The following is a 49,529-nucleotide window of genomic DNA, read 5'->3' as shown; positions in this document are numbered from 1 at the left end:
CCCCGCGCGAGTTCTGCGCCCGCCCCGCCAAGCCTGACAAAACCGGGAAGTCCCGCGCAGCGGGACCGGCGTCGCTGCGCCCCGCCAGCCCATCGCCCCGGACACGGCCGTCTCAAGAACCCGGACCAGACCCCATGAAACACCCCTCCGAAGTCCTCCACCAGTCAGCCAAGCCCCCCGCAGTCCTCCCCGTCTGCGACCACTACGCCGGCTCCGAAAAGCTGATGCAGAAAAGCCTGGAACGCCAGGCCCAGGCCGGCCCCGTGTTCGACGTCACCCTGGACTGCGAGGACGGCGCCGCCGTCGGCCGCGAGGCCGAGCACGCCGAAATGGCCGCCCGCCTGGCCGCCAGCGATGCCAACCGCCACGGGCGCGTCGGCGTGCGCGTGCACGACGTCAACCACCCCTCCTTCATCAGCGACCTCGACATCCTCATCGGCATCGCCGGCCCCCGGCTCGCCTACATCACCGTCCCCAAGGTCAACTCCGCCAACGACGCCCTCAACGCCGCCGAATCCATCGAACGCATAGGCATGGAAATGGGACTGGACCGCAAGATCCCCGTCCACGTGCTGATCGAGACCCACGGCGCACTGCGCGAAGTCTTCCGCATCGCCGCCCATCCCGCCATCGAATGCCTGTCCTTCGGGCTGATGGACTTCGTGTCCTCGCACCACGGCGCCATTCCCGCGCACGCGCTGACCGCCGAAGGCCAGTTCGACCATCCGCTGATCGCGCGCGCCAAGCTCGAGATCTCGGCCGCCTGCCACGCCTACGGCAAGGTGCCCTCGCACAACGTCGTCACCGAACTGAACGCACCCGACGTGATCTCGCGCGCCGCCCGGCGCGCCGGACAGGAATTCGGCTATACGCGCATGTGGAGCATCCACCCCTCGCAGATCGACCCCATCGTCGAAGCCCTGTCGCCCACCGCGGCCGACGTCGCGGACGCCGAGCGCATCCTGCTGGCCGCCGCCCGCGCCGACTGGGGCCCCATCCGCGACGGGGATCCGCAAGCCGGCCGGCTGCACGACCGCGCCAGCTACCGCTACTACTGGGACGTGCTGCGGCGTGCCCATGCCGCCGGCGTGGACGTGTCGGCCGAGGCACGGCGCCAGTTCTTCTCCTGAACCGGGCCGCCGGCGTCAGTTGCCGCCGGCCTCCAGGAAGCGGGCGAGCAGCCCCAGGAAACGGTCGACGACCTCTTCGCGGTTGCCGTCCGAGGTCCCGGCCATGTGGGGCGTCACGAGGAAATCCTCGCAATCCCACAGGGGATGGTCCGGCGGCAGCGGCTCGGTATCGAAGACGTCCAGGTGGGCGTGGCGCACCAGGCCGCGCGCATGGGCAGCCAGCAGCGCCTGCGTGTCGATCAGGGGGCCGCGCGCCACGTTGACCACGCCCAGCGGCCGCCCGGCCCGCAGCGCCTCCAGCGTGCCCATGTTGAACAACCCCCGCGTGGCCGGCGACAGCGGGCAGGCGAAGAACACCCAGTCCACCTGCCCCACCCATTCGTGGAAGCGCTCGTAGCCGCCGGTGGCGACCACGCCGGCCACGGGTTCCGCGCTCTGGCGCAGCACCCGCAGCGGCATGCCGAGGGTGGACAGGTATTGCCCGATGCGGCTGCCGATCTCGCCCCACCCCACCACCATGGCCTCGGTGCTGCGCAACGCGCGCACCTCGTCGTGCGCCATCGGCTGCCAGCGCTTCTCCAGTTGCTGGCGGTGCGCCGCGTGCAGCCGGCGGGCGAAATACAGGAACCCCGCCAGCGCCGTCTGCGCCACCGCGCCGGCATTGGCGCCGGCGGAGTTGGTGACCTGCACGCCGCGCGCGCGCAGGTCGTGGTAGATGCGCCGGTCGGCGCCCGAGGCATAGGTGTGGACCCAGCGCAGCCTGGGGGCGGCAAGCATCGCGTCGTAGAACGCCGCGGTGGCCGGCGCCAGCCAGTCGTCGGTGGACGGCCAGACGATGTCGCGCGTCAGGAAGACCACGTCGGCCTGGTCGGCCTGCCCGATGCCGACCAGGTCGACCCGGCCGGGCCAGCGTGCCAGGAGGCCGGCGTCGGCCAGTTCCCGCGCGCCGCGTTCCGAACAAAGAATATTCATTGCCTTATTTCTTCTGCAGCGACATCAGGAACTGCCGCCGGTCGGCGACTTCGCCGGCGACGAAGCGCTGCAGGTCCGGTTGCGACAGGGGCATGCTGTCCTGCATGTTCTCGCGCATGAACGTCTTCCACGAGGGCCGCTTCTCGACGTCCTCCATGCCTCGCACCAGCCGTGCCGTGACCGCGGGCGGCGTGCCCTTGGCCACCATCACGCCGCGCCACAGCGTCTCCACCACATCGTACCCCTGCTCGCGAAAGGTCGGCACGTCGGGAAAGAATTCGCTGCGCGACTCGCTGCTGATGCCCAGCAGGCGCACGTCGCCGTTGCGGATCTGGGCCATGGCCGTGCTGGGCGTGATCACCGCGGCGTGCAGGTGCCCGCCCATCAGCGCCAGCAGCGCCTGGTTGCCGCCCTGGTAGGGAATCCAGGTCGACTTGAAGCCCGCCTTCTGCTCCAGGCGGTACATCACGTACTGGTGGAAGCCGGCGGTGGCATAGCCGCCGACGTTGACCTTGTCGGGCTGGCGCTTCAGTGCCTCGACCAGATCCTTCAGGCTGCGGTACGGGCTGTCCTTGCGCACCGCCACGCTGGACGGCTCGGTCTGCAAAGCCCGCAGGAAGATGAAATCGGACGGCTGGAAACGGCTGTCCTTCTCGGCCATCAGGAACGAGGTGGACCCGGTGGCCGACACGACCGTGTAGCCGTCGGCCGGCGCGTTCAAGGCCATGTTCATCCCCACCGCGCCGGTGCCGCCCGGGCGGTTCTCCACCACCACCGTCTGTCCCAGGACATCGCCCAGCTCCTTGCCCAGCGAACGCATCATGGTGTCGAGCGGCGAGCCCGCGGCGGACGTCGTGATGAAGTGCAATGGGCGCTCGGGCCATTCGGCGGCCCGTGCCGGCGACAGCGCCGCCAGCAGCGATCCCGCCAGGGCGCATGCGCCCCACCATCGGACTGAGTATTTCATGGTTGTCTCCTTGGTTTTCGTCGTGGGCCCGGCCGTCAGAACGTGGCTTCGAGATCGTCCTCGCTGTGCCGCAGGCTGCGCGTCGGATAAGGCTGCGAAGGCATGGACCGCAGCGCGGCCTCGTCGATGTCCAGCCCCAGGCCCGGCAGTTCCGGCACCTGGATATATCCATCCACGGGCTTGAGCGCCTGGCGCGAGATACGCTGCGAGAACTCCTCGAAAGGAACGAAGTACTCGGTGATCGTGAAGTTGGGCATGCAGGCCGCCGCGTGCACCGTGGCCGACAGCGACAGCAGCGTCGAGTTGTAGTTGTGCGGGGACACCGCGATCATCTCGGTCTCGGCCTGCGCGGCGATGAACAGCAGTTCCAGGATGCCGCCGCAGTTGGACACGTCCGGGTTGATGATGTCGGCGGCCCGGCTGCGGAACACGCTGCGGAAATCCGCGCGGCCATACAGCGCCTCGCCCGTCACCACCGGGATGGTCGTGGCCTGGCGCACTTCCTGGATCGCCTCCATGTTCTCCTTCTGGCACGGCTCTTCTATCCAGTACGGATTCAGCGGCTCCAGTTGTCGCGCCAGCTCGATGGCATGCACCGGCGCCAGCCGGCGGTGCAGGTCGAGCAGCAGCTCGACGCTCGGGCCGACCGCGTCCCGCACGGCGCGCACCACCGCGACGGCGTGCAGTATGTGCTCGCGCGGAATATAGGTACGCCAGGGCCGCGGCAGCGGGTCGAACTTCAGCGCGTCGAAGCCGGCCGCCACCACCTGCTCGGCCGCGCGGGCATAGTCATCGGGCGTCTTGAGCTTGTACCCCCAGCCGTTCGCGTAGACGCGCACGCGCTCGCGGCAGCGGCCGCCCAGCAGACGGTGCACGGGCTGGCCGAGCAGCTTGCCCACGGCATCCCACATCGCCATTTCGATGCCCGACAGCGCGCTCCAGAATTCCAGGGACGATCGGCGCTGCGCGTAGTCGTCGAACGCCACCTGGCAGAAATACCGGATGTTGAAAACGTCGCGCCCCACCAGGTAGCGCAACAGTTCGCGGGCCTGCGCCGCCACGGCCTCGTCGCGGTCGTACTGGCTGTAGCTTTCGCCCCAGCCGACCGTGCCGTCCTCCAGCTCCAGCCGGATGAAGATCAGGTTCTTGCGCCAGCCGGGATGAACGGCCAGGCACTCCGCGTTTCGCACTTTCACGACATACCCCTTGCATGGGTTGGAATGTCGCCAGCGTACGCAAGCCTGGGCTATTTGAAAATGATATGTATATGAGATATACCGATATCAGATTCGTATCCCATTCGACCTCAGCCCATCATGAGCAAATCCCTGGAACTGCGCCACCTGCGCGCCGTGCTGGCCACCGCCGAGACCGGATCGCTGCACCAGGCCGCCATCGCCCTGGAAACCTCCCAGCCGGCGCTGTCGCGGCTGCTGCGCGAGGCCGAGGAACGCATGGGCGTGCGCCTGTTCGAGCGATCGTCGCAAGGCAGCCGCGCCACGGCGGCCGGCGCCCTGGCCGAGCAGGTGGCGCGCCGCGTCGCGGCCGACGTGCGGCGCCTGCAGGACATGGCGCGGGACGGCCGCTGGCACCTGCGCGTGGGCTGCATTCCCCGCGCGCTGGACCTGGTCGTGCCCGGCCTGCTGCATCGCCCCGCCGGCGCGCTGGCCGACGAGATCGAGATCGATCTGCGGGAAGACGACAGCCTGACCTTGCTGGCCGCGCTGGCGCGGGGGGAACTGGATCTGGCGATCCTGTCGCTGTTCGGCGAAATGCCGGCGAATCTGCTCTCGCGCCAGCTCTACCTAGACCGCAACGTGTTCGTGTGCGGCGTGCCCGGCCCGGAGATCCCCGACGGGCCGCTGGCGCCCGAGGCCCTGGCGCGGCATCCGTTCGCCGCACCCGCGCCCGGCACGCCCTCGCGGTTGGAGTTCGACCGCTATTGGCAGCGCCACGACGTGCCGCCGCCCGCCTGCCGGGTGGCGGCGCGGACCTACGACGCCATCGCCAGCGTGCTGCCCGGCACACCCATGCTGGCCGTCATGCCCCGCCAGGTCGCGCAGCGCCATGCCGGCAACGGCAGCCTGCGGATATTGAAAATCGTGCACGCCCTGCCCGAGCGCCCCATCCACGTGGTCTGGCCCAGGCAGGCGCTGCAACCCGTCACGGATCAGTTGATTACCCTGATCCGGCCGGCGCGGCCACGGCGCGGACGGTCGTGACCATCCCCCGGGCCTACTGGTCGTTCAGGCTGGCCTTGGCGGCTTCCTCGGGCGTCAGGCCGTCGTAGAACTGGTCGGTGAACCACTCGGCTTCCTGCTCGATGTAGTCCTGGGCCTCTTCACGGCTGGCGCCCGCTGCCACCAGGAAGCCCTCGACTTCGGTGCACCACTGGATGAGGGCTTGCAGGTCGGGATCGTTGTCTTTGTCGGTAGCCATAGGCCGGTTCCATCGAAAATCACGCCACATGGCATTCCGGCAAGGATAGCGCAAGTCCCCTTCGCGGTCCCGCCCCAGGGTTTCCCCTCCTGACGCCTGCCCGCCGTCTCCGTATAGTTATGAAAAATATCTATTATGTTTTATAACTAATCATGAACATCGACGACCTCATCGCCATCGACATCCACGTCCATGCCGAAGTCTCCTGCCGCTGCGCGCCCGACGCCTTCGGCAGGGAATTCGACGAGGCGGCCGAGAAATACTTCAAGTTCACCCATCGGCCGACCATACCCGAGACCATCGCCCGCTATCGCGAAAAACGCATCGGCCTAGTCATGTTCACCGTCGACGCCGAGGCCAACCTGGGCCGGCGGCGCATTCCCAACGAAGAGATCGCCGAGGCGGCGCTGGAAAACCGCGACATGATGCTGGCCTTCGCCAGCATCGACCCGCACAAGGGCAAGATGGGCGTGCGCGAGGCGCGCCGCCTGATCGATGACTACCAGGTCGCCGGCTTCAAGTTCCACCCCACGGTCCAGGGCTTCTACCCGAACGACAAGCTGGCCTACCCCCTGTACGAGGCCATTGCCGAAGCCGGCCTGCCCGCCATCTTCCACAGCGGCCATTCGGGCATAGGCACCGGCATGCCCGGGGGCGGCGGGCTCAGGTTGAAGTATTCCAACCCCATCCACTTGGACGACGTGGCGGCGGACTTCCCCGGCATGAAGATCATCATCGCCCATCCTTCCTGGCCCTGGCAGGACGAGGCGCTGTCGGTCTGCCTGCACAAGCCCAACGTCTACATCGACCTGTCGGGCTGGTCGCCGAAATATTTCCCCAAGGAACTGGTGCACTACGCCAATACCCAGCTCAAGCACAAGATGCTGTTCGGTTCCGACTTCCCGCTGATCACCCCCGAGCGCTGGATGCAGGATTTCGAGGCCGCGGGCTTTCGCCCCGAAGTCCATCCGCTGATCCTGAAAGACAACGCGGCCAGGCTGCTGGGCTTCGCCTGATGGAACAGGATTCCCTGGACCAGACCTTCCTGCTGGGCCTGGTCGGCCACAGCGCGCGCCTGGCGTCGTCCGGCATCCGCCCGCTGTTCGCCCAGCGCATGGCCGGCCACGACCTGCGCCAGGCGGAATTCGCCGTGCTATCGCTGCTGGACGCCAACCCGGGCATCAGCCAGAAGCGACTGGCCGACGCCATCAACGTCTCGCCGCCCAACATGGCGGCGGTGCTTACGCGGCTGCTCGAACGCGGCCTGATCCGCCGCGAGCGCCAGCCCTCGGACCAGCGCATGCAGATCCTGCTGCTGACCCCGGCGGGCACCCGCCTCTACCGCAAGGCGGCCGCGACCGCGCTGGACCTGGACCAGGAGGCCACGGCCATGCTGACGCCCGCCGAACGGCGGGAACTGCTGCGGCTGTTGAAGAAAGTGAACGAGGCGCAGGCCGCGCCTCAGGGCCAGGGCACCTGATAGTTCAGGATGGCCGACACCGAGCGGCGGCCGCCGGCGGTGCACGAATCGGTGTAGCAGTACGACGCGTAGCTGGTATCGAACATGTTGTTCGCGCTGGCGCGCAGCTTCAGGCCCTTCAGGTCGGGGCTCAGGTGGGCGAAGTCGTAGTTGATGCCCGCGTCCACCAGGGTATAGGCAACGGCCAGGCCCGGCTGGGCCACGTTGCTGTAGACCGCGCCCGCGCGCCCCACCCTGCCGTCCAGGCTCAGGCCGGCGAAACTGCCTCGCGTGACGGCGTACCTGGCCCCCACGGAAACGCGCTGCTCGGACACGTCCGCATAGCGGTTGCCGAGCATGGCCGCGTAGGCGTCCTCGCTCGCGCCGGTCACGGTCGAGTTGGTGACCGCGTAGGTGGCCACGAGGTTCAGGCCCTGCAGCGGCTGCATCCGGCTCTCGACCGTGGCGCCGCGTATGCGCAGTTCGGCCCAGGCGCTGCACCCGGCCACGGCGCAGCCTTCCTGCGCCTCGGAGGTCTGGGCATTGTTCTGGATCTGGTTGAACGCCGTGATGGTCATCAACTGGCCGAGCGCGGGCGGCTGGTAGCGCACGCCGGTCTCGTACTGCTGGCTGGTGGCCGACGCCGCGGTGCCGGCCTGGGGCGCGTAGCTTTGCGAATAGTTCACGTACGGCGCCAGGCCGATGTCGAACTGGTAGCGCAGCCCCAGGCGGCCGCTGTAGACGTCGTCCTCGCGCAGGCCGGTGCCGTCGTTCCCGGCGGCGTTCAGGTCGATGGTGCGGTGGGTATTCTGGTCGCGCCGCCCGACCATGGACAGGACCCAGCGCCGGTACTGCACCTGGTCCTGCACGAAGAATCCCAGCTTGCTTTCCTCCGCGAACGAACGCGCGGCGATGCGCGGCTGGCCGATGGCCGTACCGTAGGCCGCGTCGAAGATGTCCAGCGACGGCGACGGCGCGAGCCGGCTTTCATAGATGTCGCGCGACTTGACGTAGTCGAAGCCGAACTTGAACGTATGCTGGAATCCCAGCGTCGTGAACCGGGCCTGCGCCTGCGAGCCGACGTTGAAGGTGCCCAGCCCCGGCCCCAGCGCATCCTGCGGCGCCGGCGAACCGTTGATCCAATCCACGGCCGGCTGGTTATCGGGCCGGCCGTAGCGGACGTTCTGCCTGACCACCCAGGTGTCGTCCAGCTTCTGCTCGAACTCGTAGCTGGACTGTTTCCGGTTTGCCTGGTCGTAGGCCTGGGTGCCGGTACGGGTGTCCACCGACATGTCCGCCCCGGGATTCCAGGCAGGCGCGGTCGGCACCCTGACCGTGCCCTCGTCCGTGACGGCATAGACGATGGGCACCGGCGTATAGGGCAGCTCGGGCTCGGGCGCGGCCGGCTCCGGCGGCATGGCCGGGCCCGCGGGCACCACCGAGGCGGTGGCGGGTTCTTGCAGGGAAACCGCGGGCGCGCACGCACCCAGCGCCAGCAGCGCCGCCGCCGGCCCCAGGATGGGCACGGCCCGCGTCAGGAAATGCAGAAACGTCACTCGCATGCTCGTCCGTATCGCCATGGCCCGGATCGCGGCCGGCTTCCACGGCGCACGCCGGCACCACCGGCCGGGCCTAGGCCTCGGCTATCCACGCCATCTGTATGGCTTCGAGAATTTTCTCCCCGGAACGTTTCGGATCGTCGTCGAAGCCCGGAAGTTCCAGCACCCAGTTGTGCAGGTCGGTGAAACGCACCTGCTCCGGATCCACGCCGGGATGCGCGTCGGCCAGCGCCGTGGCGATTTCGTAGATGTCGGTCCACTTCATCGAGGTTCTCCTCGCCGGCGCCTGCGTGGGTCAGTGATTCTCGGCGGCGTGGTTGATGGTGTACTTGGGGATCTCGATCGTCAGGTCGGTATCCTCGATCACGGCCTGGCAGGACAGGCGCGACGTGGACGTCAGGCCCCAGGCCTTGTCCAGCAGATCTTCCTCGTTGTCGGTGGCCGACTCGAGCGAGGAAAAACCCTCGCGCACGACCACGTGGCAGGTGGTGCAGGCACACGACAGTTCGCAGGCGTGCTCGATCTCGATGTGATTGTCGAGCAGCACCCGGCAGATGGACACGCCCGAGGGCGCGTCTTCGATGACCGCGCCTTCCGGGCAGAGTTCGGCGTGCGGAAGCACGGTGAGTTTGGGCATGATGGCAACCTGATGATGATGCGAACGGAAGCGCCGGGCGCTTCCTTACACGATTTCGTCGACGCGGCGCCCCGACAGCGCCTGGCGTATGCTGCGGTCCATCCGGCGCGCGGCGAAGTCCTCGGTGGCCTGCGCCAGCGCTTCGACCTGGGTCCGCACCGTCTCGCTGTCGTCGCTGGCCGCCGCGTCGGCGGTGCGCGCCAGCTGGGCCCGGATCGCGGCCAGCTCGTCCGGGTCCAGCAGGTCGGCGTCGGCCTGCAGCGCCGCCTCGACCGACTCGACCAGGCGCCGGGCCTCGACCTGCTGTTCGCGCAGGGCGCGCAGCTTCATGTCCACGTCGGCGCTGTTCATGCCGTCCGCCAGCATGGCCGCCACTTCGTCGTCCGACAGCCCGTACGAGGGCTTGACCGAGATCGAGGCCTCCACGCCCGAGCTTTGCTCGCGCGCTGTCACGCTCAGCAGCCCGTCGGCATCGACCTGGAAGGTCACGCGGATGCGGGCGGCGCCGGCCACCATGGGGGGAATGCCCCGCAGCTCGAAACGGGCCAGCGAGCGGCAGTCGGACACCAGTTCGCGTTCGCCCTGGACCACGTGGATGGCCATGGCCGTCTGGCCGTCTTTGAAGGTCGTGAACTCCTGGGCGCGCGCCACCGGAATGGTGCTGTTGCGCCCGATCACGCGTTCGACCAGCCCGCCCATGGTCTCCAGGCCCAGGGACAGCGGGATCACGTCCAGCAGCAGCCACTCGTCGTCGGCCGTGCGGTTGCCCGCCAGCAGATTGGCCTGCATGGCCGCGCCCAGCGCCACGACCTGGTCCGGGTCGAGGTTGATCAGCGGTTCGGTGCCGAACAGGTCGGCCACCATGCGCCGGACGATGGGCATGCGCGTCGCGCCGCCCACCATGACCACGCCCTTGACCTCGTCCGCCGCCAGGCTGGCGTCGCGCAGCGCCCGGCGGGCGCTGGACAGCGTACGGGCCACCAGCGGACGCGCCAGGGTCTCGAAATGGTCGCGCGTCAGCGCGAGCGCCAGCGTGCGTCCGCCCGACAGCGTGGCGGCCAGTTCGGCCTGCGGCGCGTCGGTCAGGGCCTCGCGCGCCTGGCGCGCCGCCACCAGCAAGGCACGCTGGTCTTCCGGCCGCAGTTCCGAGAGCTTGCGGTCGTTCACGGCCCACGCCACGATGGCCGCGTCGAAATCGTCGCCGCCCAGCGCGGTGTCGCCGCCCGTGGCAATGACTTCGAACACGCCCTTGGACAGGCGCAGGATGGAGATGTCGAACGTGCCGCCGCCCAGGTCATAGACCGCGTAGATGCCTTCGGCCGCGTTGTCCAGGCCGTAGGCGATCGCCGCCGCCGTCGGCTCGTTCAGCAGCCGCAGCACGTTCAGCCCGGCCAGCCGGGCCGCGTCCTTGGTCGCCTGCCGCTGGGCGTCGTCGAAATACGCCGGCACGGTGATCACCGCGCCCACCAGATCGTCGCCCAGGGCGTCCTCGGCCTGCTGGCGCAGCGTGGCCAGGATCTGCGCCGAGACCTCGACCGGGCTCTTGTCGCCCTGCACGGTGCGGATGCGCACCATGCCCGGGGCATCGACGAATTCATACGGAACGTGCAGCCGCTCGGCGTCGGCCAGCCCGCGGCCCATGAAGCGCTTGACCGACACCAGCGTGTTGTGGGGATCCTGCGCCTGGGCCGCCAGCGCCTTGCGCCCGATCCGGACGTCGCCGCCCGGCAGGTAGCGCACCGCCGAGGGCAGCAGCGCATGGCCCTCTTCGTCGCGCAGGACCTCGGCCGCGCCGCTGCGTACCGACGCCACCAGCGAATTGGTCGTGCCCAGATCGATGCCCACCGCCAGACGACGCTGGTGGGGGGCTTCGGACATGCCGGGTTCGGCTATCTGCAAAAGCGCCATGCGTTCCTGTCGTTCTCAGTCTTGTTCCGCCAGAGCATCGACGGCCAGGTCGATCTCTTCGGAGAATTTTTCAATGAACATCCACTCCCGCACGCGCGCGGCGGCAGCGGCATAGTCGTGCTTCTCGTCCAGCAGTTGGCCCACCTCGGCCGTCATGCGGCGGCGCGCGGCGGCCAGTTCGCCCGCCAGCGCCTCCAGCGCGGCCGCGTCGCGGCCCGACCGGGCATCGTCCAGCGCTTCCCGCCATTCCATCTGCTGCATCAGGAAGGCCGGGGTCATGGCCGTGTTGGTCTCGACCTGCAGGTCGACGCCCGCCCGCTCGCACAGGTAGCGCGCCCGGGACAGCGGCGCGCGCAGCACCCGGTAGGCCTCGTTCGCGCGCGAGGCCCACTGCATGGCCACGCGCCGCTCCTGGGCCGAACCCGCCGCGTGGCGGTCCGGATGGACCCGCGCCTGGACCTCGCGCCAGGCCCGGTCCAGCGCATCGCGGTCGATGGCGAAACCGGGCGCGAGGCCCAGCAGCTCGAAGTGATCGGGATCGTGTTGCATCAGACGGTGAAAGACTCACCGCAGCCGCAGGACGCCTTTTCGTTCGGGTTGTTGAACTTGAAGCCCTCGTTGAGCCCCTCGCGCGCATAGTCGAGTTCCGTGCCGGCCAGGTACGGCAGGCTCTTGGGATCGACATACACCTTCACGCCCTGGCTTTCGAACACCTGGTCCTCGGCCTGGGCTTCATCCACGTACTCGAGCTTGTAGGCCAGGCCCGAGCACCCGGTGGTGCGCACGCCCAGCCTCAGGCCTATGCCCTTCCCCCGTTTCTGGAGGTAGCGGCTGACGTGGCGCGCGGCGCGTTCGGTCAACGTTACCGACATGGTTTCCTCTTAGCTGTTTCCGTGCTTGGCACGATAGTCGTTCACGGCCGCCTTGATGGCGTCCTCGGCCAGGATCGAGCAGTGGATCTTGACCGGAGGCAGCGCCAGTTCCTGGGCGATCTGCGTGTTGCGGATATCGAGCGCCTGGTCCAGGGTCTTGCCCTTGACCCATTCGGTCACCAGCGAGCTGGAGGCGATGGCCGAACCGCAGCCGTAGGTCTTGAAGCGCGCGTCCTCGATGACGCCCTGCTCGTTGACCTTGATCTGCAGCTTCATCACGTCGCCACAGGCGGGCGCGCCCACCATGCCCGTTCCCACGGAGTCGTCGCCCTTCTCGAAGGAGCCGACGTTGCGGGGGTTCTCGTAGTGATCGATGACTTTTTCGCTATAGGCCATGTTTTTTCTCCTGGTTCAGTGTGCAGCCCACTGCACCGTGTTGATGTCGATGCCGTCCTTGACCATTTCCCACAGCGGGGACATTTCGCGCAGCTTGTCGACCTTGCCGCGGATCAGCTGGACGGTGAAGTCGATTTCCTCTTCCGTCGTGAAACGGCCGAGGGTGAAGCGGATGGAGCTGTGCGCCAGCTCGTCGCTGCGGCCCAGGGCGCGCAGCACGTACGAGGGCTCCAGGCTGGCCGAGGTGCAGGCCGAGCCGCTGGACACCGCCAGTTCCTTGACCGCCATGATCAGGGACTCGCCCTCGACGTAGTTGAAGCTGACGTTCAGGTTGTGCGGGATGCGCTGCTCCATGTCGCCGTTCAGGTAGACCTCGTCCATGGTCGAGAGCCCCGCCCACAGGCGGTCGCGCAGCATGCGCACGCGCTCGTTCTCGGTCGCCATCTCTTCCCTGGCCAGGCGGAAGGCCTCGCCCATGCCGACGATCTGGTGCGTGGCCAGCGTGCCCGAGCGCATGCCGCGCTCGTGGCCGCCGCCGTGCATCTGCGCCTCGATCCGCACGCGCGGCTTGCGCCGCACGTACAGGGCGCCTATGCCCTTGGGACCGCACATCTTGTGCGCGCAGAAGGACATCAGGTCGACCTTGAGCGTGGCCAGGTCGATGACGACCTTGCCGGTGGCCTGGGCCGCGTCGACGTGGAAGATCACGCGCTTCTCGCGGCAGATCTCGCCCAGCCTCTCGATGTCCTGGATGACGCCGATCTCGTTGTTGACGTACATGACCGAGGCCAGGATGGTGTCGGGGCGGATCGCCGCCTTGAAGGCCTCCAGGTCCAGCAGGCCGTTTTCCTGCACGTCCAGGTAGGTGACCTCGAAGCCTTCCCGCTCGAGTTCGCGGCAGGTGTCCAGCACCGCCTTGTGTTCGGTCTTGACCGTGATGATGTGCTTGCCGCGTTCGGCGTAGAAATGCGCCGCGCCCTTGATCGCGAGGTTGTCGGATTCGGTGGCGCCCGAAGTCCACACGATTTCGCGCGGATCGGCGTTCACCAGGGCGGCCACCTGTTCGCGGGCGATTTCGACGGCCCGTTCGGCATCCCAGCCGTAGGCGTGACTGCGCGAGGCCGGGTTGCCGAATTTCTCGTACAACCAGGGCACCATGGCGTCGACCACGCGCGGGTCCACCGGCGTGGTCGCCGAGTAATCGAGATAAACCGGCGTTTTGATCATGACATCCAACCCTTGTGTTGCTGCGCCGGCGCTCAGGCCGTCGCGGTGGATTCGGGAGCGCCCGAGCGGCGGTCCACCAGCACCGACTTGGCGGCGTTGGCTTCCTGCAACTCGCGCATGCGCTGCTGGTCGACCAGATCCTGCAGGGAGACGGAATCCAGGTACTCGACCATCTTGCGATTGAGCGTGGACCACAGTTCGTGCGTCATGCACTTGCCGGCCTTGCCGTCGTTGCCGCGCGAGCAGTCCTGCTTGCCGCCGCAATCGGTGGCGTCCAGCGGCTCGTCGACCGCGAAGATGATGTCGGCCACCGTGACGTGCCGCGCCAGCTTGGCCAGCGAATAACCGCCGCCCGGACCGCGCATGCTGTCGACCAGTTCGTGCCGGCGCAGCTTGCCGAACAACTGCTCCAGATAGGACAGCGAAATGTTCTGGCGCTGGCTGATGGCGGACAGCGTGACCGGGCCGCTGTGCTGGCGCAGCGCCAGATCGATCATGGCAGTGACGGCGAAGCGTCCTTTCGTGGTGAGTCGCATTCGAAACCCCTGAGGTGTACCGGCGGGAGCAAATCCTTAACGATTTGCTCAAGTATAGCCAATTCCCGAATGTTTTTCTAGGGATTAGTTCGGGAAATTACGGAGAGGGGTTGCTGCGACGCAAAAATATTGGGCGGAATCCCCCGCCCAGGCCGGACGACGAGGCCGCCGCCGGCAAAACAAGGCCCGGACGCTATCCGGGCCTGCAAGGAGAGCAGAATGAAATGACCGTGGGGATCAGGCCGCCTGGTACTGGGTGGCGCGCTTGCGCACGACTTCCAGCAGGCCCTGGCAGGCGTCCTCGATATAGTCGAGCACCTTGGCGAACCCTTCCGGCCCGCCGTAGTACGGATCGGGAACGGTGGCTTCCTCGTACTCGTTGGCGAAGCGCATCAACAGCATCAGCTTGTGCTGGTACTGCTTGGGCGCCTGCTGCTGCAGCAAGGACAGGTTGTCCCAGTCCATCGCGAGGATCATGTCGAATTCGCGGAAATCGTCGACGCGAATCTGGCGCGCGCGGATTTCGCTGATGTCATAGCCACGCTTGCGGGCGGCAGCCTGCATACGGGCGTCGGGCGGCTCGCCAATATGGAAGGCGTGCGTCCCGGCCGATTCTATACGGACAACGTCGGAAAGACCGGCGTCCTTCACCAAGCGGCGAAACACGCCCTCTGCGCTCGGCGAGCGACAGATGTTGCCCATGCACACAAACAGTACCTTGGTCATCATGTCCAGAAGTGTGCGGGAAAACCCCGGATAGTTCAAGCTTTTTTTATAAGCACATGAAAATGTAGTGCTTTAAAAACCTCTTTAGAATCAGGGCGTTACCTTCTACACGTTAGAGAATGGACACCATCGGGATGCGTTGCGCACAAGAGCGGTTCCACGGGTGCATCCCCTTCCGCTCCCCTTGAAGCACCAATTCGGTGCACAACTATCTCGCGATGCACAAGTTTGCCGCGCCCCGCGGCGGCTCCACTCACCCCCGCGCCGGCCCGGCCGCGTTCAGGGCGTCCTCGTCGGCCTGCTGCCCGCCCGCGCCGAATACCTTCTGCTTGAGCGCCAGCAACTGGTCGCGGGCCTGCGCCGCCTTTTCGAACTCCAGGTTGCGCGCGTACTCCAGCATGGCCTTCTCCAGCTTCTTGATCTCCTTGGCGATCTGCTTCTCGCCCATGGCCTCGAAGCGGGCGGCCTCGAGCGAATCGTCGCCGTCCATTCCGTCCGAAGGCGCGTAGACGCCGTCGATCAGGTCGCGCACTTCCTTCTTGACCCCTTGCGGAACGATGCCGCGTTCCTCGTTGAAGAGCAACTGTTTCTCGCGGCGGCGGGTCGTCTCGTCCAGCGCGCGCCGCATCGAGTCGGTCATGTTGTCGGCATACAGGATGGCCTTGCCGTTCAGGTTGCGCGCCGCCCGCCCTATGGTCTGGATCAGGCTGCGCTCGGACCGCAGGAAGCCTTCCTTGTCCGCGTCCAGGATGGCCACCAGCGACACCTCGGGAATGTCCAGCCCCTCGCGCAGCAGGTTGATGCCCACCAGCACGTCGAAGGTGCCCAGGCGCAGGTCGCGCAGGATTTCCACGCGCTCGACCGTATCGATGTCCGAGTGCAGGTAGCGCACCTTCACGCCGTGGTCGGTCAGGAAGTCCGTCAGGTCCTCGGCCATGCGCTTGGTCAGCGTGGTGATCAGCACCCGGTCGTTGCGCGCCACCCGCTCGTGGATCTCGCCCAGCACGTCGTCCACCTGGTTCAGCGCGGGCCGGATCTCGACCACGGGGTCGACCAGGCCGGTCGGCCGCACCACCTGCTCGACCACGGCGTCGGCGTGCTTCTTTTCGTAGTCCGCCGGGGTGGCCGAGACGAAGATGGTCTGGCGCATCTTGGACTCGAATTCCTCGAACTTCAGCGGCCGGTTGTCCATCGCGGACGGCAGGCGAAAGCCGTAGTTCACCAGGGTTTCCTTGCGCGAGCGGTCGCCCTTGTACATGGCGCCGACCTGCCCCACCGTGACGTGGCTCTCGTCGATGATCATCAGGGCGTCGTGCGGCAGGTAGTCCACCAGCGTCGGCGGCGGATCGCCCGGCTTGGCGCCCGACAGGTGCCGCGAGTAGTTCTCGATGCCCTTGCAGAATCCCAGCTCCTGCAGCATCTCGAGGTCGAAACGGGTGCGCTGTTCCAGGCGCTGGGCCTCGACCAACTGGCCGTTGTCGACGAAGTAGCGGGTACGCTCGCGCAGCTCTTCCTTGATGGTCTCGATCGCGCGCAGCACGGTGGCGCGGGGCGTCACGTAATGCGAGCCCGGGTAGACCGCGAAGCGCAGGATCTTCTGCCTCACCTTGCCGGTCAGCGGATCGAACAGCTCCAGCGTCTCGACCTCGTCGTCGAACAGCGTGATGCGCAGGGCCAGCTCGGCGTGTTCGGCCGGGAAGACGTCGATCAGCTCGCCCCGGACCCGGAACGTGCCGCGCATGAACTCCGTATCGTTGCGCGTGTACTGCATGGCCACCAGCCGCGCGATGATGTCGCGCTGCCCCATGCGGTCGCCGGTGCGCAGCAGCATCACCATGTCGTGATAGTCGTCGGGATTGCCGATACCGTAGATGCACGAAACGCTGGCCACGATGATGGTATCGCGGCGCTCGAGCAGGCTCTTGGTGGCCGACAGGCGCATCTGCTCGATGTGCTCGTTGATGGACGAATCCTTCTCGATGAAGAGATCGCGGGTCGGCACGTAGGCTTCGGGCTGGTAGTAGTCGTAGTACGAGACGAAATACTCGACCGCGTTGCGCGGGAAGAATTCCCGCATCTCGGCGTAGAGCTGGGCGGCCAGCGTCTTGTTGGGCGCCAGCACGATGGCCGGACGCCCCATGCGGGCGATCACGTTGGCCATGGTGTAGGTCTTGCCCGAGCCGGTCACGCCCAGCAGGGTCTGGTACATCAGGCCGTCCTCGATGCCTTCGCACAGTTGCGCGATGGCCGTCGGCTGGTCCCCGGCCGGCGGATAGGGCTGGTAGAGCTGGAAAGGGCTGCCGTCGTAGGTGACGAAACGGGGCTCGAAGCCTTGCTCGCCGGCGGCTGCCGCCACCACCGCGGCGGCGTCGTTCAACCCATCGGAAGGCGTAGTCTGCATGCTAGACTCTTGTTTCATCAGGAAAACTTCGGCAGCGAAAGGGTCCCAGAGTTCCGGACCCCGATGCGTTTCGTATTGTAAAAACCAACCTGCCATTATCCCCTGCACCACTTCTCCCTTCAACCCCGCGCGCTTAACGGACGCTTTTCATGACTTCGCTCTTCGCCGCCGTAGAACTGGCCCCTCGCGACCCCATCCTGGGCCTTACCGAACAATTCAACGCCGACACCCGCAGCAACAAGGTCAATCTCGGCGTGGGCGTGTACTACAACGACGAAGGCCGGATTCCCCTTCTGAAGGCGGTTCGCAAGGCCGAGCAGGCGCGCATCGACGCGGCCGCCGCGCGCGGCTACCTGCCCATCGAAGGGCTGGCGGGCTATAACCGCGCGGTGCAGGAGCTGCTGCTGGGCGCCGACTCCCCGCTGATCGCCGCGGGCCGGGTCCTGACGGCCCAGAGCCTGGGCGGCACGGGCGCGCTCAAGATCGGCGCCGACTTCCTCAAGCGCCTGGTTCCCCAGGCCAAGGTCGCCATCAGCGACCCGAGCTGGGAAAACCATCGCGCGCTGTTCGAGTACGCCGGCTTTGAGGTCGTCAACTATCCCTACTACGACGCAGCCACCCACGGCGTGAACTTCGCCGGCATGATCGCCGCGCTGGAAAGCTACCCCGCCGGCACGGTGGTCGTGCTGCATGCCTGCTGCCACAACCCGACGGGCGTGGACCTGACCGCCGACCAGTGGACCAAGGTGGTCGAGGTGGTCAAGGCGCGCCAGCTCATTCCCTTCCTGGATATCGCCTACCAGGGCTTCGGCGACGGCATCGACGCCGATGCCACGGCCGTGCGCCAGTTCGCCGACGCCGAACTGACCTTCCTGATCAGCTCGTCTTTCTCGAAGTCCTTCTCGCTGTATGGCGAGCGCGTGGGCGCCCTGTCCCTGGTCGCCGCCGACAAGGAAGAAAGCGGCCGCGTGCTGAGCCAGCTCAAGCGCGTGATCCGCACCAACTACTCCAACCCGCCCACCCATGGCGGCACGGTGGTCGCCCACGTATTGACCTCGCCCGAACTGCGGGCCGAATGGGAAGCCGAGCTGGGCGAGATGCGCGAACGCATCCGTGCCATGCGCGCCGCCCTGGTCGCCAAGCTCAAGGAACGCGGCGTTGCGCGGGACTTCGGCTTCGTGCTGCAGCAGCGCGGCATGTTCTCGTATTCGGGCCTGACGGCCGCGCAAGTGGACCGCCTGCGCGAAAAGCACGGCATCTATGCCGTCTCGACCGGCCGCATCTGCGTGGCCGCGCTCAACAGCCGCAACATCGATGCCGTCGCCGACGGCATCGCCGCTGTGTTGAAGTAACCCCCCTACGCGCTTACGCGCGCCCGGCATGGTGAGCCCCCAGCCGCTACGCGGCAGCCCCCCGAGGGGGCCGGGGCCCGTCTTGGGGCGGCCCGGCGCCGGACCCCGCGGGGCGGCACTGGCGGACCGGCAGAGCCGGATCCGGGACGCCCTGGTTGCGCTCTAGCGTTGGGGCATGCTATAGTTTTGGGCTCGATTCCCCGATAGCTCAGTCGGTAGAGCGACGGACTGTTAATCCGCAGGTCACTGGTTCGAACCCAGTTCGGGGAGCCACAGATTCAAGCAAAAAGCCCTTACGGTTTCGCCGTAAGGGCTTTTTGCTTTTCCCTTGCCATTTGGCCTTCTCGCGTCCGACCGGCCTCTCGCGGCGGAGGACTTGAGCGCTTCAGTATGAAAAAGTATGATTTATGAAGATGTTATCGGGAGTGATTCATGCCCACTACGCTGGAACGCCTGACAATCACCATGCCATCGGAAATGGCCGCCTCCATCAAGCAAGCCGTGGATGACGGCGAATACGCCTCGACCAGCGAGGTCGTACGTGAGGCCTTGCGCGAATGGAAGACACGCCGCCAACTGATGCTCAATGAACTATCCGCCCTCAAGGCGGATATCGACCAGGGCTTGGTCGACGTAGCCGCAGGCCGAGTCAAGACCTTTGACGCGGACCGCATCATCGCCCGGGGGAAGCAGCTATTAGCCGCACGCTCCAAATAACCGACAGCGCCGAACAGGATCTGGCGGAAATCTGGTCGTATATTGCCGAGGGAGCTTCGGAGGCGACTGCTACCCGGTTCCTGAACAAGCTGTACGGAACGTGCGAGCGATTGCTGGCATACCCTCTGGGACATCCGGAACGGCGACAACTCGGGCGGGACCTGCGTGTGGTCTTCCACGGGGCCTACGCCATCTACTATCAGGCAAGCGAAACCGCAGTCGTGATCGTGCGCGTTTTGCACGGCATGCGCGACCTTGGAGCCATCGCCGACCAAGGTGGGTTCGATATCTAAAGCCACGGCTGCCACCACGCCTGGAACCGCGCTGGCGCGGGCGGTTCCCGCCTGAAACTTCATTCAACATTCAATCTTGATCAACACCGGACCGTCCGGTAATTTGCCGCAGCACGGCCGGTCCGGCGCCCGTTTCCGCCGCAGGCCGGAACCTTGGCCGTTCCCATGACGAGGCGGCGAGCATCCATCGCGCCCGCACCACCGGAGAAGACACCATGCAGAGACGCGCCTTGCTGTCGGCCGCGCTGGCGGGCCTGGCCTGCGCGGCCGCCGCGCCCGTCAGGGCCGATACGTTCCCTTCCCGCCCCATCCGCTTCGTCGTGCCCTTCGGCCCCGGCGGCGGCACCGACATCGTCGCGCGGCTCATCGCTCCCTACCTGTCGGCCGAACTCGGCCAGCAGGTGGTGGTCGAGAACCGTCCCGGCGCGGGCGGCGTGATCGGCTCCAACATGGTGGCCAAGGGCCCCGCCGACGGCTACACCATCCTGTTCGCCGACAGCGCGCGCACGATCGCGCCGTCCATGCAGAAGGACCTGCCGTTCGACATCGCGCGCGACCTCGATTCCATCGGCCTGATCGGCGGTACGCCCCTGCTGCTGCTTGCCCATCCCCAGGCACCGGTCAAGACCCTGGACGAGCTGGTCAAGTACGCCAAGGCCAATCCGGGCAGGCTGACCTACGGCAGTTCGGGCAACGGCACGCCGCAGCACTTCGCCGTGGAGCTCTTGAAGTCGGCCGCGGGCATCGATCTGGTGCACGTGCCCTACAAAGGTGCGGCCGCCGTGGTGGCCGACGCCGTCGGCGGGCAGATCAACCTGGCCTCGGCCACCTATGCGCCGTCGGCCGAATACATACGCAGCAACCGGCTGCTGCCGCTGACGGTGATGGAACCCAGGCGCCTGCCCGCCCTGCCCGAGGTGCCGGCCGCGGCCGAGCGCTATCCCGAAGTGATCATGAGCATCTGGTTCGGCATCATGCTGCCCATGGGGGTCGAGCCGGCCGTCCGCGCGCGGCTGGCCGAGGCGGTCGGCAAGGTCGTCGCCAACCCCGAGTATGCCGACAGGCTGCGCGCCGCCGGCTTCGAACCGATGCGAGAGACCGCGCCCCAGATGAAAGCCCGCATCGAACGCGAGGTGAAACTGTTCGGCGACGTCGCGCGCAAGGCGGGCATCAAGCCCGAGTAGCGCGGCAGGCCCCGGAGCGGGACTGGGGTATCATCCCGCCCATGGCCGTTCATGCTTCCCCGCGCTTCGTCTGGCTGGCACTGCTGTGCGTGCTCTGGCACACGGCCATGCCCGTCGCGCACGCATCGGCGGGCCCGCCGCCATGGCTGTCCGTGCTGTGCACGGCGCAGGGCAGCGTTCCCGCGCCCCAGGATCCGCGCGACGGCGATCCGCATGCGCTGGCCGCCCTGCAATGCCCGCTATGCCTGGCCGGCGCCCATGCCGCCCTGCCCCCGCCCGCCGTGCAGGCGCAGATCGCGCCCGCGCGCGACCTCGGCCAGGCCTGCCGGCCCACCCGGGCCCTGCCGTCCCTGCCCATCCCGCCCCACCTGCATTTCTCGTCCCGCGCGCCGCCGGCCTGAGCCCATGCTCTCCTCGACGCGCCACGCCGGCAGGCTTTGCCGGCCATATTTCCAAGACGAGACCCTCATGCAGATTCGTACGTTCACCCTGTCGCTGCTGTTTTCCATGCTGGCCGCCGGCCAGGCCGTCGCCCACGACTATACGGCCGGCGCGATCCAGATCAACCACCCCTGGAGCCGGGCCACCGTCACCGGCCAGCCCGCCGGAGGCGGTTTCCTGAAGCTGACCAACAAAGGGGCCGACGACAAGCTGATCGCCGTCCGCGCCGACGTCTCGGCCACCGCCGAACTGCACACCATGCAGATGGACGGCGACATCATGCGCATGCGCCAGGTCGACGGCATCGCCCTGCCCACGGGCCAGACCGTCGAGCTCAGGCCCGGCGGCTACCACATCATGTTCATGCGCCTGAAAGCGCCGCTCAAGGAAGGCACCAGCTTCCCCGCCACCCTGGTCTTCGAGAAGGCGGGCGAGGTCAAGGTGGACTTCAAGGTCGAGCCCGCCGGCGCCGGGGCAGGTTCGGGCGGTCACGAAGCGGGCGGCCATCGCCACTGACGCGGCGGTCCGTGCCGGGAAGGCCGGCACGGGTCTTGCAATCGAACGAGAAAGGATGAATTCTTCTATTTCGGACACTTTTGGTTGCAAACCGTGCCCTCGATAGCCCTGCCCCCTGCCCGGACCGGAACCGCCGCATGACTGCGCTGTACAACGGAATGACCCGGGAAGCGCTGGACGCTTCCTACAACAATTCCGCCGCCGTGCTCAACAGCGCGGTGCTGATGGCGGAATTCGACGAACGCAGCGCCAAGCTGCGGGCCGCCCATCCCCAATACCTGGACCTGCGCTACGGCCCGGCTCCCCGCAACCGCATCGACTACTTCCCCGCGGCCCGTCCGGGACCGCTCATGGTCTTCATCCATGGCGGCTACTGGCAGACGCGCTCCAAGGAAAACTTCAGTTTCCTGACCGCCGGGCCGCTGGCCCATGGGCTGCACGTCGCGCTGGTGGGCTATACCCTGGCGCCCGAGCAGTCCCTGGACGGCATCGTCGGCGAAATACGCGCTGCCTTGGGATGGCTGGCACGGCAGGCCCCACAATGGGGCACCGATCCCGAACGGATGATCGTCAGCGGATGGTCCGCTGGCGCCCACCTGGCGGCCATGGTCCTGGACGAGCCGGGGGTATGCGGCGGCCTGGCCATCAGCGGCGTCTACGATCTCGAGCCCATACGCCTGAGTTACCTGAACGACAAGCTGCGCCTGTGTCCGCCCGACGTCCGGCGGCTCAGCCCCCTGCATCGCCCGCTCAGCCAGCGCGAGCTGGTCCTGGCCTACGGCGCCTCCGAACTGCCCGAGCTGCAACGCCAGTCCGAGACCTTCGCCGCCGCGCGGGCGGGCTTGCCCGGCGAACTGCTGCGGCTGCCCGATCGCAACCACTTCACCATCCTGAACGACCTGGCCTCGCCCGAAGGCATCCTGACCCAGCGCGCGTGCCGCCTGGCGGGGTTGTAGGAACGGCCCCCCCCTCACGCCTCGTCCCGCACGGCCAGGACGGCGCGGCCCCGGCTCAGGTCGGACAGCATCGTTCGCAGCGCCTCCAGGCGCGGCCGCGGCACGCTCAATGCCAGCGTCGCGCCCTGTTCGTCGAAAAGCTCGCCGAGGACCTCGGCGCCGTGCTCCTTCAGCCGCGCCTTGAACAGCGGCAGCTCGGCGAAGGTGCAGGCGACCTCGGCCTCGGCCAGGTCCAGCAGCGGCACCCGGCGCCCCAGCCGCAGGCAGTTGGCCGCGCAGCCGCCATAGGCGCGCGCCAGGCCGCCCGCGCCCAGCAGCGTGCCGCCGAACCAGCGCACCACCAGCACCGCCACGCGATCGCAGGACTGCCCGTCTATGGCCTGCAGGATGGGGCGGCCGGCCGTCCCGCCCGGCTCGCCGTCGTCGTTGAAACGGTACGCGGCGCCGATGCGATAGGCCCAGCAGTTATGCGTGGCCGTGGGGTCGGCATGCCGGGCGAAGAAAGCCAGCGCCTCGTCGGCGCTGGCCACGGGCGCCGCGTGGGCGACGAACCGGCTCTTGCGAACTTCCTCGCGGTAGCTGCAAGGCGCCTCGAGCGTGAAGAGGGAACTCATGCGGCGAGTTTACCGCGCCCCTTGCGCCTTGCTTTGACGAACGTCATTTTTCTGCTATATTTGCGGGCTACTTTCCCCGATAGCTCAGTCGGTAGAGCGACGGACTGTTAATCCGCAGGTCACTGGTTCGAACCCAGTTCGGGGAGCCAAGATTAAAAATGAAAACGGACGCCCCCGGGCGTCCGTTTTCATTTGTGCGGTCCGGTCGCTCGGCAGGGATAATGCGGGGACCAATAAAAAAACAGGGACCAATAAACAGAGACAACACGTCAGAGACAACACGTGCCAGCCAACGCTTCCCCCCTCACCCATCGGCGCGTGCTTGCGATGGCCCTGCCCATCGTCCTCGCCAACCTGACCCAACCCCTGATGTCCGCGGTGGACACCGCCGTGGCGGGCCACCTGCCCGGCCCCGAATACCTGGCTGGCGTGGCGCTGGGGGGCCTGCTCTTCAGCTTCCTGTTCTGGGGCTTCGGCTTCCTGCGCATGGGCACGACCGGGCTCGTCGCCCAGGCCTGGGGCAAGGGCGACGAACAGGCGCTGGCCGCCAGCGTGGTGCGGGCGGTATCCCTTGCGCTGGCCATCGGCCTGGCGCTGCTGGTGTTGCAGCGGCCCCTGATCTCGCTGGTGCTGGGCCTGCTGGGCGGCAGCGCCGAGGCCACGCGCCAGGCCATCGCGTATTGCTCGGGCCGGATCTGGGCGGCGCCGCTGGCGCTGGTCAACTACGTGGTGCTGGGCTGGCTGCTGGGGTGCCAGCGCGTGCGGCTGGCGCTGGCCCTGCAGATCCTGATCAACGTGGTCAACCTGGGCGCCGTGCTGCTGTTCGTGCATGGCTTCGGCCTGGGCGTGGCGGGCATAGGCGCGGCGACCGCGGTGGCCGACGGCGCCGGCACGCTGACGGGCGGCATCCTGCTGTGGCGCTCGCACCGCGCCGCCTGGCCGCGACTGCGCCTGGCGGTCTTGCGCGACGCCGCCGCGATGCGGCGCCTGGTCGGCATCAATTTCCACATCTTCGTACGCACGGCCTGCCTGCTGGCCAGCATGGGATGGTTCGCCCACCTGGGCGCCACCCAGGGCGACATGGTCCTGGCCGCCAACGCGCTGCTGCTGAATTTCCTGACCTTCATGGCCTTCGGCCTGGACGGCTTCGCCCATGCGGCCGAGGCGCTGGTGGGCGCCGCCGTGGGTGCGGGCGACCGCCCGGGCCTGCGGCGCGCCGTGCGGCTGTGCATGGGCTGGGCCTTCGCCGGCGCGCTCGCCTATGCCCTGGTCTACCTGGCCGTGGGTCCATGGATAGTGAGCCTGCTGACCGACCAGGCGGCGCTGCGCGAGACCGCCGGCCGCTTCCTGCCCTGGCTGGCGCTGGCGCCCATCGCCTCGGTCGCGGCCTACCTGTACGACGGCATCTTCATCGGCGCCACCCAGACCCGCGCGCTGATGCGGGCCATGCTGGTCTGCGGCGCGGCGTTCCTGGCGCTGTCGCTGGGCTTGCTGCCGCGGCTGGGCAACCATGGACTGTGGCTGTCCTTCCTTGCTTTCAATGCCCTGCGCGGCCTGACGCTGCACCTGGCCGCGCCGCGCACGCTCTATCGCGAGTTCCGGACCGGGCCGGCCGCACGGCTGGACAACGTGTAACCAGTTATCCCCGCATCCTGTGGACAACGTTGGGGACAGCCCTGGAACAGGACGAAGCGACCCGCATCACAGCAGGCTCCGAGGTTCCCCGCCCACGAAATGAGCAAGGCCCGTTCCCGGCGAGCCGCCTTGACAACCGCTTGCCGCGCCGATTAAGGTCTCGCCCCTTGCATCGAATTGGTGACTCCATGGTTGTCTGGCTGAAAGTGCCCTTTGCCGAGAAAGACGAAGCCAAGGCGCTCGGGGCCAGATGGTCGCCAGCGCAGAAGAAGTGGTACGTCAAGGACGGCGCCGATGCCGCGCCCTTCCAGCGCTGGCTGGATGCCGACGCGCCCTCGCCAGCTCAGGCGCCCCCCGCGCCGCAGCCCACGGGGGACGAAACGCCCCCGGCCGGCGGCGCCATCGTCTACTGCGACGGCGCCTGCCGCGGCAACCCCGGCGGCCCAGGAGGCTGGGGCGCGTGGATCCGCACCACCGAGGCCACCGTGGAAATCTTCGGCGGCTCGCCCGACACCACCAACAACCGCATGGAACTGACCGCCGCCATCGAGGCGCTGCGCTGGCTGCCGCAGGCCTGCGAGGTGGTCGTCTACACCGACTCGCAATACGTCGTGAACGGCATGACGCAATGGCGCCACGGCTGGGTACGCAAGAACTGGAAGGACGTCAAGAACGTCGAGCTGTGGAAGACGCTGATCGCCGAGGCCGACCGGCATCGCGCAACCTTCCGGTGGGTGCGCGGACATAGCGGGCATCGCGGCAACGAACGCGCGGATGCGCTGGCCAACGAAGGGCTGGACCACGCCAAGCGTACCGGCCGCGGCGAAGTGGTGGTGCGCATCGTGGCCGAGCACGGCGCCGCAGGATAACGGCCGGCTATCGGCGGACCTCAGGCAGGCAGCCGGATCGCCCGGTCAGAAGCCCCCAGGTCCCTGAGCGTGTCGACCAGGATCTCCTGGAACTTCGTGATGCCCAGGCTGATGGGCCGATCGATGCGCCGCACGAGATAGCGCGACAGAAACAGGCCCTTCACCGGGCCGCCGTCGAAGTCCCCGCGCTTGATGTCGGCGCCTATGCCGGAGTACGGCGAAATGTGGGCCCCTACCCCGCGGCGCACGAGATCCTTGATGACCTGGAAGGCATCGGTCTCCACCGTCACGTTCAGCGCCACGCCCAGGCGCGCGGCCTCGCTCTCGATGTGCTGGCGCGCCAGTTGCGCGCGTCCGGGCTGGATCAGCGGCAGCCCGGCCAACTCCTTCAGCGAGTAGGTCCTGAGCGCATGCCGGCTTTTGCGGCGGCGGGGCATCATCACCCAGAACTCCTCGTCGCACAGGTGCGTGCTGACGAGCAGCGGATTGGCGCCCCCGGCCAATACCGCGAGGTCGAGCCTGTCGGCCAGCAGCCGGTCGCGCAATTCGTTGCTCAGGCCCTCGTACAGGTCGAACGTGGCCTGCGGGTACATCTTCTGGAACGCGGCCGCGACCGTGCCGATCACGAAGCCGCCCAACGAAGGCGGAAAGCCGATCCGCAGCGTGCCGGCGACAGTGGTGCTGGACGCGATGACGTTGGCGCGGACTTCGCGCACCAATCGGAAGATGGCCTCGGCTCCCGACAGCAGCCGCATGCCGGCCTCGGTCGGTTCGACGCCGCGGCTGTGGCGGAACAGGAGCTGCACGCCCAGTTCGTCCTCCAGCAGCAGCACCTGCCGCGTCAGCGCGGGCTGTGCGATGTGCAGCGCCACCGAGGCCTTCGTGAAGCTCTTCAACTGCGCGACGCGCACGAAATACCGGAGTTGAACCAGATCCATCGCTGCCTCGCCATGCGTTTTCGCTATCGAATTATTTTATAGCTCGCCCCGAAAAACGGCATTTCTCCTGCGCCGCGAGTCCGTCCAGAATGTCCTGGCACATGAACAAGACGGAGACACCATGCAACGCCATCTCATCGCGCCGCGCCTTGTCCTTGCCGCCGCGTCGCTGCTGATCGCGGCCACGGCGGGCGCGCAGGCCTATCCCACCCGGCCGATCCGGCTGATCGTGCCCTTCCCCGTGGGCGGTTCCACGGATACCTATGCCCGCCTGGCCGGCAAGCTGCTGGGCGAGGCGCTGGGCCAGCCCGTGATCGTGGACAACCGCGCCGGCGCCACCGGCCTGATCGGCAGCCGATTGGTCAAGGATGCGCCAGCCGACGGCTACACGCTGCTCTACACCACCAACAGCGCCCACGTCATCGGCCCGCTGCTGCACAGGCAGCACACCTTCGACCCGGCCGCCGATTTCACGCCCATCACCGAGGCGCTGCGCTTTCCCGCCTACCTGGTGGCCTCGGCCAAGCTGCCGGCCAGGACCTTCAAGGAATTCCTCGCCCTGGCCAAGTCCCGGCAAGGCGCGTTGAGCTACGCCAGCGCGGGCACCGGCGGCGGCAGCCACCTCGCCTGCGAACAGATGCTGGATGCGGCGGGCATCAAGGCCCTGCACGTGCCCTATTCGGGCGCGGGGCCGGCACAGACCTCGGTCATCGCCGGAGAGGTGGACTTCCTGTGCGACTCCGTCGGCAATTCGCAGTCCATGGTCCGCGCGGGCAAGATGCGGGGACTGGCGCTGGCCGCCGCGCAGCGCTCGCCCGCCATCCCCGACATCCCGACCATGCGCGAGGAAGGCGTCCCGGTGGAGGCCTACGTCTGGCAAGGCGTCTTCGCGCCCAAGGGATTGCCCGCCGGCATACGGGACAAGCTGGCGGCGGAGATCGCCCGGGTCATGCGCATGCCCGAGATGCAGGCCCGCCTGCAAAAAGACGGCTACGACCTCGTGCTCCAGCCGCCCGACCAATTCGCCAGGGACCTGGTCGCCGAGCAATCGATGTGGGCCAGGCTGATCGCCGAGAAGAATATCAAGGCCGACTGACCTTCGCCGGCGCCACCGCACTTTCCACGCAACCACGAATGGACATCGACCATGTTTGAATACTTCGGCGACAACTACACCTGGAATATGGCCGTCAACCTGGCGCTCGGCATGGGCGCCGAGATCGGCGAGCTCGACGACGCCTCCGGCCCCGTCAAGGAAGCGTCGCGCCGCGGCGACCCGCATGCGGCCGAGATCCTGTTCGCCGCCTGGACCGGGCTGGCCGACCGCGTGAAGGCGCTGGCGCAGCAGGACCTCCAGCACGATCGCACCTACAGCGCGGGCCGCAAGTTCAAGCGCGCCGCCATCTACTACGTGCAGGCCGAACGCATGCAGGCGCCGCGCTTCCCTGGCCGGGACGCGGCCTTCCGCAACATGCTCGAGTGCTTTCGGCGCTACGCCGAGCTGACCGGCCAGCCCGTCGAATGGGTGGACGTGCCCTACCAGGGCACCACCCTGCCGGCCCTGTACGTCCCGGCGCGCGAGATACCGCCCGGCGGCGCGCCCTGCATGGTGCATTTCGACGGACTGGACGTGACCAAGGAGATCCTGTACCTGATGGGCATGGGCGAGGCCTTGCGCGAGCGCGGCGTGTCCGTGCTGCTGGTGGACAACCCCGGCGTGGGCGAGGCCTTGCGCCTGCAGGGCCTGACCAATTTCCCCGAGGCCGAGGTGCCCGCCTCGGCCTGCGTCGACTACCTGGAGGGACGCGACGACGTCGATGCCTCGCGCATCGGCATCATGGCATTGTCGCTGGGCGGCTATCACGCGCCGCGCGCCGCCGCCTTCGAACCCCGCCTGCGCTGCTGCGTGGCCTGGGGCGCCAACTACGACTGGGGCGCGACCCAGCGCTACCGCCACCAGAGCCAGGACCCGCGGCTACCCGTTCCGCATTACTGGGAACATGTGATGTGGGTGTTCGGCCAGACCACCATGGAAGGCCTGCTGGCCACGGCGGACCGCATGACGCTGGAGGGCGTGCTGCATCGCATACGCTGCCCCATCCTGGTCACGCACGGCGAGAACGACCGGCAGATCAAGCTGGTCCAGGCCGAACGCCTGGTCGCCGAATGCGTGAACAGCCCCAAGGCGGAGCTGTTCGTCCATACGCTGCGCGATGGCGGCGCCGAGCATTGCAGCGTCGACAACCTGGCGCTGGGCGTGGACGCCATCGCTGACTGGATCGGCGCAACCATGCGGGAGCTTGGGCAGCGCCCGCAGGATCGACGCCCGCGCTAGCCGGCCTTCGCCCCGAACTTGGCCGGCACGACGACGGCACGATCGTCCGCGCCGGCCTCGGGCGACGCCGGCGCCTTCCTGGCGTGCTTGAGGCGGTAGTCCTCGAGGAACTTGGCGATGCGGCCGATGGCCTCGCGCAGATCCGCCTCGTGCGGCAGGAACACGATGCGGAAGTGGTCGGGATGCGGCCAGTTGAACCCCGTTCCCTGCACCAGCATCACCCGCGTGGCTTCCAGCATCTGCAGGAAGAACTGGCGGTCGTCCTCGATGGGATACACCTCGGGATCCAGCCGCGGGAACATGTAGAGCGCGGCCTGCGGCTTGACGCAGGTCACGCCGGGAATGGCGGTGATCAATTCATAGGCCAGGTCGCGCTGCTGGCGCAGCCGGCCCCCCGGGGCCACCAGGTCGTTGATGCTCTGGTAGCCGCCCAGCGCGGTCTGGATCGCCCACTGGCCCGGCACGTTCGCGCACAGCCTCATGTTGGCGAGCATGTTCAGGCCGTCGATGTAATCGCGCGCGGCGCGCTTGTCGCCCGAGACCACCAGCCAGCCCGCGCGGTAGCCGCAGGCGCGGTAGCTCTTGGACAGCGAGTTGAAGGTCAGCGTCAGCACGTCGGTGGACAGGCTCGCCAGCGCGGTGTGGCGGGCGTCGTCGTACAGCACCTTGTCGTAGACCTCGTCGGCCAGGATGACCAGCCCGTGCTCGCGCGCGATGGCGACGATCTCCTGCAGCACGTGGTCGGGATAGACCACGCCGGTCGGGTTGTTCGGGTTGATGACCACGATCCCCTTGGTGCGCGGGGTGATCTTGGCCCGGATGTCGTCCAGGTCGGGAATCCAGCCCTTGGCCTCGTCGCACAGGTAGTGCACGGGCGTGCCGCCCGACAGGCTCACGACCGCCGTCCACAGCGGGTAGTCCGGCGCGGGCAGCAGCAACTCGTCGCCGTCGTCCAGCAGCGCGTTGGTGGCCATCGCGATCAGGTCGGAGGCGCCGTTGCCCAGGTAGATGTCTTCCAGTGTCACGCCCTGCACGCCCTGCGCCTGGGTGTAGTGCATGACCGCCTTGCGCGCGGCGAAGATGCCCTTGCTGTCCGAATAGCCCGCCGAGTTGGGCAGGTTGCGGATCATGTCGAGCTGGATTTCCTCGGGAGCGTCGAAACCGAACACGGCCAGGTTGCCGATGTTGAGCTTGATGAGCTTCTGGCCTTCGTCTTCCATCTGCTTGGCCCTGTCCATGATGGGGCCGCGGATGTCGTACAGGACGTGGGCTAGTTTGTTCGATTTGTTGATGGGTTTCATGAATGAACGGTCTTTCCTAGGGATTACAGCAACAACTCGGCCAAGCCACGATACCAGAACCGGGACACGGCATGCCGAAAGACAGGGATGCCGCCGCCACTTCCCTCAAATACTGTATATTTATACAGTAATCATTCATGTTTGCCGGCTCATGTCCGCCTTCGGAATCTCGTCCGCCACGGCCCATGCCGCCATCCACCCGCTCCTTTGGCGCGGCTCGCAACTCGCGCGCGCCAACCGTCCGGGCCTGGAAACCGGCCATCCCGACCTGTCCCGCCACCTGCCCGGCGGAGGCTGGCCCCTGGGCAGTCTGACCGAACTGCTGCTGGCACAACCCGGTCTGGGCGAAATGCGGCTGCTCCTGCCCGCCCTGCGGCAACTGCCCGCCCGGCGCAGCATCGTGCTGCTGCATCCGCCTCACGCGCCCTGCGCGCAAGCCTGGCTGGCGCATCGTTTTCCCGCCAGCCAGTTGCTGTGGATCGATCCCAGTCAGGCTGCCGATGCCCTGTGGGCCGCCGAACGCATCCTGCAGCACGGCAGTTGCGGCGCCCTGCTGTACTGGTCCGCCCGGCCACCGGCCAGTGCCCTGCGTCGGCTGCACCTTGCGGCGCAGGCGGGCGACACCGCCTTCTTCATGTTCCGCCATGCCGATGCCGCGCGCGCCTCGTCGCCGTCGCCGCTACGCCTGCTGCTGCGGCCCGCGGGCGACCATCTCAGCGTGACCATCCTGAAGCGCCGCGGCCCCCATCACGAAACGCCGCTGCTGCTGCCGCTCGCGCCGCCGGCGCCCGCCTTCGGCAGCGGCCAGCCTTCCTCCGAGCCTCGCCATGCGTTTGTGGATCAGCGTCTACCTGACGCAGCCCAGCCTCGACGCCCTGAACCCGCTCTGGCAGGATGATCCGGCAGCCGTGATCGTGGTGCTGGACCACGAAGCGGTAGTGGCCGTGACACCCGCAGCTGGCCGGCTGGGCGTACGGCCCGGCATGCGCAAAAAAGGGGCCGGCGCGCTGGCACCCCATGCCGAGTTCCTCCAACGCGATCCGGCGCGCGAGACACAGCTGCTGGAGGCCGCCGCGCTGGCCATGCTGCAATATACCCCCGAGGTGGCACTGGGCCCCGATGCCAGCCTGCTGCTGGACGTGGGCGCCGGCCTGCGAGTCTTCGGCGGTCCTGCCGCCTTGTGCCGACGCATACGCGACAGCTTGCGCCAGCTCGGCTGCCACGCTCGCCTCGGCATGGGTCCCACGGCACACGGCGCCTGGTTGCTGGCGGCACGCGCCACGCCGGGACCGCGACGCGTCCTGCGGGAGACGCCCCTGATACGCCGGATAGCGAACCTGCCCTGCCTGCTGCTGCCTCCTGCACGGCCGCATCGCGACTGGCTGGACGGTATCGGCTGCCGCACAGTGGCGGCCCTGATGAAACTGCCTCGATCCGGCCTGCAACGCCGGTGCGGCCGCGAACTGCTCGACTTGCTGGACCAGGCCTGCGGCCGCAAGCCGGAGCTGTTCACCTGGGTCCAGGCCCCACCCGAGTTCTCGGCCCGCGTGGAATTGCTCTTTCGCATCGACCACGCTCCCGCAGTCCTTGTCGTGGCTCGACGCCTTGTCCAGCAATTGGCGGGCTGGCTACACGCCAGCCAGACCGCGACCAATGCCATCGTTCTGGTCCTGGAACATGAACGCGGCCGATACGCCCGTCCTCCTACCCGCCTGACCGTGTCCCTGGCCAATCCGGGCTGGGAGGCCGACCATCTGCTGCGCCTGCTCAAGGAACACCTGGACCGGCTGGCGATGGAGGCGCCTGCCATCGCCATCGGCCTGCACGCCGATGCCATCGTGCCGCGCGCCACCCCTTCCGAAACCTTGTTCACCGATCCCGGCGGCACACCGGCCGACCATGACCGCCTGCTTGAACTGCTGGTGGCGCGCCTGGGCCCGGACCGGGTCCTGGCCGCCCGCCCCCTGGCCGACCATCGCCCCGAGGTCGCCAGCCGTTGGCTGCCGGCCCTGGATCGTGGCCGGCCCGATGCCGAAGCCTGCGGCTTCGCCGCCGAACGGCCCTTGTGGCTGTTGCGCCAGCCCATCCCCCTCGTCATGCGCCAGCACCGCCCCTACTACGGCACGCCGCTGCGCCTGGTGCGTGGCCCCGAGCGCATCGAAAGCGGCTGGTGGGACGGGGCGCCCGTCGCCCGCGATTACTTCGTGGCCGAAAGCACCGACCGCATCCGCTACTGGATCTACCTCGACCAGGCGCTGGAGGAACCGCGCTGGTATCTCCACGGCCTGTATGCCTGACGCCATGGACCTGCCCGCTTCCCTACCCGGCACCCAGCTTCCCGACTATGCCGAGCTGCAATGCCTGACCAACTTCACCTTCCTGCGGGGCGCGTCCTGGCCCGAGGAAATGGTGGCGCGCGCCGTGGACCTGGGCTATAGCGCGCTGGCCATCACCGACGAATGTTCCCTGGCCGGCGTCGTCCGCGCGCACGTGCAGGCCAAAAAGCAGAAGCTGCCGCTGATCCTGGGCAGCCAGTTCCGGCTGGAGGACGATGCCGGTCCCCTGCCCGTGCAACTGGTACTTCTGGCCATGAACAAGGACGGCTATGGCAACCTGTCCGAGCTGATCACGCTGGCCCGCTCGCACGCGGCCAAGGGCAGCTACCAATTGCGACCGGACGATCTTGCCCACCCTGATACTCGGCACGCGCATTTGCGCGGCATGCCGGACTGCCTGGCCCTGCTCGTTCCAGACCATGGACTCGAGCCCTCCCGCCTGGATGGGCACGCCGCATGGCTGGCCGCTACTTTCCCCGACCGATGCTGGCTGGCGCTGAACCTGCCCAATCGCGCGGACGATCCCCGCCACCGAGCCACGGTGGAAAGCGTGGCTCGCGCGCACGGCCTGCCGGTGGTCGCCACAGGCCAGGTGGAAATGCACGTGCGCTCGCGCAAGCCACTGCACGATGTCCTGTGCGGCATTCGGATGCGCCGGTCCGTGGCCGACTGCGGATACGCGCTGGCGGCCAATGCCGAACAGCATCTGCGGGCACGCGTGCACCTGGCTCGGACCTATCCTCCGGAGGCCTTGCGGGAAAGCGTGCGGATCGCTCGGCTGTGCACCTTCGACCTCGATGAACTGCGGTACGAGTACCCCGAGGAACTCGTGCCGGCCGGGCATACGCCCACCTCCTACCTGCGTAGCGAAACCTATGCCGGTGCGCACAAGCGCTATCCCGAGGGCATTCCCGACAGGGTCCGGGACCGCCTGGAAAAAGAACTCGCGCTGATCGCCGACTTGCGTTACGAGGCCTATTTCCTGACGGTCTACGACATCGTCAAGTTCGCCGTCGGACGCGGCATCCTCTGCCAGGGACGCGGCTCGGCCGCCAATTCCGCCGTCTGCTATTGCCTGGCCATCACCGCGGTCGCGCCGGAAAACATAGATCTGCTGTTTGGTCGCTTCATCAGCAAAGAACGCAACGAGCCCCCTGACATCGACGTCGATTTCGAGCACCAGCGCCGCGAAGAAGTCATCCAGTACATCTATGAAAAATACGGCCGCGACCGGGCAGCACTGACCGCCGTCGTCATCGCCTACCGCTCGCGCAGCGCGCTGCGCGACGTAGGGCGCGCCCTGGGCATGGATCTGGCCCTGGTCGATCGCGTGGCCAAGGCCCATCAATGGTGGGACGGCAGGAACAACCTGCTGCTGCGTTTCCAGGAATGCGGTCTGGCGGCCGAATCGCTGGAAGCGAAACTATGGGCGAACCTGACCGAGCAGTTGCTGGACTTTCCCCGCCACCTGTCCCAGCATCCCGGCGGCTTCGTCATGTCGCACAGCACCCTGTCGCGCATGGTCCCCATCGAGAACGCGGCCATGAAGGACCGCAGCGTCGTGCAATGGGACAAGGACGATCTCGATGCCGTAGGCCTGCTCAAGGTGGACGTGCTGGCCCTGGGCATGCTGACGGCGCTGCGCCGCGCGCTTGAATTCGCCAGCCAGCGGCGGCGGCACACGCTGGAACTTTATGCCATCAAGCATGGCGACGTACCCACCTACGACATGATCTGCAAGGCAGACACCATAGGCGTCTTCCAGATCGAGTCCCGCGCGCAGATGAGCATGCTGCCCCGCCTGCGGCCGCGCAACCTGTACGACCTGACCATCCAGATCGCCATCGTGCGGCCCGGCCCCATCCAGGGCGGCATGGTGCATCCCTTCCTGCGCCGCCGCCAAAAACCGGAAGAGATCGACTACCCCAGCCCCGACGTGAAGGACGTGCTGGAACGCACCTGCGGCGTTCCCATCTTCCAGGAGCAGGTCATGCAGATCGCCATGCGCGCGGCCGGCTACACCGAAGGCGAGGCCGATGAGTTGAGACGCTCCATGGCTGCGTGGAAACGCAAGGGCCGACTGGAAAAACACTACGAGAAAATCGTAGCCGGCATGCTCGAGCGCGGCTACGACATCGAATTCGCCCAGGCCATCTGCCGCCAGATCCAGGGCTTCGGCGAATACGGCTTTCCCGAATCGCACGCAGCCAGCTTCGCACTGCTGGCCTATGCCAGCTCCTGGCTCAAGTGCCACGAACCCGAAGCCTTCCTGGCCGCGCTGCTCAACAGCCAGCCCATGGGCTTCTACTCGCCCTACCAGCTCATCCAGGACGCACAGCGCCATGGCGTGGTCGTCCTGCCCGTCGACGTGCTGGTCAGTAATTGGGACGCCACCCTGGAAGACACCGGCGGCGAACGCCCCGCCGTGCGGCTTGGACTGAACCAGGTGCAGGGCTTGTCCGAAGAAACCGGCCTGCGCATCCAGGCCGCGCGCGAACAGGCGCCCTTCCAGGACGCCACCGACCTGGGCCGGCGCGCCGATCTCGACCGCCACGCCTTGCAGGCCCTGGCGGCCGCCGATGCGCTGCGTGCCCTGTCCGGCCACCGGCGCGCCGCCCTGTGGGAAGCCATCGACAGCGTCCCCCAGCGCGACCTGCTGCGCGACGCCATGGTGCACGAACAGGCGCCGCTGCTCGACGCGCCCAACGAAGCCGACGACATCCGCGCCGACTACGAATCCCTGAAGATGACGCTGCGCCGCCACCCCGTGGCCCTGCTGCGCGACCGCCTGGCCCGTCGCGGCTTCATGCCGGCCGAGGTATTGAAGACCTACCCCGACCGCCGCCTGGCCCGCGCCTGCGGCATCGTGACCGTGCGCCAGCGTCCCGGCACCGCCAAGGGCGCCGTCTTCGTCACGCTGGAAGACGAGACCGGCCAGGTCAACGTCATCGTCTGGCCGGGACTGGTCGAAAGCCAGCGCCGGGAACTGGTCGGCGCGCCGCTGCTGGGGGTGTACGGCACCTGGCAGTCGCACCAGGGCGTCCAGCATTTGCTGGCCAAGCGGCTGGTGGACCTGACGCCGCTATTGGGCAGGCTGGTGGTGTCGAGCCGGAATTTCCATTGAAAGCCGTTCCCTATTGATGGTCCTCGTGCTTCGGCTGGCCTCGGTCGTGCGTCAGCTTGCGCAGCAGCGCCAGGATGAACAGCGCGAACAACGTGCTGACGATGGCGGTCACCTCGCGCCCCATGCCCGCCGCGATGCCGATGGCGGCTGTCAGCCAGATGCTGGCCGCCGTGGTCAGACCGTGGATCTCGCGGCCGTTGGATTTGAGGATGGCGCCGGCGCCGAGGAAGCCTATGCCGGCGATGACGCCTTGCAGGACGCGGCTCATGTCTGCCACCTCCATACCGCCTTGCAGGGGAACAAGGACGAACAGCGCGGCGCCCACGGCGACCAGCATGTGGGTGCGCAGGCCGGCGGAGGTGCCGCGTAGTTCACGCTCCAGGCCTAGGAGGCCGCCCAGGGTCATGGCGACTAGGAGGCGGACGAAAACGCGGGTGAGTTCGGCTACGTCGGGAATGTCGGAGAATTCGCTGGAGGCGGCGGTCCAGATTTGGGTCCAGAGGGGGGCGTCCATAGCTGGCCTTTTTTATTCGGATAATCGTCAGCCTACGGGTAGGCGGGTGGGATGCGCAGTCACAGAGCATTCACGCTCGTAACAAGGTGTAGATCCAGCTCGCGCATGCGCGAGCAAGGGCAGCGACGTATGCACCCCAGTTATCCTGCATCCCTTCTGGATAAGATAACGAGCCATCAGTGCCCTGTTGCCACAACCGATATCTAGGACAGCCGGCCGAGAGCCAAGAAGCAGATCCAGAAACCGGTTCAGCCACGCACGTTCGATGAATTCATGATTTCTATTTTTCTCGAACGCAGCGGCATGCTCCCGATACAGGGAAATGACGTTGTCAGCAGGAGATTTGGGCAACACGGCACTCCGAAAACTTGAGCACGTGACGCGCTCAAGCATATCAGAGCCACCGACACTGCCCTCCCCTCGCCCCTACACCACCGACCGATGCCGCTCGATGCAAGTCCTCAAAATCGTATCGGTATCAAGCTCCCACCACCGATACGAAAATATCTCCACTTCACTAAACCCCGAAAACCCCTGCGCCTCGACCCACCCCCGCGCTTTGGGAATCTCGATCACCCCATCTCCCATCATGCCCCGATCGTTCAACAGATCGGTGGTAGGCGTAAGCCAATCGCAAACGTGAAAAGCCAATAGCCTTTTCCGCCCCGCCCGCTCGATCTGCGCCTGCAACTTCGGATCCCACCAGACGTGATAAAGATCCACCGCCACGCCAATATCCCCGCTACCCGCAGGATCCAGCAGATCGCACACATCCAGCGCCTGCTCCAGCGTATTGATGCACGCCCGATCCGCCGCATACATCGGATGTAGCGGCTCGATGGCGATGGGCATCTTGCGTTCACGCGCATACTCCAGCAATTGCGCGATCCCTTCGGTGACCTGCGCCCGAGCGCGAGCGATGTCGTGGTACTCGGCCTTGCCCTGCAAGCCGCCTGGCAGCCCGCCCACCACCAGCACCAAACATGCGGCGTTCAGTTCGCAGGCCTCGTCCACGGCCCGGCGGTTGTCGTCGCGCGCCCGCGTCAAGCCTGCATCATCCGACGCCGTGAACATGCCGCCCCGGCAATAGCCGGATAAAGCCAGTCCGTGGCTGCGCACGACGCGCGACACCTGTTCCAGCCCTGCCGCCGCGACCTGGTCGCGCCACGGGGAAATGGCGCGCACGCCGTGGCGTGCGCAGGCGTCCAGGATGTCCAGCAGCGGCACTTCCTGGCCGCGCGATTTGCGCACGGTGGCCGTGTTGATGGACATCCAATCATGATCCTGGGAAAAATCTCGCATGAGGCTTAGTCTCCATCCACGCCGTGCATCGCCAGCAATGTTTTCATCCGCCCCACCGCCAGCTCAGGCTGCTCCAGCAACCCCGCCCCATCCGCCAGCCTGAACAGCTCGGCGAAATGCTGCAGCGACCGCGCGCTCTGCTGCCCGCCCACCATCGCGAAGTGGTCCTGGTGGCCGTTGAGCCAGGCCATGAACACGACACCGGTCTTGTAGAAGCGCGTGGGCGCGCTGAAGATGTGGCGCGACAGCGGCACGGTGGGCGCCAGGATGCGGTTGAAGGCGTCCGCGTTGCCGGCCGCCAGTTCCGCCAGCGCCGCGCTGGCGGCCGGGGCGATGGCGTCGAAGATGCCCAGCAGCGCGTCGCTGTGGCGGTGGTTGGGCAGTTCGCCCTGGCCGTCGCCGGCGATGAGTTCGGCGTAGTTGAAGTCGTCGCCGGTGTACATGCGCACGCCGGCCGGCAGGCGGCGGCGCATGGCGATTTCCTTGTCCTTGTCCAGCAGCGAGATCTTGATGCCGTCGACCTTGTCAGGGTGCGCGGCGATCACGCCCAGCGCCGTCCGCATGGCGGCATCCACGTCGCCGCTGCCCCAGTAGCCCTTCAGCGCGGGGTCGAACATGTCGCCCAGCCAGTGCAGGATGACGGGTTCGCGGGCCTGGCCCAGGATGCGGTCGTAGACGCGTTCGTAGTCGGCGGGGCCGCGGGCCACGCGGGCCAGCGCGCGGCTGGCCATGACGATCAGGCGGCCGCCCAGGCCTTCGATGGCGGCCATCTGTTCTTCGTAGGCGCGGATCACGTCGTCGATGCTTCGCGCATCCTCGGGCGCCAGGTGGTCGGTGCCGCAGCCGGAGGCCACGCGCGCGTCCGGCACGTCGCGGGCGGCGTCCAGCGAGCGGCGGATCAACTCAAGGGAAGTCGGCCAGTCCAGGCCCATGCCGCGCTGCGCGGTGTCCATGGCCTCGGCCACGCCCAGGCCCAGCGCCCACAGGCGCTGGCGGTAGGCGATGGTGGCGTCCCAGTCCACGGCGCATTGCAGCCACGGGTCGATGGCCGCCAGGGGATCGGCCACCACGTGCGCCGCCGAATAGGCGATGCGATCGAACTGCGCGCCGGCGGGCGGCGCCTGGAACGGCGCGCGGTCGCGCAGCGCGTATCGCCGCAGGCCACCGGCCGACGGCAGGTTGATGGACAGGCTCATCGCCGGGCTCCGACGTCCAGGCGGGGCACGTCCACCCAGCGCCGTTCCTTCCAGCTTTGCAGCGCGGCCTCGACCAGTTGCACGCCCTTGGCGCCCTCGGGCAGCGTCCAGCGGTACGGCGCATCCTCGACCACATGGCGGATGAAGTGCTCCCACTGGATCTTGAAGCCGTTGTCGTAGACCTGGGTGTCGGGCACTTCCTGCCATTGTTCGAAGAACGGCATGGTCTGTTTCACGTCCGGGTTCCAGACCGGCTTGGGCGTGTTGACGCGCGACTGCGTGCGGCAGTCGGTCAGCCCCGCCACGGCCGAGCCATGCGTGCCATCGACGTGGAAGGTGACCAGGTCGTCGCGCCGCACGCGGGTCGTCCACGAACTGTTCACCTGGGCCACCACGCCGTCGGCCAGTTCGAAGGTGGCGTAGCAGGCGTCGTCAGCGGTGGCCTGGTAGGGCTTGCCGGCTTCGTCCCAGCGCGTGGGGATGTGCGTCTTGCCCAGGCAGGACACGGCCTGCACTTCGCCGAACAGGTTGTCCAGCACGTAGCGCCAGTGGCAGACCATGTCGAGGATGATGCCGCCGCCGTCCTCGGTGCGGTAGTTCCAGGAGGGCCGCTGGATGGGCTGCAGGTCGCCCTCGAACACCCAGTAGCCGAACTCGATGCGCACCGACAGGATCTTGCCGAAGAAGCCCGCCTTGTTGAGCATGTCCAGCTTGCGCAGGCCCGGCAGGAACAGCTTGTCCTGCACCGCGCCGTGCTTGAGGCCGGAGCCTTCGGCCAAGCGGCAGATCTCCACCGCCTCGTTCAGGTTGGTGGCGATGGGTTTTTCGCAATACACGTGTTTGCCGGCGCGGATGGCCTTGGCCAGCAGCGTGGGGCGCATCTGCGTCGTGCCGGCGTCGAAGAACACGGAATCGTCCGGATTGGCCAGGGCCTTGTCCAGGTCCGTGCCCCAGCGCGGGATGTCGTGGGCCTTGGCCAGGGCTTCCATCTTCTCGGCATTGCGGCCGACCAAGATGGGATCGGGCATGACCTTGTCGCCGTTGGACAGCGTGACGCCGCCCTGCTTGCGTATGGCCACGATGGACCGGATCAGGTGCTGGTTCATGCCCATGCGGCCGGTCACCCCGTGCATGATCAGGCCGAGTCGTTGTGTTGCCATGCGTGTCTCCGTCGTCGACTGTGTGCGGGTCTGCACTTAATTCACCATTTGGTGAATAGTGACGATGTCGCGATCGGATGTCAACGGCGGCCGCGGCTCGGGAACAGCGGGAGAAACCCTAATGCGCAAAAAAACCGCGCCGGAATACGGCGCGGTCGACAGGGGTTGGAACGCTGCGGCGGCTTAGAAGTCCATGCCGCCTCCGGCGGGCGCCGGGGCTTTCTCTTCCTTGGGCAGCTCGGCCACGGTGGCGTCCGTGGTCAGGATCAGGCCGGCGATGGACGCCGCGTTCTGCAGCGCCGTACGGGTCACCTTCGTCGGATCGACCACGCCGATGGCGACCAGGTCGCCATATTCGCCCGTCGCGGCGTTGTAGCCGAAGTTGCCCTTGCCTTCCAGCACCTTGGACACGACCACCGAGGGCTCTTCGCCGGCGTTGGCCACGATGGCGCGCAGCGGCGCCTCGAGCGCGCGCAGCACGATGCGGATGCCGGCGTGCTGGTCGGCGTTGGCGCCCTCGAGCTTCTCGACGGCGGCCCGGGCACGCAGCAGCGCGATGCCGCCGCCCGGCACGATGCCCTCTTCCACCGCGGCGCGGGTGGCATGCAGGGCGTCGTCGACGCGGTCCTTCTTCTCCTTCATCTCGACTTCGGTCGCGGCGCCCACCTTGATGACCGCCACGCCGCCGGCCAGCTTGGCCACGCGCTCTTGCAGCTTCTCGCGGTCATAGTCGCTGGTGGCCTGTTCGATCTGCGCCTGGATGGACTTGACGCGGGCGTCGATGCGCGACTGCTCGCCGGCCCCGCCGATGATGATGGTGTTTTCCTTCTGGACCTCGACCCGCTTGGCGCTGCCCAGATCCTCCAGCGTGGCCTTGTCGAGCTGCCGGCCCGTCTCTTCCGAGATGACGGTGGCGCCGGTCAGGATGGCGATATCCTCCAGCATCGCCTTGCGGCGGTCGCCGAAGCCGGGCGCCTTGACCGCGGCGACCTTCAGGACGCCACGCATGGCATTGACCACCAGCGTCGCCAGCGCATCGCCATCGATGTCCTCGGCCACGATCAGCAGAGGCTTGCCGGCCTTCGCGGTGGCCTCGAGCACGGGCAGCAGATCCCGGATGCTGGAGATCTTCTTGTCGTGCAGCAGGATCAGCGGATCCTCCAGGTGGGCGACCTGCTTCTCGGGATCGTTGATGAAGTACGGGCTCAGGTAGCCGCGGTCGAACTGCATGCCCTCGACGATGTCCAGTTCGTTTTCCAGCGACTTGCCGTCTTCCACGGTGATGACGCCTTCCTTGCCCACCTTGTCCATCGCCTGGGCGATGATCGTGCCCACGGCCTCGTCGGAGTTGGCCGACAGCGCCGCCACCTGGGCGATCTCCTTGTTGGTCGAGATGGGCTTGGAGAGCTTGCGCAGTTCCTCGACGACGGTGGCCACGGCCTTGTCGATCCCGCGCTTCAGGTCCATCGGGTTCATGCCCGAGGCCACGTATTTCATGCCCTCCTGCACGATGGACTGGGCCAGCACGGTGGCGGTGGTGGTGCCGTCGCCGGCGACGTCGGCGGTCTTGGAGGCGACCTGCTTGACGATCTGGGCCCCCATGTTCTCGAACTTGTCCTTGAGTTCGATTTCCTTGGCCACCGACACGCCGTCCTTGGTGACCACCGGCGCCCCGAAGCTGCGTTCGAGCAGCACGTTGCGTCCCTTGGGCCCCAGCGTGACCTTGACGGCATTGGCCAGTATGTTCACGCCCTGCACGATGCGGGCACGGGCGCCATCATGGAATTGGACGTCTTTCGCACTCATGTCTTTCTCCTCGTGGTGACGGATCGTCAGGCGGCCTTCTTCAGTTCGTCCCGGGCGCCTTCCAGCACGCCCAGCACGTCCTCCTCGCGCATGACGAGAATCTCCTCGCCGTCGATCTTCACGGTCTGCCCGGCGTACTTGCCGAACAGCACCTGGTCGCCGACCTTGAGCGTCAGCGGACGCACGCTGCCGTCATCGAGGGACTTGCCTGGCCCCACCGCGACGACCTCGCCCTGCTCGGGCTTCTCCGCCGCCGTGTCCGGGATCACGATGCCCGAGGCCGTCTTGCGTTGTTGTTCGATCCGCTTGACGATAACCCGGTCGTGAAGGGGACGAATCTTCATGATCAATCTCCTAAGCGATTGCAAATCATCAGAAAGGGGATGTCGGCACCGTCCGTGCAAGGTCGCCGGTGCCGGCAGCGGCTCGCTGCGGATCGAAAAATAGGAGCGGCTGCGTGCGCTTCAAGAGGGGGATGCGCACGGTGTTTGTATCAAATTGCTACATCAAATGATCAACCGATCCACCCGGCCCAGCCGATAGACGGCGCGCCCCGCGCGGCCCGCCTCCAGCGGATACGGCAGCACCGGGCAAGGCGGCTCGCGGCCCCCCGTCCCGTCCAGCGTGCTGTCCTCGTCCTCTACCCATTGCCACAGCCCGCTCTTGCGAGGGCGGAACAGCCACCGCACATAGCCGCGATGGGCGGCCGCCCGCATCAGCTCGTCGCGGTCGGGAGCCTCCATGACGACGCCGGGATCGGCGCTGTCGGCGTCGGGATAGTCGCCGAACGCCCGGTGGCCCGCCAAGGCCTCACTGGCGGGAGCCCCCAGCCGCCACCAGGGGCGCTTCACCACGCGCTCGAGATCCCAGGCTCCCAGTTGCCATGCGGCGTCCAGCAGCGCCTGCTCGGCCGACTCGATGCCCTCCCCCGGCGCATCGATCTGCAGGGCCGAACCGGCCACCGATCGCGGCGGCAGCGGCAAATCGTCCAGCCGCAGCGGCGTCTCGCGCGCGAAGCCATGCCAGTGGATGATGAGGAGAATGGGCGCGTCCCGTCTGGGCACGGTCGCGGCGGTAACCGCATAGATGGGAAGTTTCATGGCGGCCGCCTGGGCCGCAATCGTTTCAAAGACGTTCATCAGGCCTCCGATTCGATACGCGGGCCGGCATGCGGCCACGGCCCGCCATGCGGAAAAATTTATCGCGGCATGGCGCCCGCTTCAAGCCGCCCGAAATGAAAAAAGGCGGCCTGCAACGCAGGCCGCCAACACAGGCAACAACAACGACAACGAAAAAAGAATCAGCCGGCCACGGGGGCTTCCTTGCCCTCGACCTGGACGCGGAAACCCGAACGCACGTTGGGCCAGTAGTCCCAGATGGCCTTGTGGTGCGTGCAGCGGTTATCCCAGAATGCGATCGAATGCGGTTCCCAGCGGAAGCGGCAGGTCCACTCGGGCTTGTTGCAATGGTCGATCAGAAACTGCAGGATGCGGTCGCCTTCCAGGCGGGGCAGTTCGTTGATGTGCGACGTGAAATCGGTGTTGACGAAAATCAGCTTCTTGCCGCTTTCGGGATGGCGCACGATGACCGGGTGCGAGGAAATCGGCGTGCCGGGACCGAAGACCCGCGTGCCGTCATGGGTGGCGGTCAGGCCTTCCAGGTAGGTCTTCATCCGGGGCGACAGCGCGTCGTAGGCAGCGTACATGCTGGCGAACATGGTGTCGCCGCCGCCGTGCGGAGGCACCGTGTGGTTGTACAGCATGCTGCCCAGCGGCGGGATGGGCGCACAGGACTGGTCGCTGTGGAAGTTCTCGCCCGAGATCTGCTTGGAGGTCTCGTCGTAGTGGAACTTGCGCACCAGGGGATTATCGGTGGTCTTGCTGATGGTGTTGACGCCGACGTGCTTGCCCAGCGTGCCGAAATATTCGGCCGTGCGGATCTGGTCCTCGAAACTGATTTTCTGGTCACGAAAGAAAATGACCTGGTATTCGATGAAAGCCGCGTGCAGTTCCTTGACCTCCTGGTCGGACAGCGGGCGGGTCAGATCGATATTCCCGATTTCCGCGCCTATATGCGGGGATATGGGTTTGACCGTGATGGCTTCATATTTCATGATGTTTTCCTGATTCCGCAATGACAAACTACCGGACACGCCCGGCGGCCACCGGCGACCCGGTCGGCATGGGTGAAATCATCCCTCTTGGGCCGCGATCCTGCTAGCCTTCAGTTCGACTAGTTGTTATGCAGTTTTCGCATTACTCACGCAACCGGTTCGCTGCCCACCAGGGTTTCCGCCGCCGTCTGCCGCAGCAGGTCCACGGTCTTGGCCGTCAGCAGCGTGGGCGGCCGCCGGCTGTGCGTGACCAACCCAATCACGCCGCCCACCACGGGCTCGACCAGCGGGCAGATGCGCAGGTCGGTGCCCGGCATGCCCGCGCGCACCAGGTTGTAGGGCACCACGGCCGCGCCGAAGCCCTTGTCGACCAGCGCCACGATGGCCTCGACCCCGTCGATCTCGAAGGCGATATCCAGCGCGATGCCCTGCCGCGCGGCCTCGGCCTCGACCAGCATCCGCAGCGGATGCGGCTCGGACGGGAAGATCAGCCGGTGCTCGGCCAGGTGGGAAAAGGCCAGGGGCCGGCTCTCCTGTGCCGTCTCGGTCTTGCGCAGGATCAGGCATAGCGGCTCGCGCACCAGGGGCTCGATCTCGGTCAGGGTCGAGACGGCCGGGTCGTACATCAACGCGGCATCCAGCTTGTCGGAGATCAGGCGTTCGTACAGCGTCATGCTCAGCGCCTCGACGATGGTCAGCCGCGCCAGCGGGAAGCGCTCGCTGAAGGCGCGCACCAGCGGCACGGTCAGCACCCTGCCCAGGGACGGCGGCATGCCGATGACCACCCTGCCGGTGATTTCGGTTTCCGACCGCGACAGCACCTGGGTGGCCGCATCCAGCTGTTGCAGCACGCTGCGGGCGAACAACAGGAACTGCTCGCCCGAATCGGTCAGCACGATGCCGCGCCCATGGCGATGGAACAGGGTCTTGCGCAGGTCCACCTCGAGCTGGCGGATCTGCCTGCTCAGGAAAGGCTGTCCAAGGCCGAGCGCCGCGGCAGCGCGGCTGAAACTGCCATGCTCGGCCACGCGGACGAAGTATTCGAGCTGCTTGAAATCCATGGTTTTCGGTCTAACAGAAATGCAGTATTCGCATAGCTTGTTGCTATCTTCCAGCTAAGGCCGTAATTTGGCAAGAAGGTCTTGACACGGTTCGACGCGCGCTTATAGTGTGTCACCTATTAACCATTGGACCATACACGAAACACGACATCCGGTTTGACGGCCAGGTGTCGAAACTGTTTTTCGTGGGAATCCGATGGCCTGCGCAAACCATCCCCGGATTGCGCGGATTATTAACGGAAGAGACATCAATAATATTCCCGTCCATGGGGCCGGAATAATCACCCTTTATCCGCCTGGAACCGGCCGGATATTTTCTTCCTTCGTTTTTTTCGTCCAGAGAGCATTCACCATGGCATTGAGAAAATACGTGCTGCGAACCTGTGTTGCCGCGGCCTTCGCGTCCCTCGGACTGTCGGGAGCCGCCAGCGCGCAGGGTTACCCGACCCGCCCCGTCACCATGGTGGTGCCCTTCGCCGCGGGGGGCTCCTCCGACATCCTGGCCCGCGCCTTCGGCGCCTCGCTGGCCGCGCGCCTGGGGCAACCGGTCATCATCGAGAACAAGCCCGGCGCGGGCGGCATCATCGCCTCGGACTACGTGGCGCGGGCGCAGCCGGACGGCTACACGCTGCTGTTCGGCACCATCGGTACCCATGCCATCAACCCGGTGCTCAAGAAGACCCTGCCCTTCGACGTCGCCAAGAGCTTCACCGCCATCGGCCGCCTGCAGGACGGCCCCCTGGTCCTGGTGGTCAACCCCTCGCTGCAGGTCAAGAACCTGCAGGGCCTGATCGACTACGCCCGCGCCAACCCCGACAAGCTGTCGTATGCCTCGGCGGGCATCGGCGCCATCTCGCACCTGGCCGGCGAGCTGTTCAAGTCGGAAGCCAAGGTGGAGATCGTCCACGTTCCGTACAAGGGCGGCGGCGCCGCCATGCCGGACCTGCTGGGCGGACAGGTCCAGCTCATGCTGGAAACCATTCCCAACACCTTGGCCTCGGTGCGCGCCGGCAAGCTGCGGGCGCTGGCCATCAGCAGCGACAAGCGTTCGGCCGCGCTGCCCGACGTGCCCACCTTCAAGGAAAGCGGCCTGAAGGGGCTGGACGTCACGACCTGGACCGGCCTGTTCGGCCCCGCGAACCTGCCCGCCGACATCGCGTCGCGCCTGAACGCCGAGATCGCCAAGGTCGCCGCCGATCGCGACTACATCGCGCGCATCGAGCAGACCGGCAGCGAAGTCGCCAAGCCCATGTCCAGGGAACAGTTCGCCGCCTTCGTCGGCAGCGAGGTCGCGCGCTGGCGCAACGTGGCGCAGGCCGCGGGCGTGCAGCCGGAATAAGCCTGGGCCCTTCCCCCTAGCCCGGAGAGTCGCCGCGCGGCCCTCCGGCCGCGGGCGCCGCCTTTCCGGCCGATGCGGATTGCACGGGCGGCGCCTGGGGAGACAGGGATTTCACGCAGGCGACATAGTCGGCGTCGACCTCGGCCAGCGAGGTGCTGCCCTCGTAGATTTCCGAGACCAGCCCGATGAACCAGGTACGGGTCTCGGCATCGTCCAGGCGAGAGTTCGAAAGCACGGCGTCGATCGTGCGCTGGGCGGTCCATCCCATGTCCCTGAGCCGGACGATGACCTCTTTCACGTCACGACTGGTCACGCACTCCTCCTGCCCCGAAGTCGTGACACCTGCCCGGTCGTGACCGGTCATGGCGCACCCCATCGTCACAGCGGTCGCGAGTCCCGCGAGCACCGTTCTCATGGATTCCGCAATCCTCGTAATTTGTCGTTGTCTGCCCAGCAGGCAAGCATATAGAAGCGCGGCCGCGAACTCCACAGCGCCGCGCCGCTCGTTGCGCCGCGCGCGACACGGCCCGCCGACGCAACCAAGCTGTTAAACCCGGAAAAAACCGCAACGGCGCTGTAACCCCTCGCGACCGGCCATGCGGCTAAGCTGGACCCAAATCGGAACGGACTCCGCCATGCGCATTCCTCCCACGACGCGCGAGACCCGCCCCACTGCGGAAGCCCACCTCAGGGCAGTGGTGCACCCACTGCGTCCGGACATCCCGGCCGGCGCCATCACCATCGAAACAGACGAACGCGGGCTCTGGAGCGCCCAGATCTTCGGCGTCGAGCAGTCGCTGCAAAGCCCCGGGGAATCCCTGTATCAGGAGGTGATGGACCGCCTGTCGCACTGGCATCCCATCTACGAACACGACGAGATCGCGGCGCTGCTGACCACGCTCAAGATCATCGCGCCCAAGGCGGGGCTGGCCATCCCTCCCGGCTCCCTGAAGCTGATCGAACTGCCCGCCGGCGTCCTGGTGCTGACGCTGAACGACGTTCCCGTCGTGGCGTCGGAAGACCCGCTGCACCTGCTGTCCCAAGCCGTCGTCAGCCTGCGCGCCGCCCAGGACTCCGCGCGCTGAGCGCGGCCCCGGGCATCCCCCAGCATCCGGGAAAAGCGGCGGCTGGTATCATGATGCTCCCCGCCCCTCCAGGGCGGGCCAGCAACAGGTGAAGCATGTTCCCAGCACGACTCACAGACGGCTACCGCTCTTTCCTGGGCGGCCGCTTCAACGACGAACGCACCCGCTACAAGACGCTCGCCGAAAAGGGCCAGAAGCCCGAAATCATGGTCATAGGCTGCTGCGATTCCCGCGTGGCCCCGGAAGTCATCTTCGACGCCGGCCCCGGCGAGATCTTCGTGGTCCGCAACGTCGCCAACCTCGTCCCTCCCTACGAAGGCATCACCCAGCACTACCACGGCACCAGCGCGGCGCTGGAGTTCGCCGTGCAGTCGCTGCGCGTCAAGCACATCGTCGTGCTCGGCCACGCGCTGTGCGGCGGCGTCTCGGCCTTCGCCAACAGCGCCGACCCGCTGTCGCCCGGGGATTTCATCGGCAAGTGGATGCAGCAGATCGCCCCGGTGGTCGAACGCACCGTCCCGCCTGGCGAAAACCCCGGCATGTACATCCGGCAGCTGGAACTGGCCACGGTCGAACACAGCCTGAACAACCTGATGACCTTCCCCTGCGTGCGCATCCTGGTGGAACGAGGCCAGTTGCAACTGCACGGGGCCTATTTCGGCGTCGCCACCGGCGTGCTGATGGTGCGCGACCCGGCCACCGGCGAGTTCCATCCCGTCTCCGAAAGCCCGCTGCCGCTGGACTAGGGCAACAATTTTTACGCAACGTCATCCGGCGCCGGCGGTCCAAGCGGTTTGCACCGCGCACGGCCGCTGCGCATGGAGCCTGGACCATGATGTTACGTATCGCCGCCACGGCGCTGTTGTCCCTGTCCCTACCCTTGCTCGCCCACGCCGCCGGGACCGCCCGGCTGGCCGGGCTGGACGACCGGGGGCAGCCTTTCTCCGCCTCGGTCGAATACGCCGGCAACAATCTGCGGGCGGCCTCGCCCCAGAGCCCCAACAACTACCTGCTGGCCCGCGGCGACAAGATCTACGCCGTCAGCCGCGTCAACGGGCAGCAGGTGGTCATGGAAGCGGCCGACCTGATGCGCATGGCGGGCGGCCTGATGCCCAGCCCGACGGCCGCCCTTGAACAGGTCAGCGCCATCGTCTCCCTGCAACCGACCACGCGCAGCGAAACCGTGGCCGGACTGGGCGGCACCGTCTACGTGCTGACCTACGAGGACGGCCGCCGGCAGCGGCGCACCGAAGAACTGGTCCTGACCTCGGCGCCGGCGGCCAGCGAACTGACCGCCGCGGCGCTGAAACTGGGCCGCAGCCTGGCCTCGCTGTCGGGCACGCTGCTTCCGCCCGGCGCCGACGACCTGGCGCGGCGCCTGCAGGCCGATCGGCTGGGCCTGCTGCGCTTCGGCGACCGCTTCCGGGTCGAGACCCTGGACGACCGCGCGCCCCCGCCTTCGCGCTTCGAAATGCCCGGCGGCTCGTTCCAGATACCCGACCTGCGGGGCCTCTTGCCCGGCCTGGGCGGCCGCTGAGCGGCGGGCACGCAAACCGCGCGGACCCGGCTAGAATGCCGGGATCCGCACGCCTGCCCGAGCCCATGCTCCCTCCCGTCCTGTCCGCCCCGCGCCACGGGCAAACGGAGTCCCCATGACACGCGCCACGAGATTCGGCGTGATCACCATCGTCGTCGGGATCGCCGTCCTTGGCCTGAAATACCTCGCCTACCGGCTCACCGGCAGCATCGCGCTGTATTCCGACGCGCTGGAAAGCATCATCAACGTGGCCACGGCCGTCATCACCGTGGTCGCGCTGTCGGTCAGCGCCATGCCCGCCGACGCCAACCACCCCTACGGCCACAACAAGGCCGAGTACCTGTCCGCGGTCCTGGAAAGCACGCTGATCGTGTTCGCCGCGCTGACCATCCTGCGCGAGGCCTACCAGGGCTTCATGAATCCCCGCCCGCTCGACGCGCCGGTGCTGGGCATGGCGATCAACCTGGGCGCCACCCTGATCAACGGCGCCTGGGGCACCCTGCTGATGCGCTACGGGCGCCGCTGGCACTCGCCGGCGCTGGTCGCCGACGGCCGCCACCTGTGGACCGACGTAGT

50 protein-coding genes, 2 tRNA genes and 1 pseudogene are annotated in these 49,529 nt (G+C 67.2%); 25 read left to right on the top strand and 28 right to left on the bottom strand.

What is annotated here, in order from left to right; genetic code table 11:
• Positions 1 to 134 precede the first annotated feature (134 nt).
• Positions 135 to 1,130 carry an aldolase/citrate lyase family protein gene (locus N5K27_RS25175; protein ID WP_279820004.1) on the top strand — a complete coding sequence of 332 codons (996 nt, stop codon included), beginning with the start codon at positions 135 to 137 and terminating at the stop codon, positions 1,128 to 1,130.
• Between the two features lie 15 nt (positions 1,131 to 1,145).
• On the opposite strand, the gene N5K27_RS25170 is transcribed toward N5K27_RS25175, so the two are convergent.
• From N5K27_RS25170 to N5K27_RS25160, 3 genes are read right to left on the bottom strand one after another with little or no spacing between them, the layout of a single operon-like run.
• Positions 1,146 to 2,102 (bottom strand): NAD(P)-dependent oxidoreductase, encoded by a 957-nt coding sequence (locus N5K27_RS25170; protein WP_087841088.1) that lies wholly within the window; start codon positions 2,100 to 2,102, stop codon positions 1,146 to 1,148.
• A 4-nt stretch (positions 2,103 to 2,106) separates the two neighbouring features.
• The gene (locus N5K27_RS25165; protein ID WP_279820001.1) at positions 2,107 to 3,069 is read right to left on the bottom strand and encodes a tripartite tricarboxylate transporter substrate binding protein; all 963 of its coding nucleotides are present in this window, start codon (positions 3,067 to 3,069) and stop codon (positions 2,107 to 2,109) included.
• 35 nt (positions 3,070 to 3,104) lie between these two features.
• On the bottom strand, positions 3,105 to 4,265 hold the full coding sequence (locus tag N5K27_RS25160) for a mandelate racemase/muconate lactonizing enzyme family protein (protein WP_279819999.1): 1,161 nt from the start codon (positions 4,263 to 4,265) through the stop codon (positions 3,105 to 3,107).
• Positions 4,266 to 4,385: 120 nt separating this feature from the next.
• On the opposite strand from N5K27_RS25160, the gene N5K27_RS25155 reads away from it, so the two are divergent.
• Positions 4,386 to 5,291: a LysR family transcriptional regulator gene (locus N5K27_RS25155; protein WP_279819996.1), complete on the top strand. Its 906-nt coding sequence runs from the start codon at positions 4,386 to 4,388 to the stop codon at positions 5,289 to 5,291.
• A 13-nt stretch (positions 5,292 to 5,304) separates the two neighbouring features.
• Here the strand turns inward: N5K27_RS25155 and N5K27_RS25150 are convergent, their stop codons facing one another.
• A complete protein-coding gene (locus tag N5K27_RS25150) occupies positions 5,305 to 5,508 on the bottom strand; it encodes a hypothetical protein (RefSeq protein WP_087841084.1) in 204 nt (67 codons plus the stop codon).
• Positions 5,509 to 5,660: 152 nt separating this feature from the next.
• Between N5K27_RS25150 and N5K27_RS25145 the strand changes: the two genes are divergently transcribed.
• The gene (locus N5K27_RS25145; RefSeq protein ID WP_279819992.1) at positions 5,661 to 6,524 is read left to right on the top strand and encodes an amidohydrolase family protein; all 864 of its coding nucleotides are present in this window, start codon (positions 5,661 to 5,663) and stop codon (positions 6,522 to 6,524) included.
• Complete coding sequence (locus tag N5K27_RS25140) at positions 6,524 to 6,988, top strand: MarR family transcriptional regulator (protein WP_130358750.1); 465 nt, start codon at positions 6,524 to 6,526, stop codon at positions 6,986 to 6,988. The genes N5K27_RS25145 and N5K27_RS25140 overlap by 1 nt, the downstream gene beginning before the upstream one ends.
• Here N5K27_RS25140 and N5K27_RS25135 read toward each other — a convergent pair.
• From N5K27_RS25135 to uvrB, 11 genes are all read right to left on the bottom strand, one after another.
• Entirely contained in the window at positions 6,970 to 8,523 is a 1,554-nt protein-coding gene (locus N5K27_RS25135; RefSeq protein WP_279819990.1) for a TonB-dependent receptor, read from the bottom strand. The two genes, N5K27_RS25140 and N5K27_RS25135, sit on opposite strands and share 19 nt — an antisense overlap.
• 76 nt (positions 8,524 to 8,599) lie before the next feature.
• Entirely contained in the window at positions 8,600 to 8,791 is a 192-nt protein-coding gene (iscX, locus tag N5K27_RS25130) for a Fe-S cluster assembly protein IscX (protein WP_130358754.1), read from the bottom strand.
• Positions 8,792 to 8,821: 30 nt separating this feature from the next.
• The gene (gene fdx, locus N5K27_RS25125; protein ID WP_130358756.1) at positions 8,822 to 9,163 is read right to left on the bottom strand and encodes an ISC system 2Fe-2S type ferredoxin; all 342 of its coding nucleotides are present in this window, start codon (positions 9,161 to 9,163) and stop codon (positions 8,822 to 8,824) included.
• Between the two features lie 45 nt (positions 9,164 to 9,208).
• Entirely contained in the window at positions 9,209 to 11,071 is a 1,863-nt protein-coding gene (gene hscA / locus N5K27_RS25120) for a Fe-S protein assembly chaperone HscA (protein ID WP_130358758.1), read from the bottom strand.
• A 15-nt stretch (positions 11,072 to 11,086) separates the two neighbouring features.
• Positions 11,087 to 11,620 (bottom strand): Fe-S protein assembly co-chaperone HscB, encoded by a 534-nt coding sequence (gene hscB, locus N5K27_RS25115; RefSeq protein WP_130358760.1) that lies wholly within the window; start codon positions 11,618 to 11,620, stop codon positions 11,087 to 11,089.
• Complete coding sequence (iscA, locus tag N5K27_RS25110) at positions 11,620 to 11,943, bottom strand: iron-sulfur cluster assembly protein IscA (protein ID WP_130358762.1); 324 nt, start codon at positions 11,941 to 11,943, stop codon at positions 11,620 to 11,622. Before iscA ends, hscB begins: the two co-directional genes overlap by 1 nt.
• A 9-nt stretch (positions 11,944 to 11,952) precedes the next feature.
• A complete protein-coding gene (iscU, locus tag N5K27_RS25105; protein WP_087841075.1) occupies positions 11,953 to 12,339 on the bottom strand; it encodes a Fe-S cluster assembly scaffold IscU in 387 nt (128 codons plus the stop codon).
• A 15-nt stretch (positions 12,340 to 12,354) separates the two neighbouring features.
• The gene (locus tag N5K27_RS25100; RefSeq protein WP_279819977.1) at positions 12,355 to 13,566 is read right to left on the bottom strand and encodes an IscS subfamily cysteine desulfurase; all 1,212 of its coding nucleotides are present in this window, start codon (positions 13,564 to 13,566) and stop codon (positions 12,355 to 12,357) included.
• A 32-nt stretch (positions 13,567 to 13,598) separates the two neighbouring features.
• The gene (locus N5K27_RS25095; RefSeq protein ID WP_130358766.1) at positions 13,599 to 14,102 is read right to left on the bottom strand and encodes an Rrf2 family transcriptional regulator; all 504 of its coding nucleotides are present in this window, start codon (positions 14,100 to 14,102) and stop codon (positions 13,599 to 13,601) included.
• A gap of 237 nt (positions 14,103 to 14,339) precedes the next feature.
• Positions 14,340 to 14,831, bottom strand: coding sequence for a low molecular weight protein-tyrosine-phosphatase (locus N5K27_RS25090; protein WP_087779776.1), 492 nt, complete (start codon positions 14,829 to 14,831; stop codon positions 14,340 to 14,342).
• Positions 14,832 to 15,081: 250 nt separating this feature from the next.
• Entirely contained in the window at positions 15,082 to 17,229 is a 2,148-nt protein-coding gene (gene uvrB / locus N5K27_RS25085) for an excinuclease ABC subunit UvrB (RefSeq protein ID WP_279819968.1), read from the bottom strand.
• A 149-nt stretch (positions 17,230 to 17,378) separates the two neighbouring features.
• Here uvrB and N5K27_RS25080 point away from each other — a divergent pair, with 149 nt between their 5' ends.
• The 7 genes from N5K27_RS25080 to N5K27_RS25050 all read left to right on the top strand — a co-directional run bounded on the left by N5K27_RS25080 (position 17,379) and on the right by N5K27_RS25050 (position 22,688).
• Positions 17,379 to 18,581, top strand: coding sequence for an amino acid aminotransferase (locus N5K27_RS25080; RefSeq protein WP_279819966.1), 1,203 nt, complete (start codon positions 17,379 to 17,381; stop codon positions 18,579 to 18,581).
• A gap of 197 nt (positions 18,582 to 18,778) precedes the next feature.
• Positions 18,779 to 18,854, top strand: a tRNA-Asn gene (locus N5K27_RS25075).
• Positions 18,855 to 19,013: 159 nt separating this feature from the next.
• Positions 19,014 to 19,298: a type II toxin-antitoxin system ParD family antitoxin gene (locus N5K27_RS25070; protein WP_087841070.1), complete on the top strand. Its 285-nt coding sequence runs from the start codon at positions 19,014 to 19,016 to the stop codon at positions 19,296 to 19,298.
• A gap of 508 nt (positions 19,299 to 19,806) precedes the next feature.
• Positions 19,807 to 20,775 carry a tripartite tricarboxylate transporter substrate binding protein gene (locus tag N5K27_RS25065; RefSeq protein ID WP_279819962.1) on the top strand — a complete coding sequence of 323 codons (969 nt, stop codon included), beginning with the start codon at positions 19,807 to 19,809 and terminating at the stop codon, positions 20,773 to 20,775.
• Between the two features lie 41 nt (positions 20,776 to 20,816).
• Complete coding sequence (locus N5K27_RS25060; protein WP_087841067.1) at positions 20,817 to 21,176, top strand: DUF2946 domain-containing protein; 360 nt, start codon at positions 20,817 to 20,819, stop codon at positions 21,174 to 21,176.
• 67 nt (positions 21,177 to 21,243) lie between these two features.
• Positions 21,244 to 21,732 (top strand): copper chaperone PCu(A)C, encoded by a 489-nt coding sequence (locus N5K27_RS25055; RefSeq protein ID WP_279819958.1) that lies wholly within the window; start codon positions 21,244 to 21,246, stop codon positions 21,730 to 21,732.
• Positions 21,733 to 21,869: 137 nt separating this feature from the next.
• Positions 21,870 to 22,688 (top strand): alpha/beta hydrolase, encoded by an 819-nt coding sequence (locus N5K27_RS25050; protein ID WP_087841065.1) that lies wholly within the window; start codon positions 21,870 to 21,872, stop codon positions 22,686 to 22,688.
• A 14-nt stretch (positions 22,689 to 22,702) separates the two neighbouring features.
• Here N5K27_RS25050 and N5K27_RS25045 read toward each other — a convergent pair whose 3' ends face one another.
• Positions 22,703 to 23,302, bottom strand: coding sequence for a YigZ family protein (locus N5K27_RS25045; protein WP_087841064.1), 600 nt, complete (start codon positions 23,300 to 23,302; stop codon positions 22,703 to 22,705).
• Positions 23,303 to 23,375: 73 nt separating this feature from the next.
• Between N5K27_RS25045 and N5K27_RS25040 the strand changes: the two genes are divergently transcribed.
• The 4 genes and pseudogenes from N5K27_RS25040 (at position 23,376) to rnhA (ending at position 25,806) form a co-directional block, all read left to right on the top strand.
• Positions 23,376 to 23,451, top strand: a tRNA-Asn gene (locus tag N5K27_RS25040).
• A 178-nt stretch (positions 23,452 to 23,629) separates the two neighbouring features.
• Positions 23,630 to 24,937 carry an MATE family efflux transporter gene (locus N5K27_RS25035; RefSeq protein WP_279820010.1) on the top strand — a complete coding sequence of 436 codons (1,308 nt, stop codon included), beginning with the start codon at positions 23,630 to 23,632 and terminating at the stop codon, positions 24,935 to 24,937.
• A 188-nt stretch (positions 24,938 to 25,125) separates the two neighbouring features.
• Positions 25,126 to 25,245 (top strand): annotated as a pseudogene (locus N5K27_RS25030) (DUF5710 domain-containing protein); the annotation flags it as partial.
• 93 nt (positions 25,246 to 25,338) lie between these two features.
• On the top strand, positions 25,339 to 25,806 hold the full coding sequence (gene rnhA, locus N5K27_RS25025) for a ribonuclease HI (protein ID WP_279820009.1): 468 nt from the start codon (positions 25,339 to 25,341) through the stop codon (positions 25,804 to 25,806).
• A 20-nt stretch (positions 25,807 to 25,826) separates the two neighbouring features.
• Here rnhA and N5K27_RS25020 read toward each other — a convergent pair whose 3' ends face one another.
• A complete protein-coding gene (locus N5K27_RS25020) occupies positions 25,827 to 26,744 on the bottom strand; it encodes a LysR family transcriptional regulator (protein WP_279819954.1) in 918 nt (305 codons plus the stop codon).
• A gap of 121 nt (positions 26,745 to 26,865) precedes the next feature.
• Here N5K27_RS25020 and N5K27_RS25015 point away from each other — a divergent pair, with 121 nt between their 5' ends.
• Positions 26,866 to 27,840, top strand: coding sequence for a tripartite tricarboxylate transporter substrate binding protein (locus N5K27_RS25015; protein ID WP_279819952.1), 975 nt, complete (start codon positions 26,866 to 26,868; stop codon positions 27,838 to 27,840).
• 51 nt (positions 27,841 to 27,891) lie between these two features.
• A complete protein-coding gene (locus N5K27_RS25010; RefSeq protein ID WP_279819950.1) occupies positions 27,892 to 29,079 on the top strand; it encodes an alpha/beta fold hydrolase in 1,188 nt (395 codons plus the stop codon).
• On the opposite strand, the gene N5K27_RS25005 is transcribed toward N5K27_RS25010, so the two are convergent.
• A complete protein-coding gene (locus N5K27_RS25005) occupies positions 29,076 to 30,380 on the bottom strand; it encodes a pyridoxal phosphate-dependent aminotransferase (RefSeq protein WP_233146089.1) in 1,305 nt (434 codons plus the stop codon). The two genes, N5K27_RS25010 and N5K27_RS25005, sit on opposite strands and share 4 nt — an antisense overlap.
• Before the next feature lie 151 nt (positions 30,381 to 30,531).
• Here N5K27_RS25005 and imuA point away from each other — a divergent pair, with 151 nt between their 5' ends.
• From imuA to N5K27_RS24990, 3 genes are read left to right on the top strand one after another with little or no spacing between them, the layout of a single operon-like run.
• Positions 30,532 to 31,278, top strand: a complete 747-nt coding sequence (gene imuA, locus N5K27_RS25000) for a translesion DNA synthesis-associated protein ImuA (protein WP_087841058.1) — start codon at positions 30,532 to 30,534, stop codon at positions 31,276 to 31,278.
• On the top strand, positions 31,208 to 32,677 hold the full coding sequence (locus tag N5K27_RS24995; protein ID WP_279819942.1) for a DNA polymerase Y family protein: 1,470 nt from the start codon (positions 31,208 to 31,210) through the stop codon (positions 32,675 to 32,677). Before imuA ends, N5K27_RS24995 begins: the two co-directional genes overlap by 71 nt.
• Positions 32,670 to 35,840: an error-prone DNA polymerase gene (locus N5K27_RS24990; RefSeq protein WP_347945545.1), complete on the top strand. Its 3,171-nt coding sequence runs from the start codon at positions 32,670 to 32,672 to the stop codon at positions 35,838 to 35,840. The genes N5K27_RS24995 and N5K27_RS24990 overlap by 8 nt, the downstream gene beginning before the upstream one ends.
• 10 nt (positions 35,841 to 35,850) lie before the next feature.
• On the opposite strand, the gene N5K27_RS24985 is transcribed toward N5K27_RS24990, so the two are convergent.
• From N5K27_RS24985 to N5K27_RS24945, 9 genes are all read right to left on the bottom strand, one after another.
• Positions 35,851 to 36,354: an MgtC/SapB family protein gene (locus tag N5K27_RS24985; protein ID WP_087841284.1), complete on the bottom strand. Its 504-nt coding sequence runs from the start codon at positions 36,352 to 36,354 to the stop codon at positions 35,851 to 35,853.
• A gap of 426 nt (positions 36,355 to 36,780) precedes the next feature.
• Positions 36,781 to 37,656 (bottom strand): sugar phosphate isomerase/epimerase family protein, encoded by an 876-nt coding sequence (locus N5K27_RS24980; RefSeq protein ID WP_279819939.1) that lies wholly within the window; start codon positions 37,654 to 37,656, stop codon positions 36,781 to 36,783.
• Positions 37,657 to 37,661: 5 nt separating this feature from the next.
• On the bottom strand, positions 37,662 to 38,852 hold the full coding sequence (locus N5K27_RS24975; protein ID WP_279819936.1) for a dihydrodipicolinate synthase family protein: 1,191 nt from the start codon (positions 38,850 to 38,852) through the stop codon (positions 37,662 to 37,664).
• On the bottom strand, positions 38,849 to 40,012 hold the full coding sequence (locus N5K27_RS24970; RefSeq protein WP_087841281.1) for a Gfo/Idh/MocA family oxidoreductase: 1,164 nt from the start codon (positions 40,010 to 40,012) through the stop codon (positions 38,849 to 38,851). The genes N5K27_RS24975 and N5K27_RS24970 overlap by 4 nt, the downstream gene beginning before the upstream one ends.
• A 183-nt stretch (positions 40,013 to 40,195) precedes the next feature.
• The gene (gene groL / locus N5K27_RS24965) at positions 40,196 to 41,818 is read right to left on the bottom strand and encodes a chaperonin GroEL (protein ID WP_087841280.1); all 1,623 of its coding nucleotides are present in this window, start codon (positions 41,816 to 41,818) and stop codon (positions 40,196 to 40,198) included.
• 26 nt (positions 41,819 to 41,844) lie between these two features.
• Entirely contained in the window at positions 41,845 to 42,162 is a 318-nt protein-coding gene (locus tag N5K27_RS24960; protein ID WP_087841279.1) for a co-chaperone GroES, read from the bottom strand.
• 162 nt (positions 42,163 to 42,324) lie between these two features.
• Positions 42,325 to 42,957, bottom strand: coding sequence for a diguanylate cyclase (locus N5K27_RS24955; RefSeq protein ID WP_087841278.1), 633 nt, complete (start codon positions 42,955 to 42,957; stop codon positions 42,325 to 42,327).
• 161 nt (positions 42,958 to 43,118) lie between these two features.
• A complete protein-coding gene (locus tag N5K27_RS24950) occupies positions 43,119 to 43,931 on the bottom strand; it encodes a TauD/TfdA family dioxygenase (protein WP_087841277.1) in 813 nt (270 codons plus the stop codon).
• A gap of 146 nt (positions 43,932 to 44,077) precedes the next feature.
• Positions 44,078 to 44,992: a LysR family transcriptional regulator gene (locus tag N5K27_RS24945; protein ID WP_279819929.1), complete on the bottom strand. Its 915-nt coding sequence runs from the start codon at positions 44,990 to 44,992 to the stop codon at positions 44,078 to 44,080.
• A gap of 352 nt (positions 44,993 to 45,344) precedes the next feature.
• Here N5K27_RS24945 and N5K27_RS24940 point away from each other — a divergent pair, with 352 nt between their 5' ends.
• The gene (locus tag N5K27_RS24940) at positions 45,345 to 46,331 is read left to right on the top strand and encodes a tripartite tricarboxylate transporter substrate binding protein (RefSeq protein ID WP_279819926.1); all 987 of its coding nucleotides are present in this window, start codon (positions 45,345 to 45,347) and stop codon (positions 46,329 to 46,331) included.
• Between the two features lie 16 nt (positions 46,332 to 46,347).
• Here the strand turns inward: N5K27_RS24940 and N5K27_RS24935 are convergent, their stop codons facing one another.
• Positions 46,348 to 46,644 carry a hypothetical protein gene (locus tag N5K27_RS24935; RefSeq protein ID WP_279819924.1) on the bottom strand — a complete coding sequence of 99 codons (297 nt, stop codon included), beginning with the start codon at positions 46,642 to 46,644 and terminating at the stop codon, positions 46,348 to 46,350.
• 322 nt (positions 46,645 to 46,966) lie between these two features.
• Here N5K27_RS24935 and N5K27_RS24930 point away from each other — a divergent pair, with 322 nt between their 5' ends.
• The 4 genes from N5K27_RS24930 to N5K27_RS24915 form a co-directional block, all read left to right on the top strand.
• Positions 46,967 to 47,416 (top strand): hypothetical protein, encoded by a 450-nt coding sequence (locus N5K27_RS24930; RefSeq protein ID WP_132980294.1) that lies wholly within the window; start codon positions 46,967 to 46,969, stop codon positions 47,414 to 47,416.
• 95 nt (positions 47,417 to 47,511) lie between these two features.
• Entirely contained in the window at positions 47,512 to 48,162 is a 651-nt protein-coding gene (locus N5K27_RS24925; RefSeq protein ID WP_087841272.1) for a carbonic anhydrase, read from the top strand.
• Positions 48,163 to 48,248: 86 nt separating this feature from the next.
• Positions 48,249 to 48,953 (top strand): hypothetical protein, encoded by a 705-nt coding sequence (locus N5K27_RS24920; RefSeq protein ID WP_087841271.1) that lies wholly within the window; start codon positions 48,249 to 48,251, stop codon positions 48,951 to 48,953.
• Between the two features lie 115 nt (positions 48,954 to 49,068).
• Positions 49,069 to 49,529 (top strand): cation diffusion facilitator family transporter (locus N5K27_RS24915; RefSeq protein ID WP_279819920.1); only part of this gene is annotated, 461 nt, incomplete at its 3' end.

This window comes from Pigmentiphaga sp. GD03639 (assembly GCF_029845405.1).
GTDB lineage: Bacteria > Pseudomonadota > Gammaproteobacteria > Burkholderiales > Burkholderiaceae_B > Pigmentiphaga > Pigmentiphaga daeguensis.
Note: the sequence above shows the minus strand (reverse complement) of the source record. Positions and strands in the feature narration are given on the sequence as shown.

Bases quoted from the DNA above. Each gene is read 5' to 3' on its own strand.
- N5K27_RS25020 (WP_279819954.1), bottom strand. From the start codon at position 26,744: ATGGATCTGGTTCAACTCCGGTATTTCGTGCGCGTCGCGCAGTTGAAG.
- N5K27_RS25045 (WP_087841064.1), bottom strand. From the start codon at position 23,302: ATGAGTTCCCTCTTCACGCTCGAGGCGCCTTGCAGCTACCGCGAGGAA.
- N5K27_RS24930 (WP_132980294.1), top strand. From the start codon at position 46,967: ATGCGCATTCCTCCCACGACGCGCGAGACCCGCCCCACTGCGGAAGCC.
- N5K27_RS25145 (WP_279819992.1), top strand. From the start codon at position 5,661: ATGAACATCGACGACCTCATCGCCATCGACATCCACGTCCATGCCGAA.
- N5K27_RS25060 (WP_087841067.1), top strand. From the start codon at position 20,817: ATGGCCGTTCATGCTTCCCCGCGCTTCGTCTGGCTGGCACTGCTGTGC.
- N5K27_RS24980 (WP_279819939.1), bottom strand. From the start codon at position 37,656: ATGCGAGATTTTTCCCAGGATCATGATTGGATGTCCATCAACACGGCC.
- N5K27_RS24955 (WP_087841278.1), bottom strand. From the start codon at position 42,957: ATGAACGTCTTTGAAACGATTGCGGCCCAGGCGGCCGCCATGAAACTT.
- N5K27_RS25155 (WP_279819996.1), top strand. From the start codon at position 4,386: ATGAGCAAATCCCTGGAACTGCGCCACCTGCGCGCCGTGCTGGCCACC.
- N5K27_RS25140 (WP_130358750.1), top strand. From the start codon at position 6,524: ATGGAACAGGATTCCCTGGACCAGACCTTCCTGCTGGGCCTGGTCGGC.
- N5K27_RS24925 (WP_087841272.1), top strand. From the start codon at position 47,512: ATGTTCCCAGCACGACTCACAGACGGCTACCGCTCTTTCCTGGGCGGC.
- uvrB (WP_279819968.1), bottom strand. From the start codon at position 17,229: ATGCAGACTACGCCTTCCGATGGGTTGAACGACGCCGCCGCGGTGGTG.
- N5K27_RS24970 (WP_087841281.1), bottom strand. From the start codon at position 40,012: ATGGCAACACAACGACTCGGCCTGATCATGCACGGGGTGACCGGCCGC.
- hscA (WP_130358758.1), bottom strand. From the start codon at position 11,071: ATGGCGCTTTTGCAGATAGCCGAACCCGGCATGTCCGAAGCCCCCCAC.
- N5K27_RS25015 (WP_279819952.1), top strand. From the start codon at position 26,866: ATGCAACGCCATCTCATCGCGCCGCGCCTTGTCCTTGCCGCCGCGTCG.
- N5K27_RS25165 (WP_279820001.1), bottom strand. From the start codon at position 3,069: ATGAAATACTCAGTCCGATGGTGGGGCGCATGCGCCCTGGCGGGATCG.
- N5K27_RS25090 (WP_087779776.1), bottom strand. From the start codon at position 14,831: ATGATGACCAAGGTACTGTTTGTGTGCATGGGCAACATCTGTCGCTCG.
- iscA (WP_130358762.1), bottom strand. From the start codon at position 11,943: ATGTCGGTAACGTTGACCGAACGCGCCGCGCGCCACGTCAGCCGCTAC.
- groL (WP_087841280.1), bottom strand. From the start codon at position 41,818: ATGAGTGCGAAAGACGTCCAATTCCATGATGGCGCCCGTGCCCGCATC.
- N5K27_RS24945 (WP_279819929.1), bottom strand. From the start codon at position 44,992: ATGGATTTCAAGCAGCTCGAATACTTCGTCCGCGTGGCCGAGCATGGC.
- N5K27_RS25010 (WP_279819950.1), top strand. From the start codon at position 27,892: ATGTTTGAATACTTCGGCGACAACTACACCTGGAATATGGCCGTCAAC.
- N5K27_RS25095 (WP_130358766.1), bottom strand. From the start codon at position 14,102: ATGCGACTCACCACGAAAGGACGCTTCGCCGTCACTGCCATGATCGAT.
- N5K27_RS25035 (WP_279820010.1), top strand. From the start codon at position 23,630: ATGGCCCTGCCCATCGTCCTCGCCAACCTGACCCAACCCCTGATGTCC.
- N5K27_RS25150 (WP_087841084.1), bottom strand. From the start codon at position 5,508: ATGGCTACCGACAAAGACAACGATCCCGACCTGCAAGCCCTCATCCAG.
- N5K27_RS24990 (WP_347945545.1), top strand. From the start codon at position 32,670: ATGCCTGACGCCATGGACCTGCCCGCTTCCCTACCCGGCACCCAGCTT.
- N5K27_RS24985 (WP_087841284.1), bottom strand. From the start codon at position 36,354: ATGGACGCCCCCCTCTGGACCCAAATCTGGACCGCCGCCTCCAGCGAA.
- N5K27_RS24920 (WP_087841271.1), top strand. From the start codon at position 48,249: ATGATGTTACGTATCGCCGCCACGGCGCTGTTGTCCCTGTCCCTACCC.
- imuA (WP_087841058.1), top strand. From the start codon at position 30,532: ATGTCCGCCTTCGGAATCTCGTCCGCCACGGCCCATGCCGCCATCCAC.
- N5K27_RS25080 (WP_279819966.1), top strand. From the start codon at position 17,379: ATGACTTCGCTCTTCGCCGCCGTAGAACTGGCCCCTCGCGACCCCATC.
- N5K27_RS24960 (WP_087841279.1), bottom strand. From the start codon at position 42,162: ATGAAGATTCGTCCCCTTCACGACCGGGTTATCGTCAAGCGGATCGAA.
- N5K27_RS25070 (WP_087841070.1), top strand. From the start codon at position 19,014: ATGCCCACTACGCTGGAACGCCTGACAATCACCATGCCATCGGAAATG.
- N5K27_RS25065 (WP_279819962.1), top strand. From the start codon at position 19,807: ATGCAGAGACGCGCCTTGCTGTCGGCCGCGCTGGCGGGCCTGGCCTGC.
- N5K27_RS25170 (WP_087841088.1), bottom strand. From the start codon at position 2,102: ATGAATATTCTTTGTTCGGAACGCGGCGCGCGGGAACTGGCCGACGCC.
- N5K27_RS25100 (WP_279819977.1), bottom strand. From the start codon at position 13,566: ATGATCAAAACGCCGGTTTATCTCGATTACTCGGCGACCACGCCGGTG.
- N5K27_RS25050 (WP_087841065.1), top strand. From the start codon at position 21,870: ATGACTGCGCTGTACAACGGAATGACCCGGGAAGCGCTGGACGCTTCC.
- iscU (WP_087841075.1), bottom strand. From the start codon at position 12,339: ATGGCCTATAGCGAAAAAGTCATCGATCACTACGAGAACCCCCGCAAC.
- N5K27_RS25005 (WP_233146089.1), bottom strand. From the start codon at position 30,380: ATGAAACCCATCAACAAATCGAACAAACTAGCCCACGTCCTGTACGAC.
- N5K27_RS24950 (WP_087841277.1), bottom strand. From the start codon at position 43,931: ATGAAATATGAAGCCATCACGGTCAAACCCATATCCCCGCATATAGGC.
- hscB (WP_130358760.1), bottom strand. From the start codon at position 11,620: ATGCAACACGATCCCGATCACTTCGAGCTGCTGGGCCTCGCGCCCGGT.
- N5K27_RS25055 (WP_279819958.1), top strand. From the start codon at position 21,244: ATGCAGATTCGTACGTTCACCCTGTCGCTGCTGTTTTCCATGCTGGCC.
- iscX (WP_130358754.1), bottom strand. From the start codon at position 8,791: ATGAAGTGGACCGACATCTACGAAATCGCCACGGCGCTGGCCGACGCG.
- N5K27_RS25175 (WP_279820004.1), top strand. From the start codon at position 135: ATGAAACACCCCTCCGAAGTCCTCCACCAGTCAGCCAAGCCCCCCGCA.
- N5K27_RS24995 (WP_279819942.1), top strand. From the start codon at position 31,208: ATGCGTTTGTGGATCAGCGTCTACCTGACGCAGCCCAGCCTCGACGCC.
- N5K27_RS24975 (WP_279819936.1), bottom strand. From the start codon at position 38,852: ATGAGCCTGTCCATCAACCTGCCGTCGGCCGGTGGCCTGCGGCGATAC.
- fdx (WP_130358756.1), bottom strand. From the start codon at position 9,163: ATGCCCAAACTCACCGTGCTTCCGCACGCCGAACTCTGCCCGGAAGGC.
- N5K27_RS24940 (WP_279819926.1), top strand. From the start codon at position 45,345: ATGGCATTGAGAAAATACGTGCTGCGAACCTGTGTTGCCGCGGCCTTC.